Consider the following 57671-nt stretch of genomic DNA (forward strand, 5'->3'; position numbering starts at 1 on the left):
GCCAGGTGCAACTGGAATAACAGATCGGTCAGGCAAGCGCGTATCGCCATCTCCGAACCGAACAGCTTCATGCCGTAGCGCGGTTTGGTTTCAATGGTTAACTGGTAGTTCGCCAGACGCTCTCTCACCTCAGCCATGTCGTTTTGCAGCGTTCCGCGGCTGACAAACCATTCATCGGCCAAATCTTCCAGCTTCAGGGAAAAGGCTGAGGTCAAAAAACGAATCAGCAGATAGTGCACCCGCTCTTGCGCACTGCGTGGCGTGGCGTGCTTTTTGCGCTCCCGGTGCTGCAAAGCGCTGAACAGCACGGCATCGTCCACCTGCAGGCGATAACCCGCCCCACGGCTATGCACAAAGCGAGCGCCGTATTTTTCCAGAATATCGTTCAACGCGGTGATGTCGGCACGCACGGTACGGGTGGATACCGCAAAGCGCTTCGCCAACTCATCCTGCGGCAAAGTCTCGGATTGCAAAGCGTCGAACAGATAGGCCAAACGCGGGTAGGGAAATCGTACCATTCTCTTTCCGTCAATTAAGGTGCCCGCCCTGGGATAGCAGGCGGGCAACGAGTTACTTCGCTACCGGCAGAAACACCATTTGCGAGGGGCTGCCCACCGGCGTATAGCCTTCAACAAAGCTGAGTTTGCCGCTGGCCTTGTCCAGGCTGAAACGGGTGACGTTATCGCTGCGCTGATTCATCGCATAGAGATAATGTCCGTCCGGGCTCAACGTCAACGACCGCGGATAGTCACCGCGCGTCCAGATCTCCGCCACCGGATTCAGTTCGCCGTCGGCGCCAACGCTGAACTGCGCGATGCTGTTATGCAGCCGGTTGGCGACGTACAGATTCTTTCCGTCCTCGCTCAGGACCAACCCTGAGGCAAAGCTGGTACCTTTATAATCGGCCGGCAGCGAAGAGACGGCATGTAACTGTTTCAGAGTACCTTTTTGGCTGTCGAAACGGTAGCTGGTCAGCGTCGAAGCCTCTTCGTTCACTAACAGCACCGTCTTGCCATCCGGATGGAACACGAAGTGACGCGGGCCGGCACCGGCGGAAGAGGCGGCGATCCACGGCGGATCGTTCGGCGACAGTTGGCCGCTTGCGCCGTCAAAGCGCCACTGGTAGAGGCGATCCAGCCCCAGATCGGTGGAAAACACAAACTTGCCGCTCGGATCGCTGGCGATCATATGCGCGTGCGGGCCATTGTGATCGCTGGCGGCAAAACTGCCCTCCACCGCCGCCGCAGGTTTGCTCGCGCCTGCCGGCCCCTGATCCTGTTGCACCGAACTGGCATTACCCAATTTACCGTCACTCTCAATCGGGAACGCCGCCACGGAACCGCTGACGTAGTTCGCCACCAGCAGATGGCGGCCGTCCGGCGTCAGGGAAAGATAAACCGGCCCTGCGCCCTGCGAATCAACCTGATTCAGTTGCGTCAGCCCGCCATCAACCGGGTTGATGCGATAAGCGATGATACCGCCGTGCTTGCTGCCGTTAAAATCGGCCACTTCGCTGGCGACATACAGCGTCCGACCTTGGGCATCCAGGGTTAGCTGCGCCGGATTAGGCTGGTTGCTGACCAACGTTTTAGCGCTCAGCGCGCCGCTGGCCGGATCAACCTGCACCCGGTAAACGCCTTCGCCGTTGGGGTTGTAAGTACCGATATAAGCAAAATGAGATGACGTGGCGTTCATTGCATCCTCAGCATGCAGCGCCGGGCTGGCGATAGCCAGCAGCGCCAGGGTTAACGCAGTACGTAAGGGGGAAGTTTGCCAGTTTCGCATAGTTATCCTTAGAGAGGTAACGGCGCGGCATGCCGCGCCCGTAAAGACAAAACCTGTAGCCTCCCTGCCTTACGTCATCCGATATACCTTTCTTACTTAAAGCTGCAGCTCCAATTAATTTGGGTATTGCGCTTAGCCCACCAGCTTTTTGCTCATCGCCAGCAGGGTTTTCACATCCTGCGGGCGGGTATCGCCGGTGGCAGAATCAATAATGGAACTGTAGATATGCGGAATAATCCGCTTCACGCCGGCGGCCAACGCGATCTCAACGATCGGCTCGAAGTTTTCCAGATCGATGCCGCCAGTCGGCTCCAGCATAAAATCATGCTCGGCGCAGGCTTTAGCCACGTACCGGTATTCTTCTTTACACGCTAACCCGCCCATCGGGAAATACTTGATGGAGCTGCCGCCCATATCTTTCAACATAGCGATGGCAGTTTCGACCGGTACGATGCCCTCTGGCGCCGCAGCGCTCAGCGGGCCGGTCGAGATCTTCACAAAGCCGACGCGACCGGTCGGAGAGACCAACCCGTTCACCACGCTGTCACTCTGGCCCAACAGCGCACGACTGGCGCCCACGCCGGTAAACACCTGATTGACGTGCTGCGGCTGAACGCGCTGGGCGATCAGGCTGACCATCGCGGATTGTTTGGGATCGCCCGCACCCAGGCCCACCGACAGCGCATTCTCGATCAGTTGCGCATAGTGCTGCATATCCACCACCGCGCTGTCGACATCCGGATAGTTTTTGGAGAGAACCCCAACCAGCACATGTCCTTCCGCCGCCGCATAAATCGCCTGCGCATTGTCTTTTGAGCCGGCCAGTACGTTGAGGCACAGACGGTCGCGATAATAATTTGGCTGCAGCTTCATGCTTGTTTCTCCGTGAACAGATTTTTAATACAGGTAAAGACGGTCATCAGTTGCTGCTCGTCGACGCTACGCACATCCACTTCGATCTTGCCTTCATTGGCCTTATAGCCCCGGAAGTAAATGGCGATCTCGCCGGTTTTCAGCGCCTGGACGATGTCGGTGGTAGAGCGCCCCAGCACCGCTTCGTCAAAAGTGATTTCAGCACGGGCGATATCGCGGCCGGCGCTGTCCCAGACGGTTTTGGCGCTGATGCCGGTCAGCGAGTTCAGGTTGGTGATAAACGGCGTCATGCGCGCCACCATCTGCTCACCGGTGGTTTTCTCCAGCTTCAGGTAGCTTTCAATCGCCTGCGTCAGGCCGAGGATACCCTCTTTGCCGACCTTCATCGCCCGGCCGATACCGCCGGATTGCAGCTTCACCCACTCAACGTATTGCCGCTTCCCTACCACCAGACCGCTGGTTGGACCCTCGATGGCCTTGGCACCGCTGTAGATAACCAGGTCGGCCCCCATCTGGTAGTAGCACATCAGGTCTTCTTCTGCGGCGGCATCGACGATCAGCGGCAGATTATGCTTGCGCGCCACCACCACCGCCTGCTCGACGGAAAGAATGCTTTTCTGTACGCAGTGGTGCGATTTGATGTAGAGGATCGCCGCCGTTTGCGGCGTGATGCAGGCCTCCAGCTGCTCCGCAGAACATTCGTTGGCATAACCCGCCTCAACCACCTTGCCGCCGCCGAGGGCAACCATGGTGTCGACCGGGGCGCCGAAGTTCACGTTGTGACCGCGCGGCAACACAATCTCGCGCGGCACGGTGATCGGGGCCGAATGCAGGTTCACCAGCAGGTTGGCGTTGTCTTTGACGATCACCGCCGCCACCGACTGGGCGATACCCGCCGAGGCACAGGACACGATCACGGCATCTTCCACATTCAGCAGATCGGCGATGTAAGCGCCGGTCTTGTTAACCAGATCCTTGATTTCAAAATAGTGATTCAGGCCGTAGTCAACGGCGTCGATCACGTCCTGACGCGGCGTGGACACGCCGAGCAGAGTCATACGGCCGGAAGTATTAATCACCTGCTTTAAATTATATTTTTCATAAATCGAAGACATGATGGGCTTTCCCTTCGTCGGTTAATAAAATTTCCCCGGCAACCACTGCAGCCAACGGAACCAACAACTGTTCACCGCCGACCGATTGCCCTTCCGAGTCGGCAAACACCTGCGGCCCCTGGCGGAGATCGAACAGGGTGAAATCGGCGTCATAACCCGGCTCCAGCCGGCCTTTATGGCTCAGGTGCAGCGCCGAAGCGGCATTTTCCGTCACGCAGGCAATCACCTGCGGCAGCGACAGGCCGATGCTGAAGAATTTGGACATCACCGTCGCCAGGCTGTGTACCGGCCCGGCCATGCGGTTGCGGCAGTAGATATCGGAACTGATGGTGTGCGGGAGAATGCCCAGCCCGATCGCCTGGCGCGCCACGTCAAAGCTGAAACTGGCGGTACCGTGGCCCACGTCGAGCAACACGCCGCGTTTCAGCGCCCGCTGGATAGACTCGCGCAGCGTACCCGCCGGGGTCAGAATGCGGTTCGGCTTGCCGTTATAGCAGTGGGTAATGATGTCGCCGCGGGTCAGTAGATCGGCGATGTCATCCAGATTCGGCGGGTTATTGCCGATATGCACCATCAGCGGCAAGCAGCTGTTTTCCTGCTGGATCTGCTTGGCGCGCACCAGCGGCGCAATGCCGTTTTGCCCCACCACGCTGCTGCTCATGCGCGCCTTGATGCCGATGATGAAACCGGGGTACGCATCGATGGATTTTTTCACCGTCGGCGGGTCGATGTCCGCCAGATCGGCCAGCTCATTTTGGCGTAACAACCCGATGCGCGAGATATTCAGGAAAGCGAACACGTTGGTTTTGGCACGGCGCGTCAGGGCATAGAACTCATCAACATCGTCGGTACCGGTGCTGCCGGCGTCAACCACCGAGGTCACGCCGCTGGCGACGCCCACTAAATCCGGTTCGTCATGGTAAATCGGCGAAGAGGGATAACAGTGCACGTGGGAGTCGATCCAGCCGGCGCTCAGGCGGCAGTTGCCCGCCAGATCCAGCTGCCTGCGGGCGTTAACGCCATCGGCCAACTGCCCAACGGCGACAATCTTGCCGCCCTGAACCGCCAGATCGACCAACCGGTCATCCGCCAACCTGGCGCGTCGGATTACTAAGTCATACATACTGCGCTACTCCTTTTCCAGCAGGGGGCGGCGCACCGCCCCCACTATCGTACAACTCTGGAACGGTGATTAAGCAATGGCTACCGGGAAAATGGCCCCTAACAGCATTGCGCCAAGGATCGCTCCGCCAGTGATTGGCTTGCCCCAGATATAGAACAACAGCGCGCCAAGCAGCGAACCTACGCCAATCGGAATGGATGCGGTCATCGCCGACAGGATGATCAACGGCCCCAGGAAACGGCCGGAGGAGTTGCCTGCTCCCATCATCACGTCTGCGCCGTAGGTGGAGTTGCTCTGGTTGATGGTAAATTTACGCGCCAGAATGATCAGATAGCCAATCGCCAGGCCAATCACCAGGCCGGTCACCAGCGAAGCGGCAAAATTGGCGACCGGGAAGATAATCCCCGCGCCCAGCAACAGCGCCGGAACGCCCAGCCCTACACCGGTCTGGATCGCGCCGCCGATATCCAGAATGCCCACCAGCGAACCTTCAATGATGCGCGCAAACAGGAAGCTGGCGCCGAATGCCGCCACCGCACCGTAAACACCGGTGTCCATCCCGGCGCGAAGCATGGAAACGAAGGCCACTTCGTTAAACGCACCTATGCCATACAGGTAATACATGTGCGTCCCGGCAAACACGCCGGACGAGAGCAGGCCGACAAAAATCGGGAATGACCAGTCGGCGTACCAGAAGCCTTTTTGGGTTTGTTCTTCCATCATCCCGCTCCTTATTTACCGCTCAGGGTGTTGTGAATGGTGTCCAGCCAGCCCGGCACGCCGAGGCTGAAGGACTCGAGGACTTTCATGTCGAAGCCGCGGAAGAAACCGCTCAGCACGAACAGCAGCACGATCACCGCCATCATGATCTTGGTGATTTTATTCCAACCGCTCTCTTCCACGCCTTTACCGATCAGGATGCCCAGAACCAAACCCGGTACGGCGTTACCCATAATCAGTTGCGCCAGGCCGCCGAAAATGGTGCCCCAGAAACCGGAGCGACGCCCGGCGTCGATCGCCGCCAGCCAGAAGATCACCGGCATCACGGTGTTCACCAGCAGGTTGGCCGCCGGCACCAGCACTTTGATTGCGGTAACCTGCAGCGCAGCGGGCACTGCGGAAGCGGTGGTATTGAGGAACGCCACCACCAGCATGCCGATAACGCCGCAGGCGATAGCCATTTTTTTCGGATCATGCAGCGTTTGCGCCAGGTTGCGGTTCTTGACCATCAAGGCTGCCGCGCCCCAATGAGGGATGATGCGGTGGTCAACGTCCTGCGTGAAGGCACCCGCCGCCACGGAAGACGCCCAGGCGTTGAAGAAGAAACCCAGGCCGAAAGAGAAGTGGGAAGCCGGATCGCCTTCGCAGGAATTCAGCTCGCCCAGGGTGCGGAAGGCGCCCATGCCCTGCGTCGTCGGAGCATGGAACATGCGTGCGGCGCCGGCCCCTACGCCAACCCCCACCAGTCCGCCAATAATAAGCGACTTAAATAAGATGATTAAAAACATCAGTATACCCTTTGATTTATACCCTAAATAATTGGAGTTGTACCAAGGCAGCCAGTGCGGGAGTCCCCATGAGCTTACTCAGGTAAGTGACTGGGGTGAACGCACGCAGCTAACACAGAGACAGCTTCAAGTATGACGGGTATATGCTAACGTTTTTATTTCGTGACGAAGACAACCTTTTCTGTATTGATCATTGTCACGTTTACGGTTATTTCCAGCATCACGGTGTAGACTTTTCTTTCTCGCGGTAAAAAGAAAAAGAGAAATTTCTCTTTTGTTATTTTCTCTTCCGCTTTTAATACGCTGACATCCTGCGGTTCAATGCGCAGCAGAATATTGCTGGTGGATTTTAATACCCTGCCCTGCACATTAGCCAAAGCGGAAGCAAAAGCTTTCGCTTTGCTGTCCCCTTTGCCCTCCACCTTTACCGATGTGGTATATTGTTCTTTCATTACGGGTTGCCATGTTTTTTGATGTAGGCTTCCACCAATCTTTGGCCCAGCTCTTCTTTATCCATAAAACCAAAACCCAGCACGGTATAACCTTCATTGATTGCCGTCACGCCTTCATCAATGGAGCGCATGCCGTATTTTGCTTTGTAGCCGTATTTGGTCTGCGCGGTAATTGCCCCGGCACCGCCGCTACCGCAGAAGGAAATTCCCAACTGCGCCCCTTCCGCTTTCATTACGTCACCCAGCTTCATATCCGCCGCTACGCCAGGGATCACGATGGCTTTCCCGCCTGCCGTTTCAATGCCCTGGCCGACTTTCTGGCCTTTTCCCAAACGATCGCCAATCACTACGGTAATTTGACCCATGCTATTTTCTCCTGATGATATGAATGCGTTAAATGCTATTGGTTATTATCTTTTGCCACTTCAAAATGCACAGAAAGCAAATAAGCTTCTTCGATAGGTAGCGTCGCAAAATTATCGACCACCCGCTCCGCCATTTTCATCGATTCCTCTGAAATCTCGTCAAACAGCGATTTATCGACTTCCGGCAAGGGCTCACCGGTGATTGAACGCAGTACCATGGCGCGAATATGCGATTCCAGCATCTGTTGCTGCACCGCATTGGTATAAATGCCTTCTGCATTCAGCATGGCGGTAATATCGGCCAGCACCTGATCGGTGATCGCCCCAGCCTCGCTGATGTCAGACCCTTCATTTTTTTCCATCGCAACAGATCCTTCATTCACTTTTCAATACCCCTGGTTCCAACATTATTCGTAAGTCGCACAATGCATCACTTGAATATACCCTGTGAATTTCAAGTTGCAGCCAACAGTGCTGCGGCTTGAAAGGCGACGGGTATTACCCGCTTTCTTTGATGCCTTACCCTAACCCCGGGGAGAATTTCTGTGTAGCCGCTTTTTTTCCAGTTTAAAGTGGAAATTCAATGGTTGGCAGGGATCCATTTCGCACAATAAGCACTTTTAAGATAATTTAATTAAATTACAAAAAGATAATGCCACAACGGGTTTCCCGTTCTCTCGGTAGCGGTGAAAAGCTTCGTGATCGGGATCTCTTTCTTTTCACCGCTTAACCGCCTACTATCGGTAAGACAATTCGACATCAGCAACGCCCCCGTTCCTCTGGCGCGGGGGCGTTGCTTTTGTGCTGTTTTTCCGAATTTATGGGCGCGAAAACGGGCGCCCTTTGATTTGACTGGAGAGTGGAATGACCAAACCAACCATTACTATTAATGAGCTGGATGCGGAACGCCTGGATGCGCTATTGGAAAAACCGGCCTTTGCCAACACCGACGTCGCCATCGCGCTGAACGACGAACTGGATCGCGCCGAAATCCTGCCACCGGCCCAAATCCCGGCCAACGTGGTGACCATGAACAGCCGCGTGCGTTTCCGCGATCTGCATACCGCAGAAGAGCACGTGCGCACGCTGGTGTACCCGGCCTCGCTGAAGGACAGCCACGAACAGCTGTCGGTGATGGCGCCGCTGGGCGCAGCGCTGCTGGGTATGCATGTAGGCAACCAGATTACCTGGCAGTTGCCGAACGGCGAAGAAGCGCGGATCGAAGTGCTGGAACTGCTGTACCAGCCGGAAGCGGCGGGTGAATACCACCGCTAAGCGGTAATTCAGGGCGGTGTTCATACCGCCCTTTCTGGGCCTTACAGGCTGATGGCGATCAGTACCACCACCAGCAACAGCACGTAAACTCTGGCGTGCAGCTTGTCATTAACCTTCGGCAACGCCCTTTTGGCAAAGACGATCCCCGCAATGCCGGCCGCCACCAGCAGCCCAAGAATGGTCAGGTTGACGTAGCCGAGATAGTGCGGCCCGCTCATTTCCTGCCAGCCCAAACCGATATACATCAGTGCGCCGATGACAGCGACCGGAATCGACAAGGGATTGGCCGCGCTGACGCAGTGCTTCATTTCATAGCCATGCCGACGCAATAAAGGCACCGTCATCACGCTGCCCCCCACGCCGAGCATAGTGGCGATCACCCCAATCAGTGGGCCACCGACCCACAACGTCATCTTTGACAGCGCCGCGCGCGCCGGTTTGACCAAAAAACCCTGCCTGAACAAACAATCCGCAATCGTCACCAGCATATAAATCACGAACAGCAGCCTGACCACATTGTCCGCCAGCAGCGTGGAGGCAAAAGCGCCCAGTGCAGCGCCAATGCTGATGAAAAAGATCAGTGGGATGATGGTTTCACGCAGCAGGTTGCCGCTACGCCAGTTGGTTAGGGTGGCGTAACCCGAATTGAGGATCATCACCGCCGTCGAGGTCGCTACGGCGATATGCATCGCCTGGCCCGGCTGTTCGCCTGAGGAAGACACCAGATGATAGACAAAGGGCACCACCACAAAGCCGCCGCCAAAGCCGAACAAGATGGTGGTGATGCCGGTAATAAAACCGGCACCGAGAATAATCAACGTTTCAATCATGGCCATGCGCCCGGATGAAATCGTCGAAACCGGCAGAGAACTGGCCGGCAAGTGGATGGAACTCGTCGCCGACAAACAGCGCCAGATAATGCCGGCGAATGGCATCATGATCGATAAGCTCAATCCCGGCTTCCGCCGCCTGCGCCAGAGTCAGCGCATCCGGAAATCCCCAATAGCGGTAATTACCCTGCCGCTCGACAATAAGCGACTTGCGTTCGCCCGCGCGCATTAGCTGCCTCGCTAAAAAGGCACCGGACCGCATGCCCGCCAGCATCATGTTTTCCAAAAACGACAGCTCATAACGCAATTCGACCGGCAAGCGGGCAAGCACCGGCCCGGCATCCCAGTGTTCATCCATTTCGTGCAACGTTAACGCGCCGTTTTTCTCGCCGTTCATCATGGCGCGGAACAGCGTCATCACGCCACGGTAATGCGGCAAGTCGCCCGGATGAAGATTCCACAGCAGCTTGCCACGCTGGCTGAAGGCTCGGACGTAATCCGCGGAAAATTTCTGGTAGCAGCGCAAAGAAACCACCGCGTCCATATTACCCAGACTGCTGATAAAAGTGGCGTCATTGATGTCTGCAATACGGTGCGCCGTGACGCCGGCGCCGGCCAGGAAAACCTGCGGCGGCTGGTAAGAGCCCTCGCAGGCATCGGCATTTCCGCTGACAAAGGGGAAAACGAAGTCATTCAGCACTTCACGTTCATACAAGGCAAGCTGGCGAACTTCAGGTTCCTGCAGCCGGCCGGCGGCTTTCGCCAGTGGAAAATAAACCCTAAAGGTGCATTCCTTGTTTAAGGCGCTAATAACATCCTGACATGCCAGCCAGGAAAATATATCGTTGCCAACAAATAGCGCTACGTTTTTCATGCTTCCGCCCTCTTTGCATTAAACATGCTGTTATTGAAAACTATTTTTCTGATATCACGGGTAATGGACTCCATCGCTGAAGTATAAAAAAGCTCGCCTTTGGCAGGGGCACCAAGAGAATAAAGATCCTGCTCATTGCCTTTTTCATCCGACACTTTTAACGTAAATGGATTGCATTTTACGCCACCGAATATATTTTCCTGTACCAGGCCGCCCTGAAGCATCTTTTTATTTAATCGACTTAACTTCAGTTGGTATGAGGGCGAGGTACAATTAAGCAAATATTGGCTGTGCACCTCCGCATTGTGGCAAAGGGTTTTAAAACCCTGCCCCTCTTTCTCTATATTTACCACCCCACCAAAGGCACGCAAACGTTGGCTCTCTAGCGCCGTAATAATTTTATAGGCATTTTTTAGTGGCATGGCGTGCCGATTGCGCATCCAGGAAGAGTTATAGAAGCGCATAAAGATCTGTCGGTTATTTTCATCCATTTTTACCCAGGCTTCACATACGGCCGGGTGAATCGCTGCCAGATAGCTACAGATATGCTCACGGGCAAAGCGTGCCCGATCAAGGCTTTCGGCCAGGTCACGATAGCAATCCCTTTCGGCCCCCATTGCAGACAGCACCGTTAGTCGTTCCTGCCCTGGGTAATATTCCTCGAGCGCCGCGTTAATCACATGAACCAGTTGGTGCGCATCAATATAATGATTGTCGGCGACAAAGCGACTCAGCCGCTGCCTGAATTCTGACGGTGGTGCACGCAGCAGCGCAGGCTGTACGCTGGGGAACAACCCGGAACGCGACAGGACGGAAATATCGCTCGCCCCTACCCGCTCGATCAGCTCAATGATGGCGTCGATCGCCGTCAGGCTACAGCCAATCACGCCGACTGCCGATGCAGGATTGATGGCGGGCAGATCCCGATTGGCCTGATAGGCAATCACCCCGTCAACCGGGTAGAGGCTCGCCGGCTCGTTATGCCCCGAGCACAGCACTACCGCATTCATCTGCTCCGCGGCCCCGCAGGCCGTTGTCAGCAGATATCCTCCAGGGTGCGAACCTATCTCCTCAACTTCGGCGGTCACGAAGTTCAGCGTGACGTTGCTGGCAGCCGCCATAAACACCGCCTTGTCGCGAATAAAATCGAGATACTCTTTATAAAGCCAGCGGGGTGGATAGCGGTCTTTACCGTATCGCCGAAAATGCGTCGTGATCCAATCGGAAAAATGTGCGCTGTCAAAAATATCCGCCGACATATTTTCTGGCGTCATATTTAAAATATGGCTGTCAAAATCGCTGCTGTAGGCCATACCGCCATTGAACCCCTGCTTGTCAAATACCTTCAGGGAAAGATGCTTGTTGCAATTATTAACAGACTTATTCTTGATAAAGTTGTAGGCAAAAGAAATACCTGCCGCCCCACCGCCAATCACACCGATCTTATACATGAAATATCACCTTATAGTTACAGCATTAAAAGAAGAACTATTGCTTCAGGTGTTGGAATAAAATAATTCCTTATTAACTTCTTGTATGATGCAGACGAGATAACCCGCCCGGCCCCGGCATTTAAATTAAAAAGGGGTTAATCAACAATAAAAATACCTCGCCACCAAGGCAGCGTTATTTTTCTGCCCTGATAGTAGAGCTATGAACAATGGCTTGCTTTATATGAAAGGCCAACTATCATTGCATTTCGGCCAAACTGCTCCGATAAGGATTATGCGCAACGTACGCATTGATGACATCGACCATGTGCCAAGGTCGGTGATTGCCATCGGCACCGACTACCCGTCGGGCCATTTACTGCCCATGCACAGCCACCGCCGCGCTCAGTTGCTCTATGGCGCCACCGGCGTAATGCACGTATTTACCCAACAGGGGAATTGGATTGTGCCGCCGCAGCGGGCGGTGTGGTTGCCGCCGCAGATGCCGCATGAAGTGAGAATGATCGGCGTCACCACCCGCAGCCTGTACATTGAACCGGCCGCACTGCTGGCCTCTCAGCCGCAGGTTTGTCAGGTGGTCAGCGTTACGCCGCTGATGCGCCAACTCTTGATGGCGGTGGTGGATATGCCGCTGGAGTACGATCCGGACGGCCGCGACGGCGCGCTGGTTTTCCTGCTGCTTCATGAGCTTGCCCAACTGCAATCCCTGCCGCTGCATATCCCCCTTCCCGTCGATCGGCGGCTGGGTGAGCTGTGCCAGCTGTTCCTGCTTCAGCCCAACGCGCACGATTCGCCACAGGAATGGGCCACGCGCCTGTACATGAGCATCCGTACTTTCAGCCGATTCTTTCGCGCGCAAACGGGGATGTCATTTTCACAATGGCGACAACGGGCCTGCGTAGTGCTGGCGTTGGCTCAGCTGGCGGAAGGCAGCAGCGTAACGCAGGTCGCTCTGGAGTTGGGGTATGAGAGCAGCGCGGCTTTTGCCACCATGTTTCGCCGCGTGTTGGGACAGGCGCCGTCCTGCTATCTGGGATCGGAACGGCGCGAAAAGGCTTAGCGGAACTTCTTGTGGTTAACGTCGCGGGTTTGCTTGAAACCCTGTGCGAGCTGCTTGGCTTCGGCCAGCTTGCCCTGATTGGCCAGCGCCAGCGATTGGTCTATCTGGCCGATAAGCGTATCCAGCCCATGCTGAAAATCTTTAATCTCCGGGCTGCCGGCCGCTTTATCCTCCAGTTTCGGTGGCGTGGATTGCTTCGCATCCAGCGCGGCGGCGCGCATGTTCTGCAGGCTCTGCTTCAGAGTGTCCGTTGAGTCAGTACTCAGCACCGTTTTGTAATTGCCGGCGATGGTGTCCATATCATCGGCCAGATCGGCTGCGACCGCCAATGAACTGGCACCCAGCAGCGCCAACGCCATCAATGCTTTCAGTTTGTTCGACATGCTTGCTCACCTTCCAGTTATTATTTTATCCACCCGCTGCCTTTCAAGCTGCAGCATTGTTGGCTGCCGCTCGACATTCATAGGGTATAGGCTTTTGTTCAACCTAAACATAAGCAAGGGCGCTGAAAACCGGAACAAGAGATTTGTAAGCAAGGTTATAACGGAGGGAAAGGAGAGAGGCTGGCAACCGGAGCGGCCAGCCTTGGCCGGTATTACTGGCCGGCGATTTTCATGTCCGGCAGCAGTACGGAACCGCACTGGATATTGCTGCGGGTTTCGATATCGCTGCCCACGCTGACGATGTTGCGCAGCATGTCTTTCAGGTTGCCGGCGATGGTGATCTCGCTGACCGGATACTGGATCTCGCCATTTTCTACCCAGAAACCGGCGGCGCCGCGCGAGTAGTCGCCGGTAATGCCGCTAACGCCATGGCCCATCAACTCAGTCACAACCAAGCCGGTACCCAACTGCTTCAGCATGCCGGCAAAGTCATGGCCCTGCCCGGCAATGCGCCAGTTGTGGATGCCACCCGCATGGCCGGTGCTGTGCATGCCCAACTTACGCGCCGAGTAGCTGGTCAGCAGCCAGGTTTGCAGCACACCGTCTTTAACAATGTCACGCCGCTGGGTACGTACGCCTTCGCTGTCGAACGGCGTGGAGGCCAGCCCTTTCAACAGGTGCGGGTGCTCTTCGATGGTCAGCCAGTCCGGCAGGATCTGCTTGCCCAGCGAGTCCAGCAGGAAGGTGGATTTACGGTAGACGCTGCTGCCGCTGATAGCGCCAACCAGGTGCCCGAACAGACCGGTCGCCACTTCAGAGGCAAACAGCACCGGGGCAGTCATGGTGGACAGCTTGCGTGGCCCCAGGCGCGACAGCGTGCGCCGGGCACACTCCTCGCCCACCCATTCAGGGCTTGCCAAATCACCCATGGCGCGGCCAATGGTATAAGCGTAATCACGCTCCATATCGCCATTGTGTTCGGCGATCACGCAGCTCGACAGAGAATGGCGGCTTGAACAGTAGCTTTGCAACATGCCGTGGCTGTTGCCGAATACCTTGATGCCGTAGTGGCTGTTAAAGCTGCCGCCTTCGGTATTGGTGATGCGTTTGTCCGCTGCCAACGATGCCTGCTCGGCGCGGGCAGCCAGCTCGATGCCGCGCTCCGCATCCAGTTCCGCCGGGTGGAACAGATCCAGATCCGGCGCTTCAAACGCCAGCAGGTCTTTTTCCGCCGGGCCGGCGTTCGGATCCGCAGAGGTGTAACGGGCGATATCCAGCGCCGCCTGCACGGTGCGGGCAATGGCGTCCGGGCTGAGATCGGTGGAAGACGCGCTGCCTTTACGCTGCTGGTGATACACGGTAATGCCCAACGCGCCATCGCTGTTGAACTCGACGTTTTCCACCTCGCCAAAGCGGGTGCTGACGCTGATACCGGTAGATTTGGTTACGGCAACTTCTGCCGCATCGGAACCGGCGCGCGCCAGCTCCAGAGCCTGTGAAACGGCCTGTTCCAGCGCCTTGCGCTGTTCTGCAACTTGAGTGACTACTTTCATCAATCTGCCATAATTAATCAGAAAATCGTTGAGAAAAGTGCCGTGGCGGCGTGGTTGCGCGCGGAGTCACGCGCAAAAATCATGTGATTTATGCTTTTGAGTCTAACAGGAACCGCGTGGAATTTCGCATAAAGCCGGCAACCTGTTAGGATTAGCCTCTTTTTAACGGAGCCTACCATGAACAAACAGCCTGAAGACTGGCTCGACGATGTCCCGGAGAACAAAGACGAGGACGATGACGAGATTATCTGGGTCAGTAAAAGTGAAATTAAACGTGATGCCGAAGCGCTGAAAGACCTGGGGACCGAACTGGTCGAACTGGGTAAGAACGCGCTGGAACGCATCCCGCTGGACGAAGATTTGCGCGCAGCCGTTGAACTGGCGCAGAAGATCAAGAAAGAAGGCCGCCGCCGCCAGTTGCAACTGATTGGCAAGATGCTGCGCGCCCGCGACGTAGAGCCGATTCAAACCGCGCTCGACAAGCTGAAGAACCGCCACAACCAGCAGGTTTCACTGTTCCACAAGCTGGAAGCGCTGCGTGACCGTTTGGTGGAAGAAGGCGATGACGCGATCCCGTCTATCCTGGCCCTGTACCCGGAAGCCGATCGCCAGCAGTTGCGCGCACTGGTGCGTAACGCGCAGAAAGAGAAGGCCGCTAACAAGCCGCCGAAAGCCTACCGTCAAATCTTCCAGTACCTGCGCGATCTGGCCGAGACCGCCGAATGATCGCCGCCGTCACCATGGGATGAACCCGTTTCATCCCCGGTGATGTGCAGGTTCACCGCTGCTTTCACGAATATTGAAACGCAGGCTGCCTTCCAGCTCTTCCTCCGCCTCTTCAAACAGCAGGATAATCGCGCCGAAGCGGCGTTTGCTACGGGCATCGAGATGGGTAAACTCAATCTCGACCGGTAACCCGATATCGACGGTCACCACGTCCCACAGCGCGTCCAGATTGGCGCCGAAGGCATCACCGAGCGCAAATTTATGCGCAAAATCGCGATAGAACGCCGGCAAATCGTGGATCTGATTAAAATCGAACTCTACTTTTGCCATCAAATTCACTCCACCCGAATGAAGTTTTTATAATGGTCACGCGTGACAAAAATCAGGCCGTCGCTGGAATACAACAGGCGATCGGCCCCGCGCCGGCCGCATTGATAATTAATGTCCGCCTCGCGCCATACCCTGCTGCGTGCGGTAGGGAGTTGCCCTTCACGGTTTGAGAAACGATCGCCGCCAATCGCTTTGCCCGGCAGAACCGAACACAGGTTGCCGTTGCGCGCATCCCACCCCTGTTCACGCGCCTGCTTTTTGGTGATGTAATAGTCCGGCAGCCGCTGATGCTGCTGCAGGTAGCTCACCACCCTTTTTTGCTGCGTCAGTTGGTCAATGCTCTGGCCTTCGGCCACCGCAGGCACGTTGGCAATCACCCGATCGTTACCGCGCAAAGCGCTAAAACCGGCTATCACAACGGCGATGACGATCGCCACGAGGATCCGCTTGTTCATTACTGTCCCTGACTGAGTGCCGACAGAGGTGCATCAGCACCCATGCCCGTTGGATTTATAGATGAAAAAAATGAATCAGAGATGACCGGCAGGTAACATTTTCACTTCAGGGAACCCATGCCTTAACAATCTGCATCACCCATTCATGCTTATCATGCCATTTTCCCGTGCGCCTGACACTCAGTGCAACTCTGAAACCAGGCTGTCTCAGGCAAGTATAGCCCCGGATGAGCGCATCAGGGGCCTCGGCGCATCAGTCGATCAACGCATGGCGATAACGGTGCAGCATGTCGGCCAAGCGTTTTACCGGGCCGGTGACGCTGAGCGGTGCCTGATAGTCCACCAACTTTTGCTGATAGTCGTTCATCTCGCTCAGCAGCCGATCGTAATAATAGGCGCGTTTCACGTCATTCTTGGCCGAAACCACGTGGTCGGCAGTATTGCGGATCTGCTTATGGAAGGCCGAAAGCTCCTCGCTGGCCGGGATTTCCGCCCGCTGCATGCGCTGGTGAGCGATGATCAGGTTCAGCGCCAGCCGGTACTTGGCGATGTCGTTCGGGAACATCATCAACAGCTTATTAAGCTGCTGATAAAGCGCCGGCAGATGGTTCTGCCGACGGCGCGACGCCTTGGTGGTCAGCGCCGAGACCGCGCTGCCGACAAACTGGTTCAGCAGCGTGCGGCCGGTGCGCTCACGCGAGTTGTCACGGATCAAGAGCAGCACCATCAGCCCCACACAGCTGCCAAGGAACTGGCCGAGCGCGCCGTCGAGAAACTGGGTGACGTTAAACTCCATCGGGTTGCTCAGCACCAAAATATTGATGGTCCCCGCCAGCAGGCCAAGCGAACCCAGCCGCCGCTTTTGCACTTCGATGCCGATGAAAAACGCCAGCAAACCAAGGCTGAGGCACAACAATAAAATGCTCTGCTGGGTCGCCGGCAGGATCACCATAAAGAACAGCGAACCGACCGGGATCGCCGCCAGCATGCCCAGCACAAAGTCCATCGCCACCATGCGCGGCGCCGGGGTACGCATCGCCAGCGAAGTGATCACCGCGATGATCACCATAAAACCGCTGCCGGAAGTCCAGCCGGTCCACAGCCACAGCAGGCTGCCAAACGCCGTCGCCACAAAGGTGCGCAGGCCGTTAATCATGGCGTGATGCCCTTCCGCCGAGGTCGGTTTGACCACCACTTCACTGCTCAGCACATCTTCTTCCACTGCGCTGATGCTGCTGTTGGTATGCACGCCTTTGGCCAACAGCAGGTAACGCGTGGCCGCGCCCACCCAACTGGTAATGGTCAGCAGCGTCTCGTCGGTGCGGTTGGTGGTCAGTACCTGGCGCAGCAACTTCATGCGCTTGTGGATCTCCTGCGGCGTTTCCGCCGGCACCATCAGCAGTTCGCGGATATTTTCCTTCACCGCATCCGGGTGATTCAGCAGGATCAGATAAGTCTCGCAAGCCTGGGTAATCAGCGTCAGCGACAGGGTGTGCAGCGCCCGAACGCGCCGGTTGACCTTCTGCCAGCGCGACGACTCCATCATCAGGTTGCTGCGCATGCCGTTCAGCGCGGTGGTACTTTTGACCAGGTTGCTCCAGGCGCGGTCGATGTCTTCTTTCTCGGCGTTACTGACGCACATCTGCATCAGCAGGTACTGATCCACCAGCAGCTTGTCCACCGCCCGATCGATATCCAGTTTGATCGAACGCGGCGAAAACAGCAGATCCGCCAGCACCGCGCTGACGATCCCCAGCACAATCTCGCTGCAACGCTCCACGGCGAACTGCGGCGCTTCCAGCAGGTTGGTTTCACTGGTGGAAGTCGTCACGATGATGATCAGCGCGGTATACCCGGCCAGGCCCCAGGCATAGGAGTTTTCAACCTTGATCAGCGAAGAGAGCCAGGTACAAAATCCGGCCCAGATGCAGCACAACAGCAGCATCACCACCGGCGCGCGTGCGGTGGAGACGATAATCACCAGGCCGACGAAACAGCCGATAAAGGTACCGATAATGCGCAACCAGCCGCGGTGGCGAATAGCGCCGGAGAACGGCTCGCCACCCGCCGCAAAGGCCGGGCCGGCGGCTACGATGGCGGCGGTCATCGCCGACCAGCGCGGGGTCTCCAAATTGAGATGGAAACCGACAAACAGGGCAAACACAATCGCGAAGCTGAGCTTGAAAGCAAATCTCAGCCGAATAAACGTTGGGCTATTCATTAGCCAAACTCACGCAGCCGATGCATCAGGCGTACAAAAGGCGAGCCGCTGTCGGCCTTGCGATCGTTCTTGCCGGTGATCACCACGGTCGCGGTGGTGCCGGCCGGGTACGGATGCAACTGGTCTTTGTCGTCCAGCAAAATTTTAACCGGTACGCGCTGCGCCAGGCGCACCCACTCCAGGTTGCTGTCGATAGACGCCAACCCTTTGCTGTTCACGGTGCTGCTACTGTTGTTAACGGCGGCGGCCACGCTATCGACGGTGCCGTGCATGATGCGGTTGCTGCCCAGCGGGGTGATTTCCACACGGTCGCCCTTGTTCAGGCCATTCAGTTTGGTTTCTTCCAGATAGGCCAGAATGTAGAAGGTGTTTTTCTTCACCAGCGCCACGGCGACCGAACCACGGGTAATGTATTCACCGCTGTGGACGTTCAGGTTGGTGATCCAGCCGTCGGCCGGGGCGCGCACCGTGGTGCGTTCCAGATCCAGCTGCGCCAGCTCGCGGGTCGCCACGGCTTTCGCCAACTGATGCTGCACGGTTTGCAGCACGTTGTTGGCCTGGTCGATCTCTTCTTGCGACATCGCCTGCACGCCCAAACGCACCCGGCGGCCGGCTTCACGTTTTTTCTCCGCCGCCAGCGTCTGATAATAGGCGACGTCGGCGCTGGCTTCCGCCAGGGCCTGCTCATAGCGCGGCCGGTCGATAACAAATAACACCTGGCCTTTTTTCACCAGTTGGTTATCCACCACCGGCACGTCGGTCAGCAGGCCGGTGACGTCCGGCGCTATCGCCACTACGTCGGCGGTAAACTTGGCGTCACGCGTCCAGGGGGATTCGGTGTAGAACACCCAGGCTTTGAATATGGCGACGATCGCTAACAGGACCAGACACAAAGTGATCGCGATTCGAACTATTTTTATTGAGAAATTTTTCACAGCGACCTCAAACGAAAAGACGTGAAATCAGATAGAACAGACAGCAATACAGCGCGGTATTAAACAGCGCCGGATGCCAGACAAAATCGTAAAGCCCGGTGGGTTGCAGCAGGCGTCGCAGCAAAAAAAACAGCGCCAGCGATACCAGCAACTCAAAAAATATCGGGGGAAACGACAGTCCAAAGATGACCATAACCGGAAGCAAACTCATTCATTTTTCCTTATTGTTCACTGCACCGGGTGTTACCCTTTCTTCTCATTCACATTCTCTTTACATGTTAGCTGACGCGCACCACAAATTTAGGCCCAGACAGGTCAGGAACCTGAAAAAAGGATAAACTCAGGGGCATACATCCGCGATAGGGATTGCGAGGATACCGGAGGGATCGGCCAAGCTGCACTGCCGATTGCACTCACGCGTTGGGAAGGTCTTTCCACCCGACCGGTTTATATTAGCGTGCTTACTATCAACTCATCAACAATCTGTGATCTAAATCACTTTTAAGCCAGAGTGAATAATGGAAAGACTAAAACGGATGTCGGTATTCGCTAAAGTCGTTGAATGCGGGTCGTTTACGGCGGCTGCGCGCCAGCTTGATATGAGCGTTTCGTCTATCAGCCAGACCGTCTCCAAACTGGAGAATGAGCTGCAGGTCAAGTTGCTCAACCGCAGCACGCGCCGCATTGGCCTGACGGAAGCCGGGAAAATTTACTATCAGGGCTGCCGCCGCATGCTGCAGGAAGTGAGCGAGGTGCACGAACAGCTGTACGCGTTTAACAATACGCCGACCGGCACGCTGCGCATCGGCAGTTCGTCCACCATGGCGCAAAACGTGCTGGCGACCATGACCGCCGATATGCTGAAGGAATATCCCGGTCTGACGGTGAACCTGGTGACCGGTATTCCGGCACCGGACCTGATTGCCGACGGGCTGGATGTGGTGATCCGCACCGGCGCGCTGCAAGATTCCAGCCTGTTCTCCAAACGTCTCGGTTCAATGCCGATGGTGATATGCGCCGCTAAAAGTTACCTCAGCCAGCACGGCACGCCGCAGAAACCCAGCGACATGGTCAACTTTTCCTGGCTGGAATACAGCGTGCGGCCGGACAGCGAATTCGAACTGATCGCGCCCGAAGGCATCACCACGCGCATCTCGCCGCAAGGGCGCTTTGTCACCAACGATTCGCAAACCATGATCCGCTGGCTGAAAGCCGGGGCCGGCATCGCCTATGCACCACTGATGTGGGTGATCGAAGAGATCAAACGCGGCGAGATCGAGATCCTGTTCAAAAGTTATCACTCGGATCCTCGCCCGGTGTACGCCCTGTACACCGAGAAAGACAAGCTGCCGCTTAAGGTGCAGGTGTGCATCGACTACCTGACGGAATACTTCAAGCGCGTGGCGGAAGTCTATCAGGGCTACCGCTGAGCAGAAAACGGCGCGCCAGAGCGCCAAGCAGCAACAGCGCCAGCATACCCAGCCCCCAGATTAACCAAAGGGCATAGCCCGCCCAGGTGAGCAACAGCGGGAAAGAGCCGGCCAGCCAGCGACCCAGTTCTTGCAGCATCGGCAACCAGCCCTCCAGCAAGGTCTGCGGTACCAGGCTGAGCAAACCGGTAAACTGGGGTGTCAACTGCGCCGATCCGCTTTCCGCCAAGCCCACCAGTGCAGGCAACCAGCCCAGCACGCCGGAGACGCCCCAGGCCAGCAGCGTCCATAATCCCATTGCCGCCAGCACGGCAGCCAGCGCCCATCCGTTCTTTGTCATGATTTCCCCCCTTTCTGTGTCGCACCAAGCAGCAATGTAAACCATGGACTCCACTCCAGGGTAAAGCGCCGGCGCGCGGATTTACGTTTAATTACACCGCAGCCTTGGCCGTGCCTGGAAGCGATGAACAAAAGCACCATTGGCATTACTCCGCTCTGCACCGCTGCGCTAAGCTGCGAACACCTCTCCTCTGCATCGGGAATAAAAATGAAAAAAATCATACTGGATTGCGACCCTGGGCATGACGACGCCATTGCCTTGCTGCTGGCCTGGGGCAACCCGCAGATCGAACTGCTGGCGGTGACCACCGTGGTCGGCAACCAGACGCTGGATAAGGTCACCCGCAACGCGCTGGCCGTCGCGCGTATCGCCAATATTACCGGCGTCCCCTTTGCCGCCGGCTGCCCGCGCCCACTGGTGCGGCAGATTGAAGTGGCGCCCGACATTCACGGTGAATCCGGCCTTGACGGCCCGGCACTGCCGGAGCCGACCCTGGCGCTGGAACCGCGCCATGCGGTGGACTTGATCATCGATACACTGATGGCGCATCCGCCGGGCAGCGTGACGCTGGTGCCGACCGGCGGCCTGACCAACATTGCCATGGCGGTGCGCAAAGAACCGCGTATCGCCGAGCGGGTAAAGGAAGTGGTGCTGATGGGCGGCGGCTATCACGTGGGCAACTGGAGCGCGGTGGCGGAATTCAATATCAAGATCGACCCCGAAGCGGCGCACATCGTATTTAATGAAAAGTGGCCGCTGACCATGGTCGGGCTGGACTTGACCCATCAGGCGCTTGCCACGCCGGAGGTGTGCGAACGCATTGCCACCATCGGCACCGGGCCCGCGCACTTCGTCGGCGAACTGCTCGAATTCTTCGGCAAGATGTACCAACAGGCGCAGGGCTTTAGCGCGCCGCCGGTACACGACCCTTGCGCGGTGGCCTACGTGATCGACCCTGAAGTGATGACGGTGCGTAAGGTGCCGGTGGATATCGAACTGACCGGTACCCTGACGCTGGGCATGACCGTGGCCGATTTTCGTGCCCCGCCGCCGCCGGACTGCCACACGCAGGTAGCGGTAACGCTGGATCAAGACAGGTTCTGGGATTTGGTGGTAGATGCGCTGGAGAGGATTGGGGAAGTGCGGGTTTAAGCTGCAGCTTAGCGGTATTGGTTAACATGCTACCGCCAATCTGTGACACTCAATCACAAATGGATATCGGTACATTACAGCAGCGAACTGATTATCACCGGAGACTGGCTGAGCGAGTTTGATTTCACCAAGCCGAAGCACATCAACGCCACTACTGCGCCGGGCAGGATTGAGATCTCACAGCAAGAACAAGGGATTTTTAGAGCGTAAACATAAAGATCCCGGTTCAAGTTGACCGGGATACTTGTTTTATTTATGTGGATACTTGTACTGTTCAGGAACTTGATAATCTTCTGGTATGTCAGGCCATTCTGAAGACCTTAATAAGGCATCTGCATCTTCTTTAAACGCATCAAAAAACTTGATAAACCCATCGCATACACTCTGATATAAACCAGTGCCGCTTGCATTGCGATTTTGTCATCATTCAACTTGGCCTGTTTTAATAATTCCTTAGCATCTCTAAGAAATTCAAGCCCACGCACGAATGAAGCATCTTGTTTATCATTGTAATCAATCAACAGATCACCTTGATCTATTGACTCTTTTGACATCACCTTCGACAAGTGAAGATAAATGTCTTTTAATTCATCAAAATTAATTTCTTTAATCATTTAGGTAATTTCCGCCCTTCGGCCGCCGCTGCTTTCGTTTTATCTGGATTAACTGAACCATCCATATTTAATAAAAATCTAAAATTATATTTATTATCAATAATATAAAGATGACTCTTATGCTTATTGTCCAGATGAAATTGATCTCCTTTATGGATCTCAACGCTAAGAGCGTAAAGCAAAGATCCGCCTGTTGGCCGGGATCTTTGCTGCTGATTGCTAATACACTTAAACATACTCTTTAGGTATATTTCTCAATTGTTCATCTAGCGACCAATTTTCTGGTTTAGACTTTGCTATATTCCATTTAGCTCCATTTGACACCCACTTTTCTCTATAGCGCCGAATTCCTACTAAAGTCGCATCTTCATACCCGAACTCAACCCCACAGCAATCACATATATCAAAAGACGCATTTTTCCCATCATCTCCCCAAGGAGCATCTAACTGCTCTGCCCCACAGACTCGACATATATAAAGATCATTTTTACTGTGCATTGAAATAGTCCAGATTTGTTTTATATCCATGATCTGCAGGATCGGGTTTGAACATAGTTCTAGGAACACCATCCGTTCTTTTTACTGCAAATGTGTTCGTCGTTGGATTGTAATATACCGTTTCACCGTTAGGACGAGTTTTAATCATTGTTCCCGGTGGAGGATTACTCACAAAGTTATGTGTTGCATCAACATACTGCTTCGCATTCTGATACTCAGGGAACTCTTTTTTATGTTTATCCCAATGGCCGTAAGCATTGGCTACGGGATCTGCTTTCTTAGTTGCCGTCCAGATCCCAGTATCTTTAGCCTTACCCGGCAGATCCTTACCATTCTTCGCCGCCACAACCAACGTTGCCAACGACATACCTTCCGTGATCCGACGAGCAGTCTCGACCTCAACACCCAGTTTATCGCTCAGCTCAACCACATACTGGTTGCGAACAAATTGCTGGCTGTCATTCAGCTTATCACCTTCTCCGTACTGGAACAGGTGCTTGTCTTCTGTTCCAGCATAGCTCGGATAGCCGAGCTGGGCTTTGGCATCGGTGAACCGTTGCAACTCACCCTGTGGCCGGATGGCCTGTGGATCACCATCGTCACCGATGATGCCACCTGGAACGCCCTGTGCGAGGCCAGCCAGCACCGCCCAGATCTAGGGGCTGACTGGGTGCGGCAGAACGGTGAACTAGTGATTGGTGGCGACTGGCTGGCCGGATCCGACATCACCGATACGGAACAACTGGAGATCACCGCCACAACGGGTGTGATCCGGTTGCAGCGGCGGGAGGTGGATGTTTTTAGAGCTTAAAAACCAAAGATCCCGGTCAGTTGGCCGGGATCCCTTCTTAATCGAACTCTTTTTCTAACCGTTCAACAACCCGGTTATAGATTTCAACCACTTCAGGCACACCATCACTGAGATCATCATGGAAGTATTCTTGATAAAACTCTTCCGGCCAGAGTGTAATTTGGTGTTCGTTATATTTCTGGATCTTCCAGTATCTGGATGGACGATCATCAACAACATCAAAAAGGCATAATGGCGTCGGAAGAATATACCCACTAGGGCTGGCCATATGTAACATCGTGCCGGCGTAATATCCTAACTGGCTGTGGATACCTAAGACGGTATAGCTATCACCAATAATAAACGGATAACTCGGCTCCTCATTATTATTAAGACCCATTACCTGCTTTTGGCTAGCGTTCAGTTCTGTTGCAATGCAAGTAACTTTCATTCCAGTACCTTAGTTCTTGATTGGGATAGTTTTAGGTTCAACCAGTTGGCCCGTTATTGCGTTACGATAAGCATGGATTTCAAATTGTGAGCCATCAGCAGCGGTATAACTCTTGCTAGATACTTTACTCCAGTCAGACGCTTTACCGCCATATTCTGCGACTAAACGAGATGAGTCACGTAAAACAATAGGTGATCCATTTCCTGCCATTGAAGAACCACCATTCTTGGCAAGATCCGCCAACTGCGCTTCACTTGCCAGCGACTTATTCAAATTCAGGCCACTGGCCGCACTGTGAGCTGCATTATTAGCTGTCTTAGCCGCCGTCGCCTCTGCCGCTGTCTTACCGATACCTACCGCACCACCGGCCCCAACACCGCCCGGTACGATGGCTTCCGACATCTGGATACCGGCATTATTCAGGCACAGCACCACATTACCCGCACAAGCCTGTATCGCTGCTTTCGCTGCCGCTGCTATTTCGGGGGTAGCCGCTGCCAGTAAACCACCACCAAGACCCGCCGGAAGCGCCACCATCAGCGCATCGTTCATCGCCAACCCTTTCTGGCAGGACGCTGAACCTGGGTCAGTGCTGCAAGACGCGATATTTTTGCCGTGTTCCTGCACGAACCTGGTCTGAGTTTCCTCACTCCCACCCAGCAAGTTATTCTCCACCGCCGTCTTACCGGCCACGCTACCGCCCACGGCGCCCGCCGTGCTGTCCGCTATCAGTCCACCCGCCAGCCCGGAAGCCAGTTGGCTCAGCGCGCTGACGTTTTGCTTCTCGGCCTCCGTCAGCGCCGACGTCGCCTTGCCATAATACTGCTCGCTGATGATTTTAGCAGCCAGTTCACCACTCGCCGCACCCGCAGCACCGGCCGCCACGTTATTGCCCGACACCAGCGCCACCAGGGCACCCGCCACCGCATGCGCTGCCGCGTTCGCCGCCGTGTTGCCCTCCGTCCGGCTTTTGATTTCCTTCGCCAGATAGGGGGCCAGCGCACCACCCGCCGCCGCCCCGATATCACCGCCGCTGAGCCCCGCCAGCGCCGCGCTGATGGCCGTACCCGCGGCCCAGAAGTTGCTGCCAACCCCATACGCTTCTTGTGCCGCCTTATACTCCGGCGAGGCCTCCAGCATCTGCTGCCGCTGCTCTGGCGAGGCACTCAGGTAAGCCGGGTCCTTGCTCAGCTTCTCCGCCGCTGCACGCTGCGCCTGCAGCATCTGCTTGTTACCGTAGTCGCTCACCAGTTGCGTCGCCAGCTGTGTAACGCCCTGGGTAAACGCCAGATTGTCCTTCACCTTCGCTTCATCGAAAATTTTATCGATGCGGCCGTTGGCGTTGTCCGTATCCCGGCTTAACTCTGCGACATCCTGAGTTTGGTTCGCCGTATCGCGGATATCAATCTGGCCCGCAGCGATGGCCGACTGCGTGGTACCGCTCGCCTTGCCCTTCTCCTTCGCCAGCCCGCCACCGGTTGGCCCGCCGGTCGACAGACCGAACCCGCTGCTGCTGGCCTTGTATTCCGCCTTGTTATCGATGGCGTCCCAGCCCAGCGTACCGGTCGACAGCTGGTTTTTGATGCTGTCCGCCGTCGAGGCAATCACCCCGCCGTTAAGCTGAGTGTGTTTGCCGACGTTAATATCAAACCCTTTATCACCCGCGAACAGCCCGCTTTGCTCACCCACGCTGGCGTATTCGCTGTCGATTTTGGTCTGGCTCATGCTCAGCGATGCCGACCCTGTCATCGAACCGAAGGTAAAGCTGGCTCCCGCGCTGCTGTCCTTCTGCCAGCTGTGATAATCGTCGGTATCCTGCAGGCTGCTGATGGACAGGTCACGACCGGCATCCACCTTAATCTTCTCACCCAGCGCCTGCGCGCCGGACAGCACCGTATCGCGCCCGCTGCTCAGGCTCAGTTCATCCCGTGCATTCACCCGCGTGTTAACGTACTCGGTGCTGTTGCCGTCGCTGGCACCTTTCGACTGATAACCGCTGGCCGAGGCACCAATGCCGGTCTCCTGCCCCAGCGAGATATGCACCCCGGCGTTCCAGCCGCTGCTGTTGTTCTTGCTGGTTTGCTCCCTGTTGTTGCTTGCCGCGTCCAGCAACACGTCGTTTTGCGCCACCAACGTCACCTTGTTGCCGGTGATACCACTGCCGCTGACATGCACGTCACCGCCGGCTCCGTTCGCCCCCGTGGCGACCAGCGCGACATTGCCGCCCGCCGTCAGGTTGCTGCCGCGTACCTGGTTTTGCGCCAGTTCAGACTCGGAGGTGCTTTTGCTGGCACCCACGCTCAGTTGCACTTTCACGCTATTGGACAGCTCACCGTTGGCCAGCCCCTGCGCCTGATCGGCGCTAGCCTCCGAGTTAACCCAACCGGCGCGCACGGCCTGTACCGCATAGAGGGCTTTCAGCCTGCCGTCGCCGGTGTCCTCCACACGCTTCAGCGAATCATTGATCGCCAGCAGGGTATCGGTGATGGGGCTGGACACCGACACCGTCAACCCGCTCTGCTTCTGCTCGTAGCGCTCCTTGCGCCGCAGCAGGTCATTGCCCGGATCGATTCTGATGTCCCCCGCCACCACGTTCAGGTTTTTATCCGCAATCACATCCGCGCCGCCGATATGCGCCTTGCCGCCCGCCATGATATTCACGTCGCTGCCGGTCGAGCCAATGGTGCTGACGCTCTGGCTTTGGGTGGTGCCGTCTTCGTTCAACTGATGGCGCGACGATTTACTGCCGAAGGTTACGCCGATGCCGCCGCCGCTGAACATGCCGCTGGTTTTCTTCTCGTTCAGCCGGTAACTCGATTGTTCTTCGGTGGCCGCCACGATCGCGACATTATTGCCTGCCTGCAGATTGACCTTGCCGTCGCCCACTACCGTCGAGCCCTGTACCTTCAGGTCGTTGCCGGCGTTAAGCGAGAGGTTATTGCCGCTCAGCAAGCTGCCTTTCTCGCGGGTGGCATAGTCCTCTTTCACCGTATGGGTGGTGGTTTTGGACAGCAAGCCTTTCCTGGTTTTGGTCTCCTCGAAGAAGCTGTAGTCACTTTCGGTGGCGCTGTTGAGCGCGATATCGCGCCCGGCGTTGACCGAGACATCGCCGCCTGCCTGCACCTGTGCGGCGTTGAGGACCGCGTCGCGTCCGGCCTGCATGTGCGTATCGCCACCGCTGGCGATGTCAGTGCCTTGTTGGCGGAAAGAGTCGTTCACCTGCTGCTTACCGCCGTCGTGGCTCGCCTGATACTCCCGACTTTGCTGCGCGTTGAGGTTAAGGTCACGCCCGGCGTTCAGCCCGACATGGTTATCCGCCACTATCGCCGCCGCCTGCGAGTTCAGGTCACGCCCGGCCTGCACCTGCAAATCGCCGCCGCTGGTGAGGGTGCTGCGAGTGGCGCCACTGCCGATGCGCTCGTTGCCGTCGGTTTTCTGGCGTTGGCTCTGTTCGGCGGTGTGCAGATTGATGTCGCGGCCTGCGCTCAATGCAGCATTCCCCTTGCTGCCGATCTGGCTGGCGGTCAGGTTAAGATCCTGCCCGGCTTTCACGCCCAGCGCCCCGCCTGCGCTGATCTCACTGGCCTGGCTGCCGCGCGCTTCGCTTTCTTTACGCCCGCCCCCCCAGCGGCCGCCGTCCGCGCTGTCGGCGGTATGGGTGTTGTTGGCAATCAGGTTAACGTCGCCACCCGCTTGCAGGCTCATCCCACCGCCGGAGGCCACTTTCGCGCCGGTGATGTCGATATTGCCACCCGCCTTCATGCTCAACCCGCCTTCGGCGCTGATGGCGGCAATATCGCCGATTTCAGTGCGCGACAGGGCCAGGGACTCACCGCCCAGCGTCCCTTTAGCATCCCATTGGCGGGTCTGGGTTTTGTTGATGATGCTGCCGTCGAGACTTTCCAGCGCCACCTGCCGGCCGCTGAGGGTGGAACCGATATTGTTGATATCGCCGATGGCGGTGAGTTGCAGTTCGCCCGCGGCGTCCATCAGCCCGCGATTGATATTGCTGATGCCGCTCTGGCTGGTAACGCTCAGCCGTTCGCCGCCCTGCAACGTACTGCCGTCGTTGCCGATGCTGCCGGCGTTCAGATTAACGCTGTTGCCTGCAATCACGCTGCCACTGAGCGGTGCCAGGTCTTTTTTGGCCAGGTACAGCTTCGGTGCCAGCACCGTTTGGCCATTGACCGTCACCTTCTCCCACCAGACGATGCTGCTGTCCAGCTGTGCCACCTGCTGCGGCGTCAGGCTGATCCCGAGCTGCAAATTCAGGCCGCTCTGCGCCTGGGCAGCATTGTCGATAAGTTGTTGCATCTGCTGCAAATCGGAGCCGACGCCGTTGATATAACGCTTGCCGGTCTGGGTCAGCAGGGCGTTGCTGATGTAACGGGTATCGAACGCCGCATCGCCAAGGAAGCGGTAGTCGTAGTCCGGATTCAGTTTGAGACGATCAAGGAAATAGGCCGAACCGATAAACTGCGTCTTGTTAGTGAAGCGGCTGTCATTCTCACGCGGCGCAGCGCCGGGCTGCTGGCCCAGCATGGCGTACAAATCGTTGAACAGACCGCTATCCAGTTGCCCCAGACCTTCCAGTTTGGGGTTGGTGGTGATCAGGTACGGGCTGTTCGGATCCTCGGTCGGGACAAAGCGGCCATTACCGCCATTCGGCAGCGGATAATCCGCCAGTTCGGCGGCGTTGTTGCCGAGCGAACCCAATGCATTCTGCAGACTGTCGCGCCATGCCGGGCCGCCGACGGCAACACCCTGATCGCCCGCCAGCCCCTGCTGTTGTGCGCCGTCGATGGCATCCGGCTGTTGCAGGCCGTCGAGCGTCGGCCGGGCGATCGTATGGCTCAGGCTGCCGGCATTCGGCGTTACCGCCGTGTTGCTGATCGTGTCGGTAAAGCTGGCGTTAACCGCACCGCCAGCCTGAATCACCGAACGGTAGACGCCGTCGTCGGTGCGTTCGGTCCGTACCTCACCACTGGCCTTGTAGTGAATATGCTTATCGTCGATTTTCCCTTTCGAATAGTCGTTGATGGGGGAAACCTCTGATACCCGAGGTGGGCGATCCGAGCCCGGCAGCTCAGGTTTTTGATAGGTATAAGTTTGATAACGCGTTTCCGTACCCGCCGCCCAGGACTGGTTATTCAGTGTGCCGCCGGAGAGCGCAATATCCCCATTGGCCAGAATATCGCTGGCCAGGTTATCCAGGGTCGCGGCACTCACAGCCATATTGCGACCGGCGGCAATGCGCGCCGCACCGCCCTCGCTGCTGACCGTCACTTTGCTGACCGACAGCGCCACCTCACGGGTGGTGGCATACGGCGAGGCGTAGGTATACACCTTGGTGATTTCCCGCGCGTCATTCCCCGCCAATTGATGCCAGGTGGTGACGGTGTAGTAGCCGTACTCGTCGTCGTTAAAGAAACTCAACGGAATGCTGGCGGTAGCGCCGTTCAGCCAATCGTATTTCTGCGTCAGATCCTCCTGCGTAACCGAGGTTTTCAGGCCATCACGTTGGTTAAGCAGGTGCGCGGTTTTGATCTGGATATCGCCGTTTTCGGTCTCGACGGTGCCGGAAGTATTGACGATCTCGCTGTTGGCATTGCCGTCGGCATCTTTCTGCATCCACAGGCTGTTGCCCGCCAGAATATCGCCGCGCTGGTTGACGATGCGATCCGCCATCAGCTGCATATTGCCGCCGCCGTACAGCATGCCACTGTTAAACAGCTGATTGGCGGCAATCAGCAGCAGATCGCCGGCGGTACCGATAAAACCCTTGTTGGTGATGTCGCTGCGGCTGAGCAGTTGCACTCGCCCGCCCGATTGCAGGCTGGCGCCATCGTTTTGTTTGATGCTCTCAGCCTCGAGACGCACCTCGCCACCACCGCCGCGTACCCTGCCGGCGTTAGTCAGCAGCCCGTGGCTGCGCAGGTTCAGGCTTTGCCCCTGAGTGGTCCCTTGCAGCAGAACGTCGCCGTCGGCTGCAAGGCTCAGCGCATTGCCTGCCGCCAGGGTACCTTGCTGAGTAAAGGCCTCTTTCAGCGTCAGCACGATGTTGCCCAATGCCACCAGTTGACCGTACTGATTCAACAGGCTGCCTGCCAACATCGCATCACCGGCGCTGAACAGCTTGCCACCCTGTCGGTTATCCATCTGCCGCGCTTCGATCGCCATCTGGCGCGTCGCCAGCAGCGTACCGGCATTCTCCAGGCTGTCCGCCTTCAGTTGCAGATTGCCGCCTTGCAGCGTCCCCTGATTATTCAGGTGGTTAAGCGTCAGTTGGTTATCACCGGCGGCAAGCAGTGTACCGCTGTTATCAAGCTGAGATCCGTTGAAGATCAGGCTACCCGCCTGCAGCCAGCCAGCGTTATTCAGCGTTGGCGCCTGCAGATCCAACGCGCCGCCGACGATCAGTTTGCCCGGGTTGATCAACTGACGATCCAGCCGCAGTTCGCTGCGGCCATCGCCCTGCATCTCACCGGCGTTGTTCAGCTCTGCCGCCGTCAGTTGCAGCGCATTTTGGCTGCGCACGTTGCCGCCGGCCAGGTTATTGAATACCCCACTCAGCTCAGCGTTAAGGCTGTTTTTCCCCAGCAGCCTGCCACCGTTGTCCAATTGCACGGCCGTGAGCCGCAGATCCCCCGCCTGTATCAGGCCCGGATTATCGATGCGTTCCGCATTCAGTCGCAGTTCGCCGTCGCTCAGCATCTGCCCCGAGGCCTGCTGCACGGCTGCACCGGCGATCTCGGCATCAAGCCGCTTAACGCCGGTCAACACACCGCCGTTATTCAGGTTATCGCCTTTCAGGCGCAATGCGGCGGCCTGCCAGCTGCCCTGATTGTTCAACGCCAGCGCCGTCAGCGCCGCCTCACCATTAGAGACGATTTTGCTGCCCGCGCCGGCGTTGAGATCGCCGTTCAGATCCACGCGGATCAACTGTTTCGCCTGCAAGGTACCGGTATGATCCAGCTGCCGCGCCGACAGCAGAATGCGATCGCCCTGCCAGAGCCCGGCGTTATTGACCGCTGCCGCCGCGACGTTGAGTTCGCCGCCGCTCAGCAACTGGCCAGCGGCAAGATTATGCAGATCCTGTTGCAGTTGCAGCGCCAGCTTTTTCACGCCGATCAGGTTGCCGCTGTTGTTCAACGCGTCGGCTTCGATCTGCGCGCTGTCGCCCTGTACTTCCCCCCGGTTATCGACGCTGCCGGCTTTCAGCCTCAGCGCGCCTTCCGTCAGGACCTTACCGCCGTTGTCCAGCACGTCAGCGTTCAACACCAATGCCCCGCGGCTCAATACCTGCCCCGGGTTATCCAGTTGGCCGACCCGGGCGGTCAGCCCGTCAATGCCCAGTGCGCTGCCGGCGTTGTCCCAGCGCTGCGCGGTGATATCAATAGCCTGCCCCTGCAGCTTGCCGGTGTTGTTCAGTTGCGCAGCTTGCAGCACCAGCGCACCGCCGGCCAGGATCCTGCCCGACAGGCGGTTCTGCAGCTCGTTGGCAGCGACATCCGCCTTGCCTTTGGCCTGCAGCAGCCCAGCGTTGTCCAGAGCACTCGTCTTGATTGCGACGTCGTTCGCCGCAAGCCGTCCGGCGTTATTCAGCAGCGGGGCGGCCAGCGTCAGCGCATTTTCCGCCACCAGCTCACCCAGGTTGTCTACCGACTGCGTGAAGGCCAAATCCAGCGCCGCAGCACCTATTGATCCACTGTTGGCCAGCCGTTCGCCGCGCAGAGTCAGTTGCTTGCCGGCCAGCAATTCACCCTGCTGTTCAAGACGATTTACGGCCAGCGTCAATTGCTCACTGGCGTGCAACTGCCCACGCTGGTTCAAATAATTCCCGTGCCAGTCGAGGTTGCGCGCGCCGATCTCTGCGGTATTGTCCACCGTCGCGCCGCTGACCTTCAGATCCCCCAGGGTGCTGAACACCCCGGCAAGTTGCGCACCCTCGGTGGCTTTCAGAGACATGCCCTGTTTGGCCTGGGTTTGTCCGCTCGCAGCGGCAATCATCCGTTGGCTGTCGATCGTCAGCTCGCGCTCCGCAGAAAGCAAACCACCGAGCCGCACCTCATCCGCCTGGAGCGCGATGTCGCCATCACTGAGTAGCGAAGAACCCTGCGCGGTTTTCAGCGCGCCGCCATTAAATGCGACGCCCTGTTTGCCGGTAGCGCTGCCGGCCAGTAAAAACTCGCCCGCCTGCACTCTCAGTGGGCCGTCGGTATACAGAGAACCGCCCAGGTTCAGGCCGTTTTTCACCGTCAAATCAAGCCGTTGTTGAGAACCAATCAGCCCCTGATTGTTCACGCCATCGGCGTTGATCGTCAGCGCGCCGCCCGCCTGCAGTTTGCCGCTGTTATCCAACTGCCTGCCGGTCAGGTTCTGCGCCCCCTGCGCCTGCATCAATCCGGTGTTGGTCAGTTGCTGTGCCTGAACCCGGCTGTCGCGATTGGCGGCCAATTGGCCATGGTTTTTCAACGTGTTGGCCTGCAGTTGCAGATCACGCCCGGCAGTCAATGTTCCCTGCCAGTCGCCATCGCCGCTGAGCGTCAGCCCGATATCGCCTTCGGCGGTCACCCGGCTGGTCGCTCCACCGTTGAGGCTAGCGGCGTTCAGTTGCAGATCGCCGCCGGAGGCAACCTTACCCGCCAGCGTCAACGCGCCGGCTTGCAGATCCAACTGCTTCAGCCCGGTGAGCGTTGATGTACCGTCCAGTTGCAGGTCACGTTGCGCCTGCGCCGTTATCGTCCCGGCCGTGAGGCGGCTGTTATTCCATTGCTGCTCCCCGGTTTTCACCTTCAGCGTTTGCCCGCCGGTGGCCCGTTGTTGCTGATCGGCGCCGGCCAGCAGTGTGCTGCCGTCGGCCTGCAGTTTGCCGGCCGCGTTAAGCGCCATATCGCCTGCCGCGCTCAGCGTGGCCTGATTCAACGCGATATTGCCCCCGCTGTTCAGGGTTATAGCCTGCCCGGCCTGGTGGCTGCCGCTCAGCGCCAGGTCGGCCGCATTCGCGCTCAACGCACCCTGCGCCAACGAATTGTGCAGCGTCAGCTTGCCCCTGGCGTCGAGGTTGATATCCCCCTCGCGGGCGTTAAGGTTACCGAGATTCACCCCCACGCCCTGTTCGCTGGACACCAGATGGATGCGGTTGGCATACATGCCGCCGAGCGCGCCGGTGTCGATAGCCACCCTGGGTGCCGCGCCGTGGCCGGCGATCGCCGTGGCGTTGCCTGCCGCGTCTACCCGATTGGCACCGAGCGTGATGCGGGCGTCTTTGGCATGCAGTTTTGCGTTGATCTCGGTGGCGCGGGCGATCAGGGCGAATTTATCGCTCTGGCTGGCGTCCAGCCCTTTGCCTTGAACGGTGATCGCCCCCTGGGTCACTTCCAGCGCCTGCAGCTTGCCATCGGCACCCAGCACCGGTTTGCCGGTGGTCAGCGTCACGTTGGGGGTATTGATAAAACCGCAGCCGTCGCAGGTGATGCCATAGGGGTTGGCCACCATCACGCTGACCTGTTTGCCCGCCACTTCCAGGTAGCCTTGCAGCTGTGAAGGATTGGGCGCCACCACTTCGTTAATGATGCCCTGCGCTGCCTTGCCGGCCTGCAGGTTGGGGTTATTCTGGATCAGGCCGCCCAACTGGCTCTGGTTGAGCTGACCGGTGGCGTTATTGAGGATCAAGCCTTCTTTGCCGACGTTGAAATCGTTGTATTTATTATGAGAAATACCGGCCTGGTTCGGCGTGGCGATATTGACCACCGGCACGCCGTTGGCAGCCTGATCGACGCGGGTATTGCCTTCGGCGACGTTAACGCCGGCGGCAAAAACCGGCAACAGCGGCTGGCCGGCCAGCAGGCCGCACAGGGTGTAGCTCAGCAGGCGCTGATAAGCATTAAGTGGTTGATTGTTTTTATGTTTCATCCCTGAAACCTTCCTGTGCGTTAAGGTTAAAGTACGATATTGACCCGGTAATACACCAACACCCGGTCCGGCTTCAGCCAGTCTGGATAAGCCAGCGGCCAACCGACGGTCAGTTGGCTGCCGAAATAGCGGTTGCGGCTGCCCAGCCCGATGGCACCGCCCCACAGCGTGCCGGAAGCGTTGGCGTCCAGCGCGTCGTGATGCAGCCAGCCGCCGTCCAGCGCGGCCAGGGCGTCGATACTGCCCAGATACGGCAGCGTCACCAGCGTCCGGTTAACTTCATTGCGCCAGTAGCCGCCCTTGTCGCCGGAAAGATACTGCTCTTTGAAGCCGCGCACCGAGCTCTCGCCGCCGATAGTCAGGCGCTCGCTGCCGTACAAACGATGGGGTGTCCACTGACCGTACAGGCTGGTGAGGTAAGTCCAGTCCTGCGTCAATGGCAGGTAGTAACTGCCGGAAAGCGAAAGCTTGTGGAACTCGGCGCGTGGCGCTTCCTTGATTTTACCGCTGTCGTCTTCGGCCCCCAGCCAGGGCACGCCGCGGCTGTAAGCCGGGTTTAACGTGGCAAAGCCACCCAACAATTTCTGGCTATGGCTGAGCCCCAGCGTAACGCTGGTCAGCTTGCGGCTGCTGCTTTCCAGCCGGGTATCGTTGAGCGCGTTACGGTTAATGCGGTGCGTCAGCCCCAGAGACAGGCCGGTTTTCATTTCACCGTCACGAAACAGCACCCGCGACAGGTTCAATCGGTGAGTCTGGCTGTCGCCGCTGGATCGCCAGTCAAAGCCCTGATTGTTGATAGTGGTCAGGTAGTCGCTGTAGGCATAGTTATAATCCAGCAGCCAATAGCCATAAGGCAGGCTGACGCCGGCCTGCACGCTGCGTGCATTGTGATCCTTGGCGAAATCGCTGCTGCGCGCGCCGGAAACAAACCACTGGTCCGCCACGCCCAACAAATTATTGCCGGTCAGCGAACCGTTGATTTGACCGGTGCCGGTACTCTTCTGACCGCTATTATCAAACCCCAGCCCCAGCATCAGCGGGAACTCGGGTTTGGCGCTCAAATTGACCACCGAATAACCCGGCTTGCTGCCGGGCAGAATTTCAATCTGTACCGGCTGCTGGCGCAGGCGGTTGATCTGCTCCATGCCCTGTTCGATATCGCGCAGATTGAGAATATTGCCCTTCAGGCCGGGGAAAGCCATTTTCAGCATGCGATCGTCGTGCTGTTCCAGCAGGATCTTTTCCAGCTTGCCTTCCAGCACCAGCAGCCGCAGTTCGCCACGCGACAAATCCTGCTCGGTCAGGAATGCGCGGCTGGTGATATAGCCACGGCTGATATACCAATCGGAGATCTTCTGTACCAGCGTTTGGATTTGGCCCAGATTCAGGCAGCGTTGCAGGTAGGCTTGGGTCAGTTCCTGCCGCGCGCCGGCCGGCAGGTGATCCGCACCTTCCAGCCGAAGGGTGGTGATGGTGAAGCAGGGGTCGCCAGAACTGGCGTTTGATTCTGCAGGCACGGGCAACGTCGGTGTCAGGCTGCGTTGCAATTCCTGCCGCTGCTGCTGATTTTGCTCAAGCAGGCCACGCTGTTGTTGTTGAATACTGTCGCGATCCGCCGGGCTAAGCAGGTTTGCGCCAGCAGTGGAGGAAAAGAAGAAAATGCAGAGTAAAGCGGCTGAGAGCCGCCGAGTGACTGAATCCATTCAGAAGGCCGTCCCTATGACTTTTTCGGCATTCTAAAGGCGGCGCGGGATAGGTAACAAGGCATAAATTATGGGTTAAACATTAGATAGCCTAACCAAACAAGAAAACTCTTAAACAAAAACCCCATAAAATCAGTTTTTACACTTAAAAATGGCTTATTGGTTTTATCTAATCGGAAAAAGCAGCGAATCCGTCTTAATTATGGCTAATGCGATAAGCACCGCAAAAAACGGATTTAGTGGGGCCGTGAACCGGCCCCGGAAAAGAACTACGCGGTACCGCCAACGGTCAGCATATCCAGCTTCAGGGTCGGCTGGCCGACGCCCACCGGCAGGCTTTGCCCTTCTTTGCCGCAAACGCCTACGCCTTTATCCAACGCCAGATCGTTGCCGACCATCGAAATCTGCTGCATCGCCTCAATGCCGGAGCCGATCAGCGTCGCGCCTTTCACCGGCTTGGTGATGCGGCCTTTTTCGATCAGATAGGCTTCGGTGGTAGAGAACACAAACTTGCCGGAGGTGATGTCCACCTGGCCGCCGCCAAAGTTCGGCGCATACAGGCCGTACTCCACGCTGGCGATGATCTCTTCCGGCGTGGATTTGCCCGCCAGCATGTAAGTGTTGGTCATACGCGGCATCGGCAGATGCGCATAGGACTCGCGGCGGCCGTTGCCGGTCGGCGCAACGCCCATCAGGCGCGCATTCAGCTTGTCCTGCATGTAGCCTTTCAGGATGCCGTTTTCGATCAGCACGTTGTACTGGCCCGGCACGCCTTCATCATCGATGGCCAGCGAACCGCGGCGCCCCTGCAGGGTGCCGTCATCCACCACGGTGCAAAGCTCGGAGGCCACCAGTTGGCCCATCTGGCCGCTGAACACCGAGGTGCCGCGACGGTTGAAATCGCCCTCCAGGCCGTGACCTACCGCTTCATGCAGCAGCACGCCAGGCCAACCGGCGCCCAGCACCACAGGCATATTGCCGGCCGGGGCCGCTACGGCGGAAAGGTTGATCAACGCCATGCGTACCGCTTCTTTGGCGTAGGCGTCCGCGCGGACTTCGCCATCGGCGATTTCCAGGAAGTAGTCATAACCGAAACGGCCGCCGCCGCCGCTGGAGCCGCGCTCACGCTTGCCGTCTTCTTCCACCAGCACGCTGACGGAAAGGCGCACCAGCGGGCGAACGTCCGCCGCCAGGGTGCCGTCGGTCGCGGCCACCAGGATTTGCTCATACACGCCGGTGATGCTGGCGCTCACTTCCTGCACCCGCTTGTCGGCCGCACGGGCAACCTTGTCGACGCGGTGCAGCAGGGCAATTTTCTCTTCGCGCGGCAGGCTTTGCAGCGGATCGAGCAGCGGATACAGCGCCTTATGGCTGATTTCCCCAAGCGTATGCGCCCGGCCGTCACCACTGTCACGCACGATGCTGCGCGCCGCCTGGGCGCTTTGATGCAGGGCATTCAGGGTTATCTGATCGGCATAGGCGAAGCCGGTTTTCTCGCCGCTGACGGCGCGCACCCCAACGCCCTGGTCGATATTATAAGAGCCATCCTTGATGATGCTGTCTTCAATCACCCAGGCCTCGTGGTAGCTGGACTGAAAATAGAGATCGGCGTAATCGAGGCGGCGTTCGGCCAGTTGCCCCAAGACAGAGAACAGGTCCTGGTGGCTCAACTTATTCGCAGCAAGTAACTGCTCACTGACAAACGTCAGGCTCATAATTTTTTCACTCTTTATTGGAGGAGGTTTTTTCAAACGGCGCCGTCAGCGACGTCTGGAATCTGTTGTGTTGCAATACCGGCATTTGCGCGCGAAGGGTGTTGAGGCCGGCAGTGTCGACCCGTACTTTCAACGCCGAAACCGCATCCGGGTTTTCGGCCAGCACCTTGCCCCAACCGTCCACCGCCAGCGAGTGGCCCCAGGTGCGGCGGGTGGGGCCGTGGCTGCCCACCTGCGCCGGCGCCAGGATCACGCACTGGTTTTCAATCGCCCTGGCGCGCAGCAGGATTTCCCAATGCGCCTCACCGGTCACGCGGGTAAAGGCGGCCGGCACGGAAATCAGCTCCGCACCCTGTGCGCGCAGCGCCTGATACAGGGCCGGGAAGCGCAGATCGTAACATATCGTCATGCCAAGACGGCCGACCGGCGTATCCACCACGGTCAACTGCTGACCATGCTGGTACGTGTCCGATTCCCGATAATGGCCGTGGGAGTCGTTAATGTCCACGTCGAACATATGCAGCTTGTCGTAGCGCGCCCGGATTTCACCCTGATCGTCAAACAGCAGGCTGCTGGTGGTGATCAGCGCAGGATTTTCGCGGCTGATCAACGGCATAGAGCCGATCAGCAACCATACGCCATAGCGCCGCGCCAGCTCACGCACCGCCTGTTGCAGCGGGCCATCGCCCTGCGTTTCCGCATGCTGGCGATAAGCGGCAGAGTTGGCGAACAGCAGCGCGTTCTCCGGCGTCATGACCAGTTTTACCCCGGCATTGAGCTGCTTGATCTGCTGTTCAATCTGGGCCAGGTTATCGCGCACCCGATCGCCACTGCACAACTGTAACAACGCAACGTTAGCATTTCTCATGACGCCTTATTCTCCTTTGGCTTACGCAACACCTCGTTAATTTTCGGCTGATCCAGGCTGCCGCTGATGTGATAGCGAATCAGCGAGATCTTGTTCCACAGCGGCGCCAACACTTTGGAGGCGGCAAATACCGCCGCACCGACGATCGGGTTGATCACGAACGCCGTCGCCACGCCGACCGTGGCCGAGATCTCCGGCGCCACCACCGCTTCCATATCAATACGCCGACGCGCCAGATCAATCTGGCCATTCATGGCGATGTCCGCCGCCAGCCCGTCAACCAAAAGATTGTCGGTATGCATTATGCCATCTTTCATCCACGCGGTGCTGCGGATGGAGTCAAAGTAGAAGCCCTTACCGAAGGTATCACTGAAATCAAACTGCAGCTTGCGCAACAGGGCATCGAAACTCACCAAACGCAGCAACTGGCCGGCACGGCCGCCGCCGATGCTGTCGATCTCACCCTTGCCCATTTTAATCGTCAACGCGCCGCTGAGAGTGTCCACCTGCGGTTTCCAGGGTTGGCCACGCCAGTACAGGTCGAAATCGACATCGTAAGGCGCTCCCTTCAGCGGGGTGGTGATACCAAAGAAGGCGGCGGTTTCGTCGATCTTGCCGCCCAGCAACTTGCCTTTCAGCGAACTGCGCTCTTCCTGTGCGTTTTGCTTCCACAGGCCGCTGGCGGTCATGCGCCCTTTGCCGGTGTCGATCAGCCCATGCTCCAACGTCAGGGTATCCCCCTGATTGGCCAGATCGGCTTCGACCTTACCGAGGTTCTGCCCCATCACCCAGCACGACTTGCAGCGCAGCATCAGCGAAGGCCAGTCACTGAAGGAGACTTTATCCGCAGCGGCCAACGGGTTGGTCGCCGCCGGGGCGCTCTTGTCCGCGCTGAACTGCGGGTTGTAATAGAGGTAGTTGATGTCCGCACGCCATGGCCCGCGATCCGCGACCCGCAGGCTGCCGTCGACTTCATCGCCCTTGGCACTGACCAGCGTGCCACCCAGCTGTTTCTCCGCCGTCAGTTGCAGCTTGTGCCATGCCTGGCCGCCCAGCATCAATTGCGGCGTTTTCAGCGCCACTGTGGTCGGGAAATTAAAACCGCCCACCTGGCCCGAGCCACCGCCTTGTTTTAGCGCCGGCGCCAACAGCGCCAGCCATTTCTCGCCGTCCAGCGGCGGCAGATTCAGCGTCAACGAGGGGCTACCCGGCAACGGCGGCGTAGCGCCGGCGTCGGTTTGCCATGCGGCGCGCGCCAGCGTCACCTGCTTTTTGGCAAAGATCCATTCGCTATTGAACCGGTTTTGCTTGCCTGCGCTGCCGGTCAACATGAACCCATTCAGGCCGCCCTTCACCTTAACGCTCAACGGCAAGGACTCACCCGCCGGTTTATCCAGCGGCGAAGGTAAGTGACTGCTTACTTTCCTGAGGTCGGCATCGAGGCCAATGTCATAGCTGGCCGCGCCCTGATGTGGCAGGACGATCGCAACCTGGCTCTGCCAGGGCGCGCTGCCGCTCAGCGCGTCGCTCACTTCCTGCGGTATGCCGGGGAATTTAGCCGGCAACCAGTCAGCTTTCAGGCCAACATTGACCTTATAGTCACTTTTACCCTCTTGGGTGGTGAAATTCACCGCCACCGGCTGCCCGAACCAGTTAGCCGACAACGTGTCGCTTGTCAGATTGCCGTTATCAAAGCGGAATTTGCCGCTGACCTTTTTCAGTTCGCTTTCAATCGGCTTCACCAACAGCGAATTGTTGTTCAGCGCAACCTCACCCTGAGCACGCACCTGCTCGCCGTTCAAGGGGATATCGAGATGTAAGCGCCCACTGACATTACCGCCAATCTGCAGCTCATCCAGGGCAGAACCGAGCGAATCATGCAGCGGGGTCTGGCTAAAATAGTTATGGATCTCCGCACCTTCGCCCGCCACGTCGGCGTCAATCAGCAAGCGTTCTTTCAGGTAGTCCGGAATCACCGCCGTAATATTCTTGCCGTCCACCTTGCCCAATTTGGTTTGCGGAGCATTCATCCACAACCCCTGGTTGGCAAAGTCGAGATCGATCGCCAGATCGGTCAGCGCCGGCCAGCCCGGCTGGAACTGAAAGGTGGAATGACGCAGCGGCACGAACACTTCAAACTGCCCTTCGTTCTTGCGATAAGGGAAATGCTGCGGATCGCCGGCGTAAATCAGCGTGGCGTTATCCACCTGGCCGCCCTGGATGGCGCCGCCAAGGTAATCCACCAGATGCTTACCCATCAGCGGTTCGGGGAAGTAACGCCAGGCGTCCGCCCCATCGTACAAACGAATACCGGCCAAAATGCTCAGCCAGGGGTCGCCTTTCGCCGGTTGCTGGTAGCGGAAATCGCCGTTAACCCACAGCGATTTGGCCTTCACATCCAGGTCCTTGCTGGCCAATTCCCAGCCCTGATCGTTATAAAGCCAGGTCAGCGCACCGCGTGCGCTGCTGACTTCGAGCGGGGCGCGGAACATGTCGCCGTAAGGCAAGGTGCTGTTGTTGAGGCCCAACGTCAGGCGGCCATTCTCCACGCCGCCGCTCAACGCGCCGGAGAAGTGATTCACCCCCGGCAGCAGTTTCCAGTGCTGCCAACTGACATCCTGCCAACGGGCCTGAAAGCGGGTTTTTTCCGGTTGCTTCAGCGGGATGTCGAGCGCCAGCGCATCGAGCTTGCCCTGCGGCTGTAAATCGTTCCAACGCTCCAATACGTCCGGGCTGAGGAATGAAAACGTGGGCAACAACGCCGCCAGCCGCTCAAGCTGAATATCGGTGGCGCGGACGCGCAATTCCTCGTTCTGCCCCGGCCCCATAAATTCGGTATTTTCCGGCAACCACAGCGCCGAAAGCCGGCCCTGCGGCCAGGTCTTGCCGTCGGTTTGCAAACTGAGCTGCGGCACGTCAACTTGCCAGCCGTTGCCTTGGCGACTGAGCGCCAGCGCCAGGTTATCCACGTCCAACCGGTGCTGTTTTGTTCCCACGTTCCAGTTAGCCGCGCCTTGTTTCAGCAATGCGTTGCCACCGGCTATATCGCCGTTTTTAATCTGCAGCCAGGCCGCCAGGCTGAAATCCGCGCTCTCCAGGCCGGTATTGGCGCGCAGCCAGCGGGTAAACCACGGCTTCATGTCAATGTTATCGGCCTGCATATAGATCGTGCCGGTATTCAATAACCCCTGGTTATCGCGCAGATCCATGCGCAGCTGCACCACACCGTGCTGGCCGTTCAGCGTCGACAGGCTAAGCTGCCCTTCGGCACGGTGGCGATCGCGGCCATTAAGCCAGGTGAGCTGCGGGATTTCGAATTCGGCGCGTGCGCCGGAAGGCATGAGAAAAGAGACTCGGCTGTCGCGCAGATCAAAATGATCGAGCTGGTGCAGCATCAGATCGCTGATTTTGCCCGGCTCGATGGTGTTACCCTTGTGATCGTCGCCGCCCAGCGTGGTGTTCATATCGAGCTGGAATTGATAAAAGGTGAGATCGCGAAACTGCCAGCGCCAGTGCAGCAACGATTGCCACACGTCCAGCGCCAGCGTCACGCGTTCGATGTGCAAATTGCTCTTGGGCAGCGTGGCGCGCACGTTACGCATTTCAAGCTGCGGGCCGAAGGTTTCCCAACTCCCTTGCATGAAATCGACCTGGACAGGCACGCCGGTGAGGCTCGCCACTTTTTCCAGCACTTGAGGGCGGTACTTGTTCAGCTCAGGTAGTGCCAGACGCAGCCCGCTGATCAGTAACGCCACAACAACAATCAGAGTGGCGCCTGTTGCTAACAAAATCCCAGGCAGTCGCCTCACGCAGTTCTCCTTGCTTCCGCTGCCTGGCAACGGGAATCTCTCGACTGTTCGTCCTCACCCTACCTCGGGGTGAGGTATGGAGTGAGGGCCAACGATCACATCATGACAACGTCAAACTGTTCCTGGCTGTACAAGGGTTCGATCTGCACCTTAACTTGTTTGCCAACGAAGATTTCCACTTCGGCCAGCGCATGCGACTCTTCGCTTTTCAGCGCTTCGCCAACCGCCGCAGAGGCGTATACCAGGAAACGATCGGAATCGTAAGCATGGTGTACGCGCACAATTTCACGCAAAATTTCGTAGCAGACGGTTTCCACCGTTTTCACGGTGCCGCGCCCATTACAGGTAGGACAATCATGACACAGCACATGTTCAATGCTTTCGCGCGTGCGTTTACGCGTCATTTCCACTAAGCCTAGCTGAGAGAAGCCGTTGATCGTGGTTTTTACCCGATCTTTACTCAACGCCTGCTCCAGCGAGTGCAGTACCCGGCGGCGATGTTCGTCATTGTTCATGTCGATGAAGTCAATGATGATAATACCGCCCAGGTTGCGCAACCGCAGTTGGCGGGCAATGGCCTGCGTCGCTTCGATATTGGTATTGAAAATGGTTTCGTCGAGATTGCGGTGGCCGACAAAGGCACCGGTGTTGATATCCACGGTGGTCATCGCCTCGGTCTGGTCGATGATCAGGTAACCGCCGGATTTCAGCTCCACCTTGCGCTCCAGCGCCCGCTGGACTTCGTTTTCGACATCGTACAGGTCGAAGATCGGTTGGCTGCCGGTGTACAACTCCAGCTTGTCGGTGATGTCCGGAATGTATTCGCCGGTAAACTCCACCAGTTGATCGTGAGTCTGGCGCGAATCAATGCGGATCCTGTCCAACGCCGCACCGGCGAAATCGCGCAGAATCCGGTGCGCCAATGCCAGTTCGCCGTACAATTTGTATTTGGTCTGATTGCGTTTTTTGCGCTCCATGACCTTGGTCCACAGGCGCTTGAGGAATGCGGCGTCTTGCGACAGCTCTTCTTCGCCGATGCCTTCCGCCGCCGTGCGGATGATAAAACCGCCCAGCTCGTCGCAGTAGGCGGCTACCGCCTTTTTCAACCGCTCGCGCTCGGCTTCGCTTTCAATGCGCTGTGAAACGCCAACGTGCGCCGCCCCCGGCATGAACACCAGATAACGCGAAGGCAGGGTAATATCGGTGGTCAGGCGCGCACCTTTGGTGCCAAGAGGATCTTTCACCACCTGCACCATCAGATCCTGCCCCTGGCGCACCAGTTCGGCGATATCGCGCACGTGAAAATTCTTCTGCTCGTCACCGGCGACGCATTCGGTGTGCGGCATGATATCGGAGGCGTGCAGGAAGGCGGCCTTGTCCAGGCCGATATCGACGAATGCCGCCTGCATACCCGGCAAGACGCGGCTTACGCGCCCCTTATAAATATTGCCGACGATGCCGCGTTTGGATTCGCGCTCGATGTGGATCTCTTGCAGGATGCCGCCATCTATATAGGCAACCCGCGTTTCAGACGGTGTGATATTAACCAGTAGCTCAGCTGTCATGCCTTCTCCTCAGAGCCGGTCGATAATGGCAGCGCCCATCAACCGGTTCTTACATCACGTAATGCGACAAAATGACTGAGCAGCTCATGTGTTTCGACCAGCGGCAAGCCCATCACCGCGTGATAACTCCCGGTTATCGTTCTGACGAAACAACCACCCTTTCCTTGAATTCCGTAGGCGCCCGCTTTATCCATCGGCTCGCCCGTTGCAATATAGTCGCAGATATCCTGGTGTGACAGGTTGCGGAACGTCACGTCTGTCACCACCAACTGGCACAAAACGTCCTGGCTATCGGCGATCGCCACTGCGGTCATCACCTGATGCCGCTTGCCCGAGAGCACCGCCAGCATTTCTGCCGCATGCGTTTCGTCGCGCGGTTTTTCCAACACCCGGCCGTTGAGTACCACAATGGTATCCGCGCCCAGCACCGGCCAGTCTTGCTGCGCCAGCGCCACGCCCGCTTTGGCCTTGTCCTGCGCCAGACGGCGCACATAGGCTTCTGCGGCTTCCCCTTCCTGACGCTGCTCTTCGGTATCCGTCAGGATAATTTCAAACGGAACGCCCAGCAGGGTCAGTAATTCACGTCGACGCGGAGAGCCGGAGGCCAGATAAAGCGAAGTCATTGCAATCCTCATTGTACGGCGAACTGACGGCGTATTTTGCGCATCAGCAGGAACAACCACGGCCACAGAATGCCGTTAACCACACTACTCCAGAACACCTCTGGGCGGAAAGAGACGTTGATCACTAAAAACTCAGCCCAGAACACCACAACGTCCATCGCCAGGGATAACAGCACGACGATCAGCGCCTGTTGCCATAGCGCCATGTTGCGGAACAGCTGGAATTTGAACGCCACCAGGTAGGCGATGATGCCCAACGCCAGCGCACGTACGCCCAGCGTGGAGCCGAGGATCAGATCCATAACCAGCCCCAGCACGAAGCCGGTGCCGACGTTCACCCGGTGTGGCAACGCCATCACCCAGTAAATCAGGATCAAAGCCAGCCAGGACGGCCGGAACATATAAATTTGCTCCGGCCACGGCATGATTTGCAGCACCAGCGCCACCAAAAATGATAGCCAGATTATCCAGCGCCCGTTGCTGCGGTAACGGTTCATTGTGCGGCTCCCGCAGCGGGCGCGGCGGCCTGCGGCGCAGCGGCGCCGGTGGCCGCTGCAGGCAGGGACGGTTGCGGCCCCATGGCGTCGGCCGGCGGCAGCACCTGCGGCATCATCTGCATCAGGCGCTCATTGGCGACACGGTGAACTTCATCGGGCGGCAGCGGCATATCGCCATTGCGATCGGCCCCCCAAAGCAGCAGCAGGTAGCGCAAACGTTGCAGACCTGCGGTTGGCCGCGCCTGGATCACGGTATAGGCGCGCTGGTTATCCACTTTGACCGAGGAAACTACCGCTACCGGATAACCTTCCGGGAAACGGCCGCCCAGGCCTGAAGTCACCAGCACGTCCCCTGCGCGAATATCGGTATTGTTCGGCAGATGCTCGAGCTGTAAATCGTCGGCGCAACCGCTGCCTGCGGCGATCACCCGGATATCGTTGCGCAGCACCTGAATCGGCAGCGCGTGAGAGGCGTCGCAAATCAGCAGCACGCGGCTGGTGACCTTCGCCACCGCCACCACCTGGCCGACCACGCCTTTATCACTGATCACCGGCTGGCCTTCATAAACGCCGTTGTCCGAGCCTTTGTCGATCACCACTTGATCGCTATAAGGGTCGGAGCCGGTGGAGATCACCTGGGTGACCATTTTGTGTTCATCCTGGCGCAGCGGCGAGCCTAACAGCTCACGCAAGCGGGCGTTTTCCTGCTTGAATTGGCCAAGAAGAAGAGTATCGCTGTTTTTCAGCAACAGTTCCTGCCGCAGAGCTCGGTTTTCCAGCTCCAGCTGTTGGCGGGTAGCCAGCGTTTCTGAAACGCCGTCCAAAACTTTACGTGGCCCATTGGCCAAAAAATAGAAAGGGCTGACGGCCGTGTCCATGTAGGTGCGAATTTTCACGAACGTACCGAGACGGCTATCGGCAACGATCAGGCCAATGGCCGCAATCACCGCCAAAAAAAGTCGGAGTTGCAGGGAAGGCCCCCTGCTAAAAATCGGCTTCATAAATTATGCGAGTTCCTCGACAACAGAAAGAGGAACCGTACCTGATTTTCGCTTTGCGCTGTCATCCGATACGATTCCTCCTTCCTGGGGCTGACTATTCTTCGCTGAACAAATCGCCGCCATGCATGTCGATCATTTCCAACGCCTTGCCGCCGCCGCGGGCTACGCAGGTCAGTGGATCTTCTGCCACGACTACCGGAATACCGGTTTCTTCCATCAGCAGGCGATCCAGATTGCGCAGCAGTGCGCCACCGCCGGTCAACACCATGCCGCGTTCGGAAATGTCAGAAGCCAGCTCCGGCGGACACTGTTCCAGCGCCACCATCACCGCGCTGACGATGCCGGTCAACGGCTCCTGCAGCGCTTCGAGGATTTCATTGGAGTTCAGGGTAAAGCCGCGTGGCACACCCTCAGCCAGGTTACGGCCGCGAACTTCGATTTCCAGCACTTCGTCGCCCGGATAGGCTGAGCCGATTTCGTGCTTGATGCGTTCAGCAGTGGCTTCACCAATCAGCGAGCCATAGTTGCGACGCACATAATTAATGATGGCTTCGTCGAAGCGATCGCCACCGATACGTACGGAAGAGGAGTACACCACACCGTTCAGTGAGATCACCGCCACTTCAGTAGTACCGCCACCGATATCCACAACCATTGAACCGGTCGCTTCCGATACCGGCAAGCCTGCGCCGATTGCCGCAGCCATCGGTTCTTCAATCAGAAACACCTCACGCGCACCGGCCCCTTGGGCGGATTCGCGAATGGCGCGGCGTTCAACCTGAGTTGCGCCGACAGGTACGCACACCAGCACACGCGGGCTTGGTCGCATGAAGCTATTGCTGTGAACCTGTTTGATAAAGTGCTGCAGCATTTTTTCGGTCACGAAGAAATCGGCGATCACGCCGTCTTTCATCGGGCGAATAGCCGCGATATTGCCAGGCGTACGGCCCAGCATCTGTTTGGCGCCATGGCCCACGGCCGCAACGCTCTTGGGTGAACCGGCACGATCCTGGCGAATGGCAACCACCGACGGTTCGTTCAGTACAATGCCTTGCCCTTTAACATAAATCAGGGTATTGGCGGTACCCAAGTCGATGGACAAGTCATTGGAAAACATGCCACGAAATTTCTTAAACATAACTAAGGGATAATCCTGCAAGCTGGGGGCGGAAAATAAAATCCGCCTACTTTACCAACCACACGAAGCAGCGACAAGGCGCAAAAATGTTCTGCTTCGGTGAAAAATAGTCTGTATTGTTTCTGCTCGAATGCACGAAAATTGGATGAGGCCTGAATTCCCTGAACAAAGGCTCAGTTTACCACCCTGTCAGCGCACGAAACGGCGTAACACAGCTCATAAAATCTAACATATTCCCTGATTGACGCGGGTGGTAAGCACCTACCAACGTACAACAGAAAAGGGCTGACAAGAGCCTATATCAAATAGGCGTTCTTGTCGCAGGCAGTTTGGGGATAATCCCAAAATGACAGATAAAATAGCCCAGATGAATTGGCGCTCATTCTACGTCAATTTTTGCCCGGTATTCAGGTTAAACGCGATAACGGCGCGAATATTTTTTACGCCCCACGTCTATCGGCTCCGGCGGCGCAAAAAAGTCGCCCTGCCCGCCAAGGATCCCGCGTTCTTTCAGCGTCTGCCATTCGTTGTTCGTCCGCACGCTGGCGGCAAACACTCTGGCGCTGGTGCCTTCGCAGGCGCCGGTCAGGCTCTGCACGAACAGCTGATTTTCATCACGCTTATCAATCCCACGCACTAAACCAGGGTGGAGTTTGACGATCTCCACCGGTAAGGACTTGATATAGGAGGCACTGACCACGGTTAATCCCGCCTGAGAAACGGCAAGACGGCACCCCAATCCTGAAAGCAATCTCAGCACCGGGCGCAAAGGGTCGATATGTTGACACACATCTGCCTCTGCAAGTTCAATCAGAATTCGCCGACGGTGACTTTTTTCACACTGGAGCAGGGTATCGCGCAACCAGCGCTGGAAACTGCGCTGCAATAATGAATCTACGCACAGCGTAAATGCCAGCGTCTCTTCCGGCCACAGCGCCAGCAGGGGAAGGATGCGGCTGATATGCTGGCGATCGTAACTTTCAGCCAGCCCCAACTGCTGCACCAGCGGCATATATTCAGATGGCAACAGCTCTTGGGTTCCATCATAAATCCGGCTCATGATCTCACGGTGATGAACATCTCCCTCCACCGTTACCGCCGGTTTTTGATACAGGCGCGGACCGCCCCGCACCAGCACCTGCTCCAACAGGGTCCGCCATTTGACGCTGCCGCGCCCCTTTTCAGGCACCTGGCTGTCGTAAACGTACCAGCCGTTTCCTCCCTGTAACGTGGCGTGTCGCGTTGCCTGCTCCGCGTAATCAATCACCTGTTCGGTGGTTTGTCCGCTGCGATACGCCACGATGCCGATATGCAAGAACGCCTCGCGATCGATTAGCGCGGTTGAAGGGAGCGCGTCAATGGCATTCACCAGCTGCGCGGCGATGCCGTCCGCCTCTTTCAGCGTACGGTGCGGCAACAATACGGTGAAATCGCTGTGGAAATAACGCGCCAGCAGCGCTGCCGGATAGCGCATCACGAAAGTCGACAGCAAATTGACCAGCGAGTACATCAGTTCCTGTACCGCGTTGTTACCGTGGGTTTCCCGCAGCGTGTCGAAGTCGGGTAACCGCACCATCATGACAATGCCGTGCGAGCCTTCCTCCTCCAACTGAGTCGCCAGTTGGTTATCAAAAAACAGTCGGTTGTTCAGCCCGGTTTTGGCGTCCTGCGCGGCAAAGGCGCGGATCAGCGTATCGACCCGGCTACGCTCTTCACGCGCTTCCGCCAGATCCGCCAGCAGGCGATCAAGCGCACCGCTGACGTTCGCCGGCCATTCGCGCACATCGCCCTGCATCACACTCTCACGTTCGCCGTTAAGAATGCGCCGCGCACGGCGTTCCAGCCGATCCTCTCCCTCGGCCTGTTCACGCAACCAGCGCAGGCTGAACAGCAAAATCACCAACATCACGACGATCGACAGCGTGACGACGCCGGTGGATTGCAGCGAACGCACGTCGCTGGCGAAAGGATCGATATAGGTGATGTTAAGCGAACTGCCAGGGTGCTGCAGCAGAGGCAGGGAGACCTGACGGTAGCCGTTCAGCGAATCCCAGGGCAGCTTCAAAGTCGGCAGTTTATAGGTGAGGAGATTGGTGCGGCCGCTATCGACGCTGACGGCGACGATACCGAGCGGACGCATCACCAGCGGCAACCATTGTTGCTGTTCATCTGGGGATCCCTGCAGCATTGACTGATCGAGCGACGTCACCAACGAATCGAAGCGGCGCTCCAGGCGATCCTGAGTAACGTAGAAAAAACTGTATGAACACCCCATCAGCATCAAAAACATCGCCAGAGCAACAAGCAGGGTGATCAACGTAGACAGCTTCGTGGTAAATCGCATCCCTGTGCCCTGTCCGTTATGGTTACGTAAATTTTCACCTTTGGAGGTATAAAGGCCCCGAATCCGCTCAAATGAATGCAACTCAATACCTTGATTTTTAATTAATAACAAACCTTTTACTGCGCTCGTTCCGCCAACATAAGGCAGCAAATCACGCCGATCAACCTACCAAGCATAGCCAACGAAGAAAACCTTAAAACGTCATTATTTGTCCTTTATCAGGACATAAATTTCTTATTATGCATATAGTCAAATAAATCTGATTCAGCCATCTATGGCAAAAATGAAAACGCGAGGAAGAGTGACATGCGCGCACTGATATTGGAACAACAAGACGATCAAACTCTGGCTCACATCAAAGACATCAGCAGCGATCAACTGCCCGATGGCGATGTGACGATCGACGTCAACTGGTCCAGCCTTAACTATAAAGATGCACTGGCGATCACCGGTAAAGGCAAGATCATCCGCCAATTCCCTATGGTACCTGGCATCGACTTCGCCGGCACGGTACGCGACAGCACGGACCCGCGCTTTAAAGAAGGCCAGAGCGTGGTGCTCACCGGTTGGGGCGTCGGCGAAAATCACTGGGGCGGCCTGGCTGAGCAGGCGCGGGTATCCGGCGAATGGCTGGTGCCGCTGCCGCATGGGTTGGATGAACGCAAAGCGATGATCCTCGGCACTGCAGGGTTTACCGCCATGTTATGCGTGATGGCGCTGGAGGAAGGCGGCGTACGGCCGGATGACGGCGACATTCTGGTGACCGGCGCCAGCGGCGGCGTTGGCAGCGCGGCGATCGCCATTCTGACGGCGTTGGGCTATCACGTGACCGCGATCAGCGGCCGCGAAAGCAACATCGACTACCTGAAAGCGCTGGGTGCCAAAGAGGTGCTGTCGCGCAGCGGCTATCTGGAGGCGCCGCGTCCGCTGGAGAAACAGCTGTGGGCCGGCGCGGTAGATACCGTTGGCGACACCTTGCTGGCGCGAGTGCTGGCGCAGATGAACTATAACGGCGTCGTCGCCGCCTGCGGGCTGGCCGGCGGTTACCACCTGCCAACCACGGTGATGCCGTTTATTCTGCGCAACGTGCGCCTGCAGGGTGTGGACTCGGTGCATACCCCGCTGCACCGCCGCCAAACCGCCTGGGAACGCCTGGCCGGTATTCTTCCGGACAGCTTCTACCAGCAGGCCACGCAGGAAATTACGCTGGAACAGGCGCCGGCCAGCGCCGCGGCGCTACTGGATAACCAAGTCACCGGCCGCACGCTGGTGAAAATCCGCTAAATCCGCTCGCCCCCCGGCAACGGGGGGAAACCCGCTCTACGAAATTTCATATTTTCCTGTCACCTCTCGCATAAGCCCTGCTTTCACGCCATGCTTACATCGTAATGCCCCAGAGCGTTGCAGGGGGCACATCACGCTGCGCCCGCGTTAATCGGAGCGAAGATATTCGTCCACTCCGGTCAGACTGATCGGAGCAGGTTTGAACGCCCTATTTTGCAAGGCGACGGGTAAAAATGCGGAGAAAAACACCATGAGCAAATTCCCTAAATTGACCGAGGCCGATGTCACGCCCGAGAGCGTATTTCATCAGCGGCGCAAAGTGCTGCAGGCGCTGGGCATCACCGCCGCATCGCTGGCTCTGCCGCTCAATGCGCAGGCCGATGTGCTGTCATGGTTCAAAGGTAACGATCGGCCCAAAGCCCCGGCCGGCAAGCCGCTGGAATTCAGCAAGCCGGCCGTCTGGCAGGCGCAACTGGCCATGACACCCGAAGACAAGGTTTCCGGTTACAACAATTTCTACGAATTCGGCCTCGATAAGGCCGATCCCGCCGCCAATGCCGGAGGATTGAAAACCGAAGGCTGGAAGGTACGTATCGACGGTGAAGTCGCCAAACCGATCACGCTGGATATCGATGATTTGATCAAACGTTTCCCACTGGAACAGCGCATCTACCGCATGCGCTGCGTAGAGGCCTGGTCGATGGTCGTACCCTGGATTGGCTTTGAGCTGGGTAAACTCATTAAACTTGCGGAGCCGAACAGCAATGCACGCTACGTTGCCTTCCAGACGCTGTACGATCCGGAACAAATGCCGGGCCAGAAGGATCGCTTTATCGGCGGTGGCCTGAAGTATCCGTATGTCGAAGGGCTGCGTCTCGATGAAGCCATGAACCCGCTGGCGCTGCTGACCGTTGGCGTGTACGGCAAAACGCTGCCGCCGCAAAATGGCGCGCCGCTGCGGCTGATCACGCCATGGAAATACGGTTTCAAAGGCATTAAATCCATTGTTCATATCCGCCTGGTGCGTGATCAACCGCCGACGACCTGGAACCAGTCTGCGCCAAATGAATACGGTTTCTACGCCAACGTGAACCCGCACGTCGATCACCCGCGCTGGTCGCAGGCCACCGAACGTTTTATCGGTTCCGGCGGCATTCTGGATGTCAAACGCCAGCCGACGCGGCTGTTTAACGGTTATGCCGATCAGGTCGCGTCGCTGTATCGCGGGATGGACCTGCGGGAGAATTTCTAAGTGCGCTTAACTCCGCTTCACATCAAAGGGATTAAGATCGCCATTTATCTGGCGGCATTCCTGCCGTTTCTCTGGCTGCTGCTGGCCGTGGATCAGGGCTGGTTCAGCGCCGATCCGGCCAAGGATATTCAGCATTTTACCGGCAGAATGACGCTGAAACTGCTGCTGGCGACCTTGATGATTGCCCCGCTGGCGCGCTATGCCCGCCAACCGCTGCTGATCCGCTGCCGCCGCCTGGTGGGGTTGTGGTGTTTTGCCTGGGGCACGCTGCATCTGATAAGCTATTCGACGCTCGAATTGGGGCTGAGCAATATCGGCCTGCTGGGGCGAGAACTGGTGACCCGCCCTTATCTGACGCTAGGCATTATCAGTTGGCTGATTTTACTCGCGCTGGCCGCCACCTCTACGCTATGGGCAATGCGCAAACTGGGCGCCAAATGGCAGACGTTGCATAACTTCGTCTATCTGGCGGCGATATTGGCGCCGATTCACTATCTGTGGTCGGTAAAAACCTTTTCGCCACAACCTTTCATTTATGCTCTGCTGGCTATACTGCTGCTGGCGCTGCGATACAAAAAATTCCGCAATTGGTGGCGTTAAAGAGCGGAACTTTTCTGTGTTCTACCCCTCATAATGCGATAACGCCCTCGTCAGTTTGCCGATTAGGGGTTGAATATCTTCGCTGATAAGACCAGTATTTAGCTGCGAATTGCTACGATATCGTTATAATGCCCGACCTTGCTCCTGTGCATAGGGTGAATTTCCCCCTTAACAGGTGACAAATCGGTGACATCGAGTTATTTTCTACGATGATGGTTTTATTGCCGGAGATACCAGCACAATGGCAGATAAGTCTCACATTTTGCTTTTGAACGGCCCCAATCTGAATCTGCTGGGGACGCGTGAGCCGGAGAAGTACGGCAGCACGACGCTGACAGAGATAGTTAACGGATTGGAAAACCAGGCATCCGCGCTGGATATCACCCTGAGCCATCTGCAATCCAACGCCGAGTATCAGCTTATCGATCGCATACATCAGGCACGGGGCAACACGGATTTTATTCTGATTAACCCTGCCGCGTTCACGCATACCAGCGTGGCGCTGCGTGATGCATTGCTGGCGGTGCAGATCCCGTTTATCGAGATCCACCTCTCCAATGTGCACGCCCGCGAGCCTTTCCGCCATCATTCCTACCTCTCCGATGTTGCGGTAGGCGTGATTTGCGGCCTCGGCGCGGATGGCTACACATTTGCTTTACAGGCAGCGGTTAACCGTCTGTCAAAAACCCACTAATTGCTACGCAAAAAGAGTACGGAATCACACTCATGGATATTCGTAAAATCAAGAAACTGATCGAACTGGTTGAAGAATCAGGCATTTCTGAACTGGAAATCTCTGAAGGCGAAGAGTCGGTTCGCATCAGCCGTGCCGCTCCGGTGCAGGCTTACCCAATGATGCCACAGGCCTATGCCATGCCGGCACAGCAGCAACCGGCTCTGGCTAGCGCCGTTGCCAGCGCGCCTGCCGCAGAAACGCCTGCAGCACCGGCGGCCATGAGTGGCCACATCGTCCGTTCCCCAATGGTCGGCACTTTCTACCGCACGCCAAGCCCGGATGCGAAAGCCTTCATCGAAGTCGGCCAGAAAGTGAACGCCGGCGACACTCTGTGCATCGTTGAAGCCATGAAAATGATGAACCAGATCGAAGCGGACAAATCCGGCGTTGTTAAAGCTATTCTGGTAGAAAACGGCCAACCGGTTGAATTTGACGAGCCACTGGTCGTCATCGAATAACGAGGCGAACATGCTTGATAAAATTGTTATCGCCAACCGCGGCGAGATCGCGCTTCGTATCCTGCGTGCTTGTAAAGAGCTGGGCATCAAAACCGTTGCCGTGCACTCCACCGCCGATCGCGATCTGAAACACGTACTGCTGGCTGACGAGACCGTTTGTATTGGTCCTGCGCCCTCGGTAAAAAGCTATTTGAACATCCCGGCAATCATCTCTGCGGCGGAAATTACCGGCGCAGTGGCGATCCACCCGGGCTACGGCTTCCTGTCCGAAAACGCCGACTTCGCCGAGCAGATCGAACGCTCCGGCTTTATCTTCATCGGCCCGAAAGCCGAAACCATCCGCCTGATGGGCGACAAGGTTTCTGCGATCAACGCCATGAAGAAAGCCGGCGTGCCTTGCGTCCCTGGCTCCGATGGCCCGCTGACCGACGACATGGATAAGAACCGTGCCTTCGCCAAGCGCATCGGCTACCCGGTGATCATCAAGGCGTCCGGCGGCGGCGGCGGCCGTGGCATGCGCGTTGTGCGCAGCGACAAAGATCTCGAACAGTCCATTTCCATGACCAAAGCGGAAGCCAAAGCGGCTTTCAACAATGACATGGTTTATATGGAAAAATACCTGGAAAATCCACGCCATATCGAAATTCAGATTTTGGCGGACGGCCAGGGCAACGCCATCTATCTGGCCGAACGCGACTGCTCCATGCAGCGCCGCCACCAGAAAGTGGTTGAAGAGGCTCCGGCACCGGGCATCACCAGCGAAATGCGCCGTTACATCGGCGAGCGCTGTTCGAAGGCCTGTGTGGAAATCGGTTATCGCGGTGCAGGCACCTTCGAGTTCCTGTATGAAAACGGCGAGTTCTATTTCATCGAAATGAACACCCGTATTCAGGTTGAACACCCGGTTACCGAAATGATCACCGGCGTGGATCTGATCAAAGAGCAGCTGCGCATCGCTGCCGGTCAGCCGCTGTCGATCAAACAAGACGAAGTGAAGGTTCACGGCCACGCGGTGGAATGCCGTATCAACGCCGAAGACCCGAACACCTTCCTGCCGAGCCCGGGCAAGATCACCCGTTTCCATGCACCAGGCGGTTTCGGCGTGCGTTGGGAATCTCATATTTACGCCGGTTATACCGTACCGCCGTATTATGACTCCATGATCGGCAAACTGATCACTTACGGTGAAAACCGTGACGTGGCCATTGCCCGCATGAAGAACGCCCTGGCTGAGCTGATCATCGATGGCATCAAAACCAACGTTGAACTGCAGCAAAAGATCATGAGCGACGAAAACTTCCAGCATGGTGGTACCAACATCCACTATCTGGAGAAGAAGCTGGGTCTGCAGGAAACCTAAGGCAGGCTGCTCGCATTGCCTGACAGAAGGCCGGTTAATCACCGGCCTTTTTCTTTTTCGTTTCAGGCCAGTAACGGCTTGGCAAAACACCGACATGCCGTAGAATTCCCTACCTTTGATACATCCCTCACCCTAAACCTGTGGGAGACACTGATGGACAAACGTTTTATTCAGGCACACCGCGAAGCGCGCTGGGCGCTGGGGCTGACGCTGCTCTACCTGCTGGCCTGGTCGCTGGCGGCTTATCTGCCGGACAGCGATGCCGGCATCACCGGCCTGCCGCACTGGTTCGAAATGGCCTGCCTGCTGGTACCGCTGCTGTTTATCGGCCTGTGCTGGCTGATGGTACGCGGCGTGTTCCGCGATATTTCGCTGGAGGATGGCGATGCAAACTGAAGTGATCCTGCCGTTGATCGCCTACCTGCTGCTGGTGTTCGGGCTGTCGGTGTATGCTTACAGCCGGCGTCAAAGCGGCAACTTCCTCAGCGAATATTTCCTCGGCAACCGGTCCATGGGCGGCTTCGTGCTGGCCATGACGCTGACCGCCACCTATATCAGCGCCAGTTCATTCATCGGTGGCCCCGGTGCCGCCTACAAATACGGCCTTGGCTGGGTGCTGCTGGCCATGATCCAACTGCCTGCGGTGTGGCTGTCGCTCGGGGTGCTGGGCAAAAAGTTTGCCATTCTGGCGCGGCGCTACAACGCCATCACTCTGAACGACATGCTGTACGGGCGCTATCAAAGCCGTCTGTTGGTATGGCTGGCCAGCCTCAGCCTGCTGGTGGCTTTCCTGGGCGCCATGACGGTGCAATTTATCGGTGGCGCGCGCCTGCTGGAAACCGCCGCCGGTATCCCTTACGACACCGGCCTGCTGATTTTCGGCATCAGCATCGCGCTGTATACCGCCTTTGGCGGCTTCCGCGCCAGCGTGCTGAATGACGCCATGCAAGGGCTGGTGATGCTGATCGGCACCGTGCTGCTGCTGGTTGCGGTGATCCACGCCGCCGGCGGCCTGCACAGCGCTGTGGACAAGCTGCAACAAATCGACCCGGCGCTGGTCTCGCCGCAGGGCGGTGAGCAGATCCTCAGCCTGCCCTTTATGGCATCGTTCTGGATCCTGGTGTGCTTTGGCGTGATTGGCTTGCCGCATACCGCGGTGCGCTGCATCTCATACAAAGACAGCAAAGCGGTACATCGCGGCATTATCCTCGGCACCATGGTAGTGGCGGTGCTGATGTTCGGCATGCATCTGGCCGGCGCGCTGGGCCGCGCGGTGTTGCCGGACCTGAAGATCCCCGATCAGGTGATCCCGACGCTGATGATTACCGTGCTGCCGCCGTACGCCGCCGGCATTTTCCTGGCCGCACCGATGGCGGCAATCATGTCGACGATTAACGCCCAACTGCTGCAATCTTCCGCCACTATCGTCAAAGATCTCTATCTTGGCGTGCGTCCGCAACAAATGCAGAACGAAAGGTTGATCAAGCGTTTCTCCAGCCTGACCACGTTGATCCTCGGTCTGCTGGTGCTGTTGGCGGCCTGGCGGCCGCCGGAAATGATCATCTGGCTGAATCTGCTGGCGTTTGGCGGCCTGGAGGCGGTATTCCTGTGGCCGCTGGTGCTTGGGCTGTACTGGGAGCGCGCCAACGCGCAGGGAGCGCTTAGCTCAATGGTGACGGGTGCGGTATGCTATACGCTATTGGCCAGCTTCAAGTTGCAGCTGGCGGGGTTGCACCCTATCGTGCCTTCGTTGTTGCTCAGCCTGCTGGCGTTTTATATCGGTAACGTCGTCGGCGAAAAACGCCGGGTGGCGTCATCATTACCCTCTTAAAGAGAATAGCTATGCCTTGGATCCAACTAAAACTGAACACCACCGGCAGCCAGGCGGAAGACCTGAGCGACGCGCTGGTTGAAAGCGGCGCGGTATCCGTGACCTTCCAGGATACCCACGACAATCCGGTGTTCGAGCCGCTGCCGGGCGAAACCCTGCTGTGGGGCGATACCGACGTGATCGGGCTGTACGACGCGGAAACCGATATGGCCGACGTGGTGGCGATACTGGAACAGCATCCGCTGCTGGGCGCCGGTTTCCGCCACAAGATTGAACAGCTGGAAGACAAGGACTGGGAACGCGAGTGGATGGACAACTTCCATCCGATGCGCTTTGGCGAGCGTCTGTGGATCTGCCCGAGCTGGCGCGACGTGCCCGATCCG

The 57671-nt window shown here is 57.4% G+C and carries 51 protein-coding genes and 1 pseudogene (2 of these 52 cut by a window edge); 15 read left to right on the forward strand and 37 right to left on the reverse strand.

The window, feature by feature from the left end; genetic code table 11:
* From V2S86_RS19120 to V2S86_RS19165, 10 genes are all read right to left on the reverse strand, one after another.
* Positions 1-518, reverse strand: the 5' end (the start) of a protein-coding gene (locus V2S86_RS19120) for a BglG family transcription antiterminator (RefSeq protein WP_330763715.1). Its footprint begins 1399 nt before the window's first position; only the first 518 of its 1917 coding nucleotides appear in the window; its start codon is at positions 516-518; its stop codon lies beyond the left edge, outside the window.
* A gap of 52 nt (positions 519-570) precedes the next feature.
* Positions 571-1785, reverse strand: a complete 1215-nt coding sequence (locus V2S86_RS19125; protein ID WP_330763716.1) for a lactonase family protein — start codon at positions 1783-1785, stop codon at positions 571-573.
* A 132-nt stretch (positions 1786-1917) separates the two neighbouring features.
* Positions 1918-2658, reverse strand: a complete 741-nt coding sequence (dagF, locus tag V2S86_RS19130; protein ID WP_330763717.1) for a 2-dehydro-3-deoxy-phosphogluconate aldolase — start codon at positions 2656-2658, stop codon at positions 1918-1920.
* Entirely contained in the window at positions 2655-3773 is a 1119-nt protein-coding gene (locus V2S86_RS19135; protein ID WP_330763718.1) for a DgaE family pyridoxal phosphate-dependent ammonia lyase, read from the reverse strand. Before V2S86_RS19135 ends, dagF begins: the two co-directional genes overlap by 4 nt.
* A complete protein-coding gene (locus V2S86_RS19140) occupies positions 3757-4896 on the reverse strand; it encodes an amidohydrolase/deacetylase family metallohydrolase (RefSeq protein WP_330763719.1) in 1140 nt (379 codons plus the stop codon). The genes V2S86_RS19135 and V2S86_RS19140 overlap by 17 nt, the downstream gene beginning before the upstream one ends.
* 69 nt (positions 4897-4965) lie before the next feature.
* Positions 4966-5616: a DUF4310 family protein gene (locus tag V2S86_RS19145; RefSeq protein ID WP_006317116.1), complete on the reverse strand. Its 651-nt coding sequence runs from the start codon at positions 5614-5616 to the stop codon at positions 4966-4968.
* Positions 5617-5627: 11 nt separating this feature from the next.
* Positions 5628-6404 carry a DUF4311 domain-containing protein gene (locus V2S86_RS19150; protein ID WP_006317117.1) on the reverse strand — a complete coding sequence of 259 codons (777 nt, stop codon included), beginning with the start codon at positions 6402-6404 and terminating at the stop codon, positions 5628-5630.
* Positions 6405-6559: 155 nt separating this feature from the next.
* Entirely contained in the window at positions 6560-6856 is a 297-nt protein-coding gene (locus V2S86_RS19155) for a DUF4312 family protein (protein WP_330763720.1), read from the reverse strand.
* The gene (locus tag V2S86_RS19160) at positions 6856-7221 is read right to left on the reverse strand and encodes a glycine-rich SFCGS family protein (protein ID WP_006317119.1); all 366 of its coding nucleotides are present in this window, start codon (positions 7219-7221) and stop codon (positions 6856-6858) included. Before V2S86_RS19160 ends, V2S86_RS19155 begins: the two co-directional genes overlap by 1 nt.
* Before the next feature lie 35 nt (positions 7222-7256).
* Entirely contained in the window at positions 7257-7583 is a 327-nt protein-coding gene (locus tag V2S86_RS19165; RefSeq protein WP_330763721.1) for a glycine dehydrogenase, read from the reverse strand.
* Between the two features lie 502 nt (positions 7584-8085).
* Between V2S86_RS19165 and rnk the strand changes: the two genes are divergently transcribed.
* On the forward strand, positions 8086-8496 hold the full coding sequence (gene rnk / locus V2S86_RS19170) for a nucleoside diphosphate kinase regulator (protein ID WP_006317121.1): 411 nt from the start codon (positions 8086-8088) through the stop codon (positions 8494-8496).
* A 41-nt stretch (positions 8497-8537) separates the two neighbouring features.
* On the opposite strand, the gene V2S86_RS19175 is transcribed toward rnk, so the two are convergent.
* The 3 genes from V2S86_RS19175 to V2S86_RS19185 are packed head-to-tail and all read right to left on the reverse strand — an operon-like array spanning position 8538 to position 11651.
* Positions 8538-9326, reverse strand: coding sequence for a sulfite exporter TauE/SafE family protein (locus V2S86_RS19175; RefSeq protein ID WP_020439860.1), 789 nt, complete (start codon positions 9324-9326; stop codon positions 8538-8540).
* Positions 9319-10200: a formyltransferase family protein gene (locus V2S86_RS19180; RefSeq protein WP_330763722.1), complete on the reverse strand. Its 882-nt coding sequence runs from the start codon at positions 10198-10200 to the stop codon at positions 9319-9321. Before V2S86_RS19180 ends, V2S86_RS19175 begins: the two co-directional genes overlap by 8 nt.
* Positions 10197-11651, reverse strand: a complete 1455-nt coding sequence (locus tag V2S86_RS19185; protein WP_330763723.1) for an FAD/NAD(P)-binding protein — start codon at positions 11649-11651, stop codon at positions 10197-10199. Before V2S86_RS19185 ends, V2S86_RS19180 begins: the two co-directional genes overlap by 4 nt.
* A 274-nt stretch (positions 11652-11925) precedes the next feature.
* On the opposite strand from V2S86_RS19185, the gene V2S86_RS19190 reads away from it, so the two are divergent.
* On the forward strand, positions 11926-12711 hold the full coding sequence (locus V2S86_RS19190; RefSeq protein ID WP_330763724.1) for an AraC family transcriptional regulator: 786 nt from the start codon (positions 11926-11928) through the stop codon (positions 12709-12711).
* Here the strand turns inward: V2S86_RS19190 and cybC are convergent.
* Positions 12708-13094 (reverse strand): cytochrome b562, encoded by a 387-nt coding sequence (gene cybC / locus V2S86_RS19195; RefSeq protein WP_330763725.1) that lies wholly within the window; start codon positions 13092-13094, stop codon positions 12708-12710. The two genes, V2S86_RS19190 and cybC, sit on opposite strands and share 4 nt — an antisense overlap.
* A gap of 212 nt (positions 13095-13306) precedes the next feature.
* Positions 13307-14647: a metalloprotease PmbA gene (pmbA, locus tag V2S86_RS19200; protein ID WP_330763726.1), complete on the reverse strand. Its 1341-nt coding sequence runs from the start codon at positions 14645-14647 to the stop codon at positions 13307-13309.
* 177 nt (positions 14648-14824) lie between these two features.
* Between pmbA and yjgA the strand changes: the two genes are divergently transcribed.
* On the forward strand, positions 14825-15373 hold the full coding sequence (gene yjgA, locus V2S86_RS19205) for a ribosome biogenesis factor YjgA (RefSeq protein ID WP_330763727.1): 549 nt from the start codon (positions 14825-14827) through the stop codon (positions 15371-15373).
* A gap of 30 nt (positions 15374-15403) precedes the next feature.
* Here the strand turns inward: yjgA and V2S86_RS19210 are convergent, their stop codons facing one another.
* The 5 genes from V2S86_RS19210 to aaeX all read right to left on the reverse strand — a co-directional run bounded on the left by V2S86_RS19210 (position 15404) and on the right by aaeX (position 19525).
* Positions 15404-15703, reverse strand: coding sequence for a barstar family protein (locus V2S86_RS19210; RefSeq protein WP_330763728.1), 300 nt, complete (start codon positions 15701-15703; stop codon positions 15404-15406).
* Between the two features lie 5 nt (positions 15704-15708).
* The gene (locus V2S86_RS19215) at positions 15709-16158 is read right to left on the reverse strand and encodes a ribonuclease (protein WP_004948611.1); all 450 of its coding nucleotides are present in this window, start codon (positions 16156-16158) and stop codon (positions 15709-15711) included.
* A 253-nt stretch (positions 16159-16411) separates the two neighbouring features.
* The gene (aaeB, locus tag V2S86_RS19220; RefSeq protein WP_330763729.1) at positions 16412-18379 is read right to left on the reverse strand and encodes a p-hydroxybenzoic acid efflux pump subunit AaeB; all 1968 of its coding nucleotides are present in this window, start codon (positions 18377-18379) and stop codon (positions 16412-16414) included.
* Positions 18379-19314, reverse strand: a complete 936-nt coding sequence (gene aaeA / locus V2S86_RS19225; RefSeq protein ID WP_330763730.1) for a p-hydroxybenzoic acid efflux pump subunit AaeA — start codon at positions 19312-19314, stop codon at positions 18379-18381. The genes aaeB and aaeA overlap by 1 nt, the downstream gene beginning before the upstream one ends.
* A gap of 7 nt (positions 19315-19321) precedes the next feature.
* Positions 19322-19525: a p-hydroxybenzoic acid efflux pump operon protein AaeX gene (gene aaeX / locus V2S86_RS19230; RefSeq protein ID WP_330763731.1), complete on the reverse strand. Its 204-nt coding sequence runs from the start codon at positions 19523-19525 to the stop codon at positions 19322-19324.
* 307 nt (positions 19526-19832) lie between these two features.
* Here aaeX and aaeR point away from each other — a divergent pair, with 307 nt between their 5' ends.
* Positions 19833-20744 carry an HTH-type transcriptional activator AaeR gene (gene aaeR / locus V2S86_RS19235; protein WP_004948619.1) on the forward strand — a complete coding sequence of 304 codons (912 nt, stop codon included), beginning with the start codon at positions 19833-19835 and terminating at the stop codon, positions 20742-20744.
* Here aaeR and V2S86_RS19240 read toward each other — a convergent pair.
* Positions 20707-21084 (reverse strand): hypothetical protein, encoded by a 378-nt coding sequence (locus tag V2S86_RS19240; RefSeq protein ID WP_330763732.1) that lies wholly within the window; start codon positions 21082-21084, stop codon positions 20707-20709. The genes aaeR and V2S86_RS19240 overlap by 38 nt on opposite strands.
* 207 nt (positions 21085-21291) lie before the next feature.
* Here V2S86_RS19240 and uriH point away from each other — a divergent pair, with 207 nt between their 5' ends.
* Positions 21292-22236, forward strand: coding sequence for a uridine-preferring nucleoside hydrolase UriH (gene uriH / locus V2S86_RS19245; RefSeq protein ID WP_330763733.1), 945 nt, complete (start codon positions 21292-21294; stop codon positions 22234-22236).
* Between the two features lie 320 nt (positions 22237-22556).
* Here the strand turns inward: uriH and V2S86_RS19250 are convergent, their stop codons facing one another.
* The 4 genes and pseudogenes from V2S86_RS19250 to V2S86_RS19265 all read right to left on the reverse strand — a co-directional run.
* Positions 22557-22850 (reverse strand): hypothetical protein, encoded by a 294-nt coding sequence (locus V2S86_RS19250; protein ID WP_330763734.1) that lies wholly within the window; start codon positions 22848-22850, stop codon positions 22557-22559.
* Positions 22847-23086, reverse strand: coding sequence for a hypothetical protein (locus V2S86_RS19255; RefSeq protein ID WP_330763735.1), 240 nt, complete (start codon positions 23084-23086; stop codon positions 22847-22849). The genes V2S86_RS19250 and V2S86_RS19255 overlap by 4 nt, the downstream gene beginning before the upstream one ends.
* Positions 23079-23348, reverse strand: a complete 270-nt coding sequence (locus tag V2S86_RS19260) for a hypothetical protein (protein WP_126529059.1) — start codon at positions 23346-23348, stop codon at positions 23079-23081. Before V2S86_RS19260 ends, V2S86_RS19255 begins: the two co-directional genes overlap by 8 nt.
* Positions 23338-23661, reverse strand: a pseudogene (locus tag V2S86_RS19265) (VENN motif pre-toxin domain-containing protein); the annotation flags it as partial. The gene V2S86_RS19260 and the pseudogene V2S86_RS19265, both read right to left, overlap by 11 nt.
* A 219-nt stretch (positions 23662-23880) precedes the next feature.
* Here V2S86_RS19265 and V2S86_RS19270 point away from each other — a divergent pair.
* The gene (locus tag V2S86_RS19270) at positions 23881-24159 is read left to right on the forward strand and encodes a hypothetical protein (RefSeq protein ID WP_442996087.1); all 279 of its coding nucleotides are present in this window, start codon (positions 23881-23883) and stop codon (positions 24157-24159) included.
* A gap of 37 nt (positions 24160-24196) precedes the next feature.
* On the opposite strand, the gene V2S86_RS19275 is transcribed toward V2S86_RS19270, so the two are convergent.
* The 12 genes from V2S86_RS19275 to csrD form a co-directional block, all read right to left on the reverse strand.
* Positions 24197-24589: a hypothetical protein gene (locus V2S86_RS19275; protein WP_330763736.1), complete on the reverse strand. Its 393-nt coding sequence runs from the start codon at positions 24587-24589 to the stop codon at positions 24197-24199.
* Positions 24590-24598: 9 nt separating this feature from the next.
* Complete coding sequence (locus V2S86_RS19280) at positions 24599-34504, reverse strand: hemagglutinin repeat-containing protein (protein WP_330763737.1); 9906 nt, start codon at positions 34502-34504, stop codon at positions 24599-24601.
* A 26-nt stretch (positions 34505-34530) separates the two neighbouring features.
* On the reverse strand, positions 34531-36207 hold the full coding sequence (locus V2S86_RS19285; RefSeq protein WP_330763738.1) for a ShlB/FhaC/HecB family hemolysin secretion/activation protein: 1677 nt from the start codon (positions 36205-36207) through the stop codon (positions 34531-34533).
* A gap of 269 nt (positions 36208-36476) precedes the next feature.
* Positions 36477-37922 (reverse strand): metalloprotease TldD, encoded by a 1446-nt coding sequence (gene tldD, locus V2S86_RS19290; RefSeq protein WP_212557168.1) that lies wholly within the window; start codon positions 37920-37922, stop codon positions 36477-36479.
* Positions 37923-37929: 7 nt separating this feature from the next.
* Positions 37930-38790, reverse strand: coding sequence for a deaminated glutathione amidase (nit1, locus tag V2S86_RS19295; RefSeq protein ID WP_330763739.1), 861 nt, complete (start codon positions 38788-38790; stop codon positions 37930-37932).
* Complete coding sequence (gene yhdP / locus V2S86_RS19300) at positions 38787-42599, reverse strand: AsmA2 domain-containing protein YhdP (RefSeq protein WP_330763740.1); 3813 nt, start codon at positions 42597-42599, stop codon at positions 38787-38789. Before yhdP ends, nit1 begins: the two co-directional genes overlap by 4 nt.
* A 95-nt stretch (positions 42600-42694) precedes the next feature.
* Entirely contained in the window at positions 42695-44164 is a 1470-nt protein-coding gene (rng, locus tag V2S86_RS19305; RefSeq protein ID WP_065506651.1) for a ribonuclease G, read from the reverse strand.
* A 38-nt stretch (positions 44165-44202) separates the two neighbouring features.
* On the reverse strand, positions 44203-44787 hold the full coding sequence (locus V2S86_RS19310; protein ID WP_330763741.1) for a Maf family protein: 585 nt from the start codon (positions 44785-44787) through the stop codon (positions 44203-44205).
* Positions 44788-44795: 8 nt separating this feature from the next.
* Positions 44796-45284, reverse strand: a complete 489-nt coding sequence (mreD, locus tag V2S86_RS19315) for a rod shape-determining protein MreD (RefSeq protein WP_065506653.1) — start codon at positions 45282-45284, stop codon at positions 44796-44798.
* Positions 45281-46285 (reverse strand): rod shape-determining protein MreC, encoded by a 1005-nt coding sequence (gene mreC / locus V2S86_RS19320; RefSeq protein WP_330763742.1) that lies wholly within the window; start codon positions 46283-46285, stop codon positions 45281-45283. Before mreC ends, mreD begins: the two co-directional genes overlap by 4 nt.
* Positions 46286-46379: 94 nt before the next feature.
* Positions 46380-47423: a rod shape-determining protein MreB gene (gene mreB / locus V2S86_RS19325; RefSeq protein ID WP_065506655.1), complete on the reverse strand. Its 1044-nt coding sequence runs from the start codon at positions 47421-47423 to the stop codon at positions 46380-46382.
* Between the two features lie 412 nt (positions 47424-47835).
* Positions 47836-49767: an RNase E specificity factor CsrD gene (gene csrD, locus V2S86_RS19330; protein ID WP_330763743.1), complete on the reverse strand. Its 1932-nt coding sequence runs from the start codon at positions 49765-49767 to the stop codon at positions 47836-47838.
* A 306-nt stretch (positions 49768-50073) separates the two neighbouring features.
* On the opposite strand from csrD, the gene acuI reads away from it, so the two are divergent.
* The 9 genes from acuI to prmA all read left to right on the forward strand — a co-directional run.
* Entirely contained in the window at positions 50074-51051 is a 978-nt protein-coding gene (gene acuI / locus V2S86_RS19335) for an acrylyl-CoA reductase (NADPH) (protein WP_330763744.1), read from the forward strand.
* A gap of 250 nt (positions 51052-51301) precedes the next feature.
* Positions 51302-52303 carry a protein-methionine-sulfoxide reductase catalytic subunit MsrP gene (msrP, locus tag V2S86_RS19340; RefSeq protein ID WP_330763745.1) on the forward strand — a complete coding sequence of 334 codons (1002 nt, stop codon included), beginning with the start codon at positions 51302-51304 and terminating at the stop codon, positions 52301-52303.
* The gene (msrQ, locus tag V2S86_RS19345; protein WP_311994619.1) at positions 52304-52903 is read left to right on the forward strand and encodes a protein-methionine-sulfoxide reductase heme-binding subunit MsrQ; all 600 of its coding nucleotides are present in this window, start codon (positions 52304-52306) and stop codon (positions 52901-52903) included. It begins immediately after the preceding gene.
* Positions 52904-53144: 241 nt separating this feature from the next.
* Complete coding sequence (gene aroQ, locus V2S86_RS19350) at positions 53145-53597, forward strand: type II 3-dehydroquinate dehydratase (protein ID WP_004948665.1); 453 nt, start codon at positions 53145-53147, stop codon at positions 53595-53597.
* Positions 53598-53629: 32 nt separating this feature from the next.
* A complete protein-coding gene (accB, locus tag V2S86_RS19355; protein WP_330763746.1) occupies positions 53630-54097 on the forward strand; it encodes an acetyl-CoA carboxylase biotin carboxyl carrier protein in 468 nt (155 codons plus the stop codon).
* A gap of 10 nt (positions 54098-54107) precedes the next feature.
* Positions 54108-55457: an acetyl-CoA carboxylase biotin carboxylase subunit gene (gene accC, locus V2S86_RS19360; RefSeq protein ID WP_212557157.1), complete on the forward strand. Its 1350-nt coding sequence runs from the start codon at positions 54108-54110 to the stop codon at positions 55455-55457.
* 153 nt (positions 55458-55610) lie between these two features.
* Positions 55611-55853: a YhdT family protein gene (locus tag V2S86_RS19365; protein ID WP_065506662.1), complete on the forward strand. Its 243-nt coding sequence runs from the start codon at positions 55611-55613 to the stop codon at positions 55851-55853.
* Positions 55843-57288: a sodium/pantothenate symporter gene (gene panF / locus V2S86_RS19370; RefSeq protein ID WP_065506663.1), complete on the forward strand. Its 1446-nt coding sequence runs from the start codon at positions 55843-55845 to the stop codon at positions 57286-57288. Before V2S86_RS19365 ends, panF begins: the two co-directional genes overlap by 11 nt.
* 11 nt (positions 57289-57299) lie before the next feature.
* Positions 57300-57671, forward strand: the 5' portion of a protein-coding gene (gene prmA / locus V2S86_RS19375) for a 50S ribosomal protein L11 methyltransferase (protein WP_330763747.1). The gene runs 510 nt beyond the window's last position; only the first 372 of its 882 coding nucleotides appear in the window; its start codon is at positions 57300-57302; its stop codon lies beyond the right edge, outside the window.

It is taken from the genome of Serratia sp. C2(1) (assembly GCF_036352655.1).
In the GTDB taxonomy this organism is placed as follows: domain Bacteria; phylum Pseudomonadota; class Gammaproteobacteria; order Enterobacterales; family Enterobacteriaceae; genus Serratia; species Serratia inhibens.

Bases quoted from the DNA above. Each gene is read 5' to 3' on its own strand.
- V2S86_RS19215 (WP_004948611.1), bottom strand. From the start codon at position 16,158: ATGAACAAGCGGATCCTCGTGGCGATCGTCATCGCCGTTGTGATAGCC.
- V2S86_RS19125 (WP_330763716.1), bottom strand. From the start codon at position 1,785: ATGCGAAACTGGCAAACTTCCCCCTTACGTACTGCGTTAACCCTGGCG.
- V2S86_RS19285 (WP_330763738.1), bottom strand. From the start codon at position 36,207: ATGGATTCAGTCACTCGGCGGCTCTCAGCCGCTTTACTCTGCATTTTC.
- V2S86_RS19260 (WP_126529059.1), bottom strand. From the start codon at position 23,348: ATGCACAGTAAAAATGATCTTTATATATGTCGAGTCTGTGGGGCAGAG.
- uriH (WP_330763733.1), top strand. From the start codon at position 21,292: ATGAAAAAAATCATACTGGATTGCGACCCTGGGCATGACGACGCCATT.
- V2S86_RS19180 (WP_330763722.1), bottom strand. From the start codon at position 10,200: ATGAAAAACGTAGCGCTATTTGTTGGCAACGATATATTTTCCTGGCTG.
- aaeB (WP_330763729.1), bottom strand. From the start codon at position 18,379: ATGAATAGCCCAACGTTTATTCGGCTGAGATTTGCTTTCAAGCTCAGC.
- V2S86_RS19160 (WP_006317119.1), bottom strand. From the start codon at position 7,221: ATGGGTCAAATTACCGTAGTGATTGGCGATCGTTTGGGAAAAGGCCAG.
- cybC (WP_330763725.1), bottom strand. From the start codon at position 13,094: ATGTCGAACAAACTGAAAGCATTGATGGCGTTGGCGCTGCTGGGTGCC.
- V2S86_RS19210 (WP_330763728.1), bottom strand. From the start codon at position 15,703: ATGGCAAAAGTAGAGTTCGATTTTAATCAGATCCACGATTTGCCGGCG.
- accC (WP_212557157.1), top strand. From the start codon at position 54,108: ATGCTTGATAAAATTGTTATCGCCAACCGCGGCGAGATCGCGCTTCGT.
- V2S86_RS19150 (WP_006317117.1), bottom strand. From the start codon at position 6,404: ATGTTTTTAATCATCTTATTTAAGTCGCTTATTATTGGCGGACTGGTG.
- rnk (WP_006317121.1), top strand. From the start codon at position 8,086: ATGACCAAACCAACCATTACTATTAATGAGCTGGATGCGGAACGCCTG.
- V2S86_RS19185 (WP_330763723.1), bottom strand. From the start codon at position 11,651: ATGTATAAGATCGGTGTGATTGGCGGTGGGGCGGCAGGTATTTCTTTT.
- panF (WP_065506663.1), top strand. From the start codon at position 55,843: ATGCAAACTGAAGTGATCCTGCCGTTGATCGCCTACCTGCTGCTGGTG.
- aaeX (WP_330763731.1), bottom strand. From the start codon at position 19,525: ATGAGTTTGCTTCCGGTTATGGTCATCTTTGGACTGTCGTTTCCCCCG.
- V2S86_RS19190 (WP_330763724.1), top strand. From the start codon at position 11,926: ATGCGCAACGTACGCATTGATGACATCGACCATGTGCCAAGGTCGGTG.
- aroQ (WP_004948665.1), top strand. From the start codon at position 53,145: ATGGCAGATAAGTCTCACATTTTGCTTTTGAACGGCCCCAATCTGAAT.
- dagF (WP_330763717.1), bottom strand. From the start codon at position 2,658: ATGAAGCTGCAGCCAAATTATTATCGCGACCGTCTGTGCCTCAACGTA.
- mreB (WP_065506655.1), bottom strand. From the start codon at position 47,423: ATGTTTAAGAAATTTCGTGGCATGTTTTCCAATGACTTGTCCATCGAC.
- V2S86_RS19365 (WP_065506662.1), top strand. From the start codon at position 55,611: ATGGACAAACGTTTTATTCAGGCACACCGCGAAGCGCGCTGGGCGCTG.
- V2S86_RS19175 (WP_020439860.1), bottom strand. From the start codon at position 9,326: ATGATTGAAACGTTGATTATTCTCGGTGCCGGTTTTATTACCGGCATC.
- yjgA (WP_330763727.1), top strand. From the start codon at position 14,825: ATGAACAAACAGCCTGAAGACTGGCTCGACGATGTCCCGGAGAACAAA.
- mreD (WP_065506653.1), bottom strand. From the start codon at position 45,284: ATGAACCGTTACCGCAGCAACGGGCGCTGGATAATCTGGCTATCATTT.
- accB (WP_330763746.1), top strand. From the start codon at position 53,630: ATGGATATTCGTAAAATCAAGAAACTGATCGAACTGGTTGAAGAATCA.
- acuI (WP_330763744.1), top strand. From the start codon at position 50,074: ATGCGCGCACTGATATTGGAACAACAAGACGATCAAACTCTGGCTCAC.
- V2S86_RS19250 (WP_330763734.1), bottom strand. From the start codon at position 22,850: ATGATTAAAGAAATTAATTTTGATGAATTAAAAGACATTTATCTTCAC.
- V2S86_RS19310 (WP_330763741.1), bottom strand. From the start codon at position 44,787: ATGACTTCGCTTTATCTGGCCTCCGGCTCTCCGCGTCGACGTGAATTA.
- V2S86_RS19240 (WP_330763732.1), bottom strand. From the start codon at position 21,084: ATGACAAAGAACGGATGGGCGCTGGCTGCCGTGCTGGCGGCAATGGGA.
- nit1 (WP_330763739.1), bottom strand. From the start codon at position 38,790: ATGAGAAATGCTAACGTTGCGTTGTTACAGTTGTGCAGTGGCGATCGG.
- V2S86_RS19145 (WP_006317116.1), bottom strand. From the start codon at position 5,616: ATGGAAGAACAAACCCAAAAAGGCTTCTGGTACGCCGACTGGTCATTC.
- mreC (WP_330763742.1), bottom strand. From the start codon at position 46,285: ATGAAGCCGATTTTTAGCAGGGGGCCTTCCCTGCAACTCCGACTTTTT.
- msrP (WP_330763745.1), top strand. From the start codon at position 51,302: ATGAGCAAATTCCCTAAATTGACCGAGGCCGATGTCACGCCCGAGAGC.
- rng (WP_065506651.1), bottom strand. From the start codon at position 44,164: ATGACAGCTGAGCTACTGGTTAATATCACACCGTCTGAAACGCGGGTT.
- V2S86_RS19255 (WP_330763735.1), bottom strand. From the start codon at position 23,086: ATGTTTAAGTGTATTAGCAATCAGCAGCAAAGATCCCGGCCAACAGGC.
- aaeR (WP_004948619.1), top strand. From the start codon at position 19,833: ATGGAAAGACTAAAACGGATGTCGGTATTCGCTAAAGTCGTTGAATGC.
- V2S86_RS19165 (WP_330763721.1), bottom strand. From the start codon at position 7,583: ATGGAAAAAAATGAAGGGTCTGACATCAGCGAGGCTGGGGCGATCACC.
- pmbA (WP_330763726.1), bottom strand. From the start codon at position 14,647: ATGAAAGTAGTCACTCAAGTTGCAGAACAGCGCAAGGCGCTGGAACAG.
- V2S86_RS19280 (WP_330763737.1), bottom strand. From the start codon at position 34,504: ATGAAACATAAAAACAATCAACCACTTAATGCTTATCAGCGCCTGCTG.
- csrD (WP_330763743.1), bottom strand. From the start codon at position 49,767: ATGCGATTTACCACGAAGCTGTCTACGTTGATCACCCTGCTTGTTGCT.
- V2S86_RS19135 (WP_330763718.1), bottom strand. From the start codon at position 3,773: ATGTCTTCGATTTATGAAAAATATAATTTAAAGCAGGTGATTAATACT.
- tldD (WP_212557168.1), bottom strand. From the start codon at position 37,922: ATGAGCCTGACGTTTGTCAGTGAGCAGTTACTTGCTGCGAATAAGTTG.
- V2S86_RS19140 (WP_330763719.1), bottom strand. From the start codon at position 4,896: ATGTATGACTTAGTAATCCGACGCGCCAGGTTGGCGGATGACCGGTTG.
- V2S86_RS19155 (WP_330763720.1), bottom strand. From the start codon at position 6,856: ATGAAAGAACAATATACCACATCGGTAAAGGTGGAGGGCAAAGGGGAC.
- V2S86_RS19275 (WP_330763736.1), bottom strand. From the start codon at position 24,589: ATGAAAGTTACTTGCATTGCAACAGAACTGAACGCTAGCCAAAAGCAG.